The following is a 57,671-nucleotide window of genomic DNA, read 5'->3' as shown; positions in this document are numbered from 1 at the left end:
TAATTCCCCTAAACTGGAACTAGCTGTTTCGGCTCTGATGCCTCTAACTGTTCCTAGTTTTGAAGTTGGGTTGATAATTCTGGAGACAATCATTGCTACGGCTAAATCCCGTGAACGAGTTCTTTTTGATTCAATTAATTGGGGAATTCCTAATTTATTGATTGTTCCTAATACGCACGCTACATGACCATGAGGTAAACTCCTCAGTACTGTACATAACTCAGGCAATTCCTCTTGATTAACGACAGATGAACCCTTGAGAGACAGACGTAAATTATCTACTACTTCATCTGGCAATTTAGAGAGGTTGGCTAAGGTTCTTTTCTTGACTTTTTTTCCTTCTCGATAGGACTCTCTGAGAAGAACGGCAGGAGGAGAATTTCTGTTAGGAACTTTTTCTATATACATGACTACATTATGCCGAAAAATGTCCCACCACAACAATTAAAAAATGCTAAAATTACATGGCTACAAACCGGGAAACTCAATCCTCCAATCTACTTTTATATATAGCTTTGAGTATGTTTTAGTTCATTTGTATGCTGAAAGTTCCGCTTAAAAAAGCTAATGGTAAAATCTATAGGAAGTCTATGCTGCTTATAATCAACTAGAAAACTGAATTAATTGGGTCAGGGGTCAGGGGTCAGGAGTAGTTAATCTGAATTTGAGAATATTGCACTGTAAAATCTTCCTCCCCAATCAAATCTGCCTCAATACCCTCTAAAACAGCTAAAACTTGATTATTATTTTTGTTTTGAATCGTAGTCGCCCCATCTTCGGTCATATAGACAATGTTTAACTCTTCAAAAGATATACTTTCGGTAATACCGATTAAATCTATACCGTTTTCAAAATCAACAATAAAATCTTGCCCTAAACCTGGTTTCAAAGCAAAAATATCTGCACCGCCGTTTCCATGGAGATAATTTATTCCCGCACCACCCTTAAGAAAATCATCTCCTGCGTCTCCATAAAGAGTATCATTACCATCTTGCCCTAATAAAATGTCTGGATTGGCACCGCCTCTGAGGATGTCATCTCCCAGACCACCATTCAGAAAATCTTCCCCATCATCACCATTTAAATGATCATTTCCTGTCATTCCGACTAGAAAGTCATCTCCTTCGTCTCCATTAAGAGTGTCATTTCCTGTCATTGCGATCGCCAAATCTTCGCCATTACCACCATTGAGAATATCTTCTCCACTTCCACTATTAAGAAAATCTTTCCCATCATCACCATTGAGAATATCGTTACCTGAATCGCCCAGCAGAAAATCATTTCCCTCGTCACCATTGAGGGTGTCGTCTCCTTCCAAACCTTGGATGGTATCGCTACCAGTCAAACCATCGAGAATGTCATCATTCAAAGAGCCTAGTATTTTATCACTTTCTGGAATGGGAGAACGATCAACAACTTGGACATTGACAACACTGGTGTCGTATAAATCAGCCGTTGAATATCGTAAGTCATTTGCTGTGGGTATCTTATCGGCAACTCGAACGAACAATTGATAATAACCAGAATTGTATAATTGAGATTGTTTTCCTTCGGTAAAATTATTAGCTGCTTCTCGATCTAGATCCTCAAAATCCGTTAGAGTGATTGTCCCAGTATTGGAATCAATATTGAAAGGGTGTATGCCATCACCATCTAAATCTTGATTGCTAGTTTCAATTAACTTTGGATCTAAATCTAGATCGTTATAGTATTGAGTAGAATTTGGATCATCATCATCTTGAGTAGAATCTAGATTGGGTTTGCCAGCAATTAAGGAATAGTTAAGCTCATCCCCCTGAGGATCACTAAAGTTAATCTGACCAACAATAGTTCCGGGAGTGGCATTTTTATCGATGCTAAAGTTCAAATCTCCCGAACGGGGATTTTTTAAATCATCTACATCTAATTTGGGTTCAAAATATCTATACAAAGAAGATCGACCAACAATATACTTTTGTTCGTCTTCTACAAGCTCAAATTCTATTGTTTCATTAGGATCGAAAACAGAGTCTGACAGAAAATTGAAGTCAATTGTTGCATTGGTTTCCCCTGGTACAATAGTAATAGTTGAGTCAGTAATATTTGCAATATTTTCCCCTAGAATAATTTCGTAATCTAAATTAGGAGTTGCGATCTTCGGTAAGAAACCAAAGCCATATTCAAGACTACCAACTCTTGTGGTTAAAATATCCAATCTGGCAGAAGAATTCCCTAACCCATTTTCGCCTTCTCTAAAAAAATATTCTTCTTTAGTTTCATCTATATAACCTCCGCGAGCATCATAAAAAATTCCGCTAATTAGAGATATATAGCTTCCAGTTGGTAAATAATGTCTGGGTGAAGAACTTGAATCATTATATTCAGCACTGTTGTCTGTTAACTCAGTAGAATTTCCATCTACGTCATAAAAAAGTTTTTCGCTGACATCATAGAAGCTACCATCAGCATTATAATATTTGTCTTCAGCCGGATCGTAATATCCACCATCTGCATCATAATATTTATAGTCTGCTAGATCGTAATAGTTTTCTTTTTGAATAAATAAGTGTTTAGATTCAGGATCATAAAAATTATTTCCAATGTATCGATGTGAGTAAAGATCTTGATATTCAGCAGGAATAGCCGATCTATCTAAATAATTTTCTTTAGTTAAATTCTTGTAATTAATAATAAATCCATTTTCTGGTGCTGGTTTAGAAAGGTTTATATTTAGAGTATTCTCATCCGGGGTGAAGCTAACTACAGGTAAATTGGATTCCTCAATATAAATAGCACTGGAATAAGAATCATATATTTTATCTGGATCGTGAACTGCATCTGGACTTTCAGAATTGTTATTTTCTTCAGATTCAACTATCTTATTGTCCGGATCTATAATTGCTCCAAAATAATATATATCTTGGTCTGACCAAAAAGTACTATCTGGATTAGGCAAAGTTACAGAAATTCGCATTCGTGTAAAACTGTCTCTGACATATTTAATGTCGGTACTGTCTTCGCTTTTTCCATCGATGCCGTCCGCAAAATTGTATTGACCAAGGAAATAATCGCTAGTATCAATAGTTGAATCGGTAGAAATATATAAATCTACATCAAAGTCTTCTACTGATTCCGTACCACCGTTACCAATAGATAGATTTCCCTCAAATGATTCACCCTTGTACAAAATAAAATTTGGAAAATTTTCTAAATATTCTGCTCCAAATCCTGGGTAAAATATGCCGTATAAATCTGACAGTGACATAATTTTTATTTAATAATTGTTGATAAAAAATTAGAAATAAATGCGATCACAAAACTAGCCGATGATATTGCTGTAATTCGTGTTCACGACCTCTTGTCCGTTATAAGCTGGTGACAACAGCAGCGTCATCAGTAGAAAGCGAGTAAAAGCGACCTCTTTCTCAAATTAGATTTGGTAAAAATCTAACTGTTATTACTGTGATAATTTTGAATGTATTGAGATTACGAACTAATTAATCGGGCAAATATACACATGAGATTCGCGATCGCCAAATCTTTGCTACTAACACTTCAGATTTAGTATTACAAGCAATCAAATAAACTTGTCCTAATACAACTTTATACGGCTATAGTAAAGATTGTCTGAAAGACGTCAGTTCGACAAAGGATATTTGGGTAGCAATTCTCGAAAATATTCTCTATTTTCAATGCTGATAGGAACGAAAAATATAGCCTATTGCCTGTTGCCTATTCCCGATTCCCTACTTCTTACCATTAAATTTTGTACTCATCGAATTCACGTTGAAAGGCTTATAGCTTGTAGCTTATGGCTTATAGCTATTAAGTTCATCTCTAAATTTTTTAATTCCCATTAAGACGTTAAAACTGTAATTCTGTTTGACTTGGCTCATCAGTTTTAAATCCCAAATGTTGATAAGCTTTTTCTGTGACCATTCTGCCGCGATGGGTTCGGCTTAAATACCCAATTTGTAATAAATATGGCTCATATACTTCTTCAATAGTTTTACGGTCTTCTCCAGTAGCAGCAGCGATCGCTTCTAAGCCTACAGGTCCACCATGAAACTGCTCGATAATAGTATTTAACACCAAACGATCAGTCCAATCTAAACCTTGAGCATCCACATCAAATAGCTCCATAGCAGTTGCTGCCAGTTCTTCGGTAATGATTTCTGCTTTGTGCACTTCGACATAATCCCTAACTCGTCGCAATAAACGATTGGCAATCCGAGGGGTTCCGCGAGAACGACGAGCAATTTCCTCTGCCCCTTCTTCTTTAATAGCGATGTTAATAATTTCTGCCGTACGCTTCACAATTAAGGTCAATTCATCTAATTCATAAAATCTCAGCCTCTGAATCATGCCAAAGCGATCGCGTAACGGTGAAGATAGGGAACCCGCCTTAGTAGTTGCCCCCACCAAGGTAAAGGGAGGTAAGGGAATACTACGAGTTTTAGCTGTCTGACCTTTTCCGATAGTTACATCCAGGCGAAAATCCTCCATTGCTGGATAAAGCAATTCTTCTGTCATGCGATTCAAGCGGTGAATTTCATCAATAAACAGAATATCTCCGGGTTTAAGATTGACTAGTAATCCCGTAATATCTCTGGGACGCTCTAAAGCGGGTGCCGAAGTTATTTTGCAGTTAACTTCCATCTCGGCTGCCAAAATCAACGACATCGTCGTTTTACCCAAGCCAGGAGGTCCATAGAGTAACAAATGATCCAGAGGATCTTTTCTACCTTTGGCTGCAGCGATCGCAATATTGAGAATACCTTTTAAATCCTTTTGTCCAATATAGTCTTCTAGTCGCTGAGGACGAATTTTATCCTCGTTCTGTTCAGTTTCCTGCGTGTTAGCCTGGGCAGACATCAAGTTAGGATCTGATTGTCGTTTGGGAAGTTGACGTGGCAGTTGAGGCTTGGGATTAGAGGAGTCAGAGGATCTTTTAATTGCCATTGCAGCTTTTAGTGTGGCTATTACTTTCTCAGTCTAGATTGTACTGTTATTGTTACATTAACCTTCCTTATACCAATTTCGTTTAAGATTGCTACACTTCATTTAGGAAAGGGAACAGGCAACAGGCAATAGGCAACAGATTCAGAGAATTGATGTGTAGCAGTATTTTTGGAAATTAGTATTACTGCGTTAAAGATGACGATTCCTATTTATCTTTCAAGCTGATAAAAATAATCTGCATGATATTAAACTAGTTTCAAGATAACGATTTTTCTAGGAGTAAGATTTTCTATGCGTCTGACTGTACCGATGACCATGATGGAGTTTTTTCGTAAAAGTGCAGGTAAATGGTACACCGAAAGAAGTGTTCATCACTTTGATGTAGTAGCTGATGAATCTGGAGAGTCCAACTTGATTGTGAAAGTTGTGGAACCCGATGATCCCAAAGTTAAGCAGGTTTGCGAGTTGCAGGGTATTGACCCTACAAAAGCGAAAGGAGGTGGTAGCTTTAGCTGGCAAGATAACTTAGAAGAAAAAGAACCCAATCCTAACTATGCGGCAATTTTAATTGATGTTCCCGATGATGAGATAGGACGCAGTGGCAAACTAATCCGAGATAAAGGTTATGTTGATGGCTTACCGGTAATTAGTCGCTATTGGTTTGGGGAAGATGGCATTCTCACTATCAACACGGACTACGATAATAATCAGGGACAGGAACGCTGTTGGTTTTTAACAGATGACTTTCGAGTTCGAGTTAGTACTGTGCAAATGCTCAACGGCGTTAGCCTGATGGCTTATTGTTCCGAACGTCGTTGTGTCTCAACCGATGAACTTAAAAAAATGGCTCAAAGTCATGTTAGTTAATCAGTTAATCAGCTTTGATGAGACTATTTTTCTCCAGAACATAGAAGGAATACTATTGAATAGAATACTGCTTCAATCAAACCAATAATATTTTAATGTTTATTAATCTTATTGCTGATTACGGTATTGGCGACCCTGCATTCTCTGAAGTTAGCCAACGCTTATACCAAAAGCTTCCTTCTGCTAAAATCCATTGTTTAAGCGTTCCTCCATTCAGTACTCTAGCAACCGGATTTTGGATTGCCCAACTCGGTCTTAATCCTGGTCCTGCCGAACGTTTAATTTTTCATAATTGCGCTCCTCGTCAAGATAATCTTGAAGCTCGACCCGATAATGAAGGAGAAGGACTGACTATACTAAATTAGAATCACTATGATGTCTTGATTAAGTTTGACTCGATCTCAGATTACTAAAATATTTAGGCAAAAATTTTAGATATTATATTTTTCCCAGGGGTGATAACGTTGTCCATAGTAATCTAAAATGGCTGTAACTTTTTGCTGGGCGTTTTCCTCGATGTTTTTTGCATAATTAATTTGTAGAGCTGCCACTTGGCTTTGATAATAGTCGAACTTTTCTGCTGGATTATGATTTGTAGAGCGAAGAATTAAACTCGCATTAACTCCCTCGACTTGTCGTAGATGAGCTGCGACTTCTCGGTATACTGCTAGAGGTAAGTTAAGACAAGTAAGTTGCTGTTGTTGGTTCTGTTGTTCAATACTTGACGACTGCATAAAATGGATTTTGACATCAAAATAACTTTACCAACCCATTTTCACACTTTCTTTCCTGGTCTGAGATCATAAATCTCAGATACTGGGGCAGAATCATTGCATAATATAAAGATATGCTAAGAGTTTTGTGGGGATAAATCGCTCAAAAAGATAGTAACACCTCAAGACTCATAGGATAAATAAATTCCTAGATAGAACAAATTAATACTCATTATGAAAACTGTTTCCGATAGTAAAAGGGCTTTTTATGCTTCTTATCCTCGACCCATTAACTCTGTTTATCGCCGAGTGATCGAAGAATTGTTAGTAGAGATGCATCTACTATCAGTTAACGCAGATTTTAAGTTAGATCCTATTTATTATTTGGGAATTGTTACTTCTTTTGAGCGTTTGATGCAGGGATATCAACCAGAAAGTGATAAGGAGCAAATTTTTAATGCTTTGTGCACTTCTACAGATAGCGATCCAGAAACTTATAAATCCCAAGCAGGAGCTTTGCTCTCTATAGCAAAAGATAAATCGACAGATGAACTAGTAGATTGGCTGAGTAACCCCACAGCAGAAAACGATAGTAGTCATATCGTTGAGCCAATTAAGGCGATCGCCACTAATGATAATTTTAAATATAGCCGTCCCTTTGCTATTGGCATTTACACTCTTTTAGAAGAATGCGATCATGAGCTAGTTCAAGATCAGGAAAAGCGGAACCAAGTTTTAGATACTATTGCCGAAAACTTTGGTATATCCGGCGAAAAAATGAAAAAAGATTTAGAGCTATATCGTAGCAACCTAGAAAAAATGGGTGAGTTGCTGAAAGTGATTGAAGATGTTCTCGAGGCTAGTCGCAAAAAAAGAGCCAAAAGAGCAGAAGAGAAACAAGCTAAAGAAGCTAAAGAAGCCGATGAAGTAAAAGAAGCAACGGCAGAATAATTGATGGTCAGACTAGAGGTAGAACAGGCTCAAGAATTTTATCTGTTTTGAGCTATTTTCTAAATTTAGATAAGTATCTATCTAAAAGCTAAGAGCTATTATTTATTAGCTTTTAGCCTTATATTGTTCATCGATTTTTTTGCTGATTACGAATTCCTTCAAGATACTCTCCAAACTGAATTGTCTCTCGAAGCAAAATTAAATCGTTCTAGTACTAGTAGTCTGCCAATTTTGAAATGATAGATGCTAAAAAAGTTCAGAGTACTCGCTAAGCGAGAAGCTACCCTAAAGGACTAGCTGTCGCGTCGCGCAACGGAATTCGGAATTAGAAGTTATAGGTTATAGGTTAATCCAGAGTCAAAAGATTTACCCCTCAATTCAAACTTGTTAGAGTACTAGTCCTTAAGTACCAGAAAAATTTGGGAGTTTAGATCGAGGTGGTTTAATACTTTAAATTTCTAACATATGAGTATTAGAGCTTTTAGACAATTCTCAGGAGACCTTAATCAATGAACTGGCAAACTTTTTCAGTACTTACAGCAACTTTGGTCATCTTACCTCTAGGTACTTATGCTGCTCAACCAAATCCAGAGGTCAATAGTACTCAAGAATTTAGAACAAATAGTGTGCAACTGGCTCATAACCATGGTAAGCACGGGAGAAAATGGGGAAGAGGTGCTGGAATGAAAAAATTATTCCAACAATTGGATCTCACCTCAGAACAATCTCAGCAAATTGAAGCCATACAAGAACAATTCAAAACCGACAACGAAACTTTGCGTCAACAAATGCAAACACAGCATCAAGAAATGCGATCGCTTATGGCTAGTGATGCTACATCCGAGCAATTAAGAGCACAACATCAGCAGGTTCAAGATCTACATCAGCAATTAGGTAATAATCGCTTTGAAACTATGCTCCAAGTTCGAGAAGTACTTACTCCTGAACAACGTACACAAATGGCAGAATTGATGGAGCAACATCAAGGTAAAATGGGTCGTCATTGGCAGTAAATTTCTTGATTACTGATTACTGATTACTGATTACTGATTACTAGGATTCAGGTGCTAAATATTGGCTTAGCTTTGATACTGCTCCAAGACCCAAGAAAGAGTAATCTGTAATTATGGAGGCTGCTTAGGGCTAATAATCTTCTCCCTAAAAGCAAGAGGAATTCCACCGATCAGGTAGTTATAAGCCTAAAGTCTGCAAAATGTTTTAGTCTTAACAGTGGCTTTTTTAAAACTATCAAATATATGCTGATTGTTATCTGTGGTGCGACTGCTAGCGGTAAATCTGGTTTGGCTTTAGAAATAGCACAACGTCTAAATTCAATTATTATTAGTGCTGATTCTCGCCAGATATACCGCGAGTTTGATATTGGTACTGCTAAACCGTCCCTAACGGAACAACAGTTAGTACCTCACTATCAGATAGATATCTGCGAGCCGACTGAGATCTTGACTCTTGCTGAGTATCAACAGCAAACTCAAAAAATCATTGAGAATTTTTCAACAGATTTTCCCCCTCTTCTCGTTGGTGGCACAGGGTTATATTTAGATTCAATTACTAAGGGCTTAAAAATTCCCCGAGTATCGCCACAACCAGAATTGCGATCGCAATTATCGGCTATCGGACAAACTCAGCTCCATGCTTGGTTATCTCAAGTTGACTCAGCAGCAGCCCAAAAAATTCATTTAAACGATCAGTTTAGAACTTTAAGAGCCTTAGAAGTATTTTATGTCACAGGAATCCCTATTTCCGCACAACAGGGCGAAAATCCGCCTAATTATCCTATTTTACAAATTGGTTTAGATTGTGATGTAGCAGCATTAGATCAAAGAATAGCTACTCGTACCAACCAGATGCTTGAGATGGGACTGGTTAAAGAAGTGGATTATCTTTGCCATAAATATGGTGCCGATTTACCTTTGTTAAATACTCTAGGTTATTCAGAAATTAAACAATATTTGGCGGGCGATCTTAATTTACAACAGGCGATCGCTTTAACCGTTACTCACACTCGCCAATTTGCTAAACGTCAACGAACTTGGTTTAGAAAAAACCAGAAAATAAACTGGTTTGATAACACTAGTCCCAATTTAGTTGCAGAAGTTTGGCAAAAAGTACAAGAATTTGCTAATTGCTAATTGCTATTTGCTATTTGTGGTATTTCACAAATCCAACACAACTTTGTCTGTCTTAGGTTTAGAAATACAAATTAATACCGAACCTTCATCGGGTTCACTAGCGGGGGATTCAATATATTCCACTTCTCCTTCTTGTAACTGACACATACAAGTCTGACAGACTCCCTGGCGACAGCTATAGTCAGGATCGAGTCCGTTGGCTTCGGCAAATTCTAATAAAGTACCGTTATCTGGTGTCCAGGAGGCAGTTTTATTTGAATCAGCAAAAACCACTTCCGAGCTAGTTACTGTTTGCTGTTCCTGGCTTTTCGGTTGAGATTTGCCTTTAGTCTTACCACCACCAAAAGACTCAGTAAAGACATTGTCATCGGGTACATTTAATTCCTCTAATCCTTCTTGCAGAGATTCCATGAAAGCAGGAGAACCACATAAGAAATAAACGGCGTTAGCTGAACCGTTATGTGTCTCACGAATTTCTGGAATGATGGTATCTTCTAACAATTGCTTATTGGCGTAACCCTGTGAATGATATTGTCCTTCATCTTCTGGACGAGGACGACTATAGCGATAATGAATATGGAGATTGGGATAAGATTCGGTAATTGCATTCACTTCCTCACGGCAAGCATGGTATTCTCCATTACGCGCTCCGTGAACGAACCAAATATGACGCTCAGGATTTAGTCTGGCAGAAGCTTTTGCCATGCTGATCATGGGGGTAATTCCCACGCCATTACTAATTAGTACCGCAGGAACAGAGCTATCAACGTCAATGTAGAATTTACCACTCGGCGGTTTACAAGGAATAATCGAGCCTTCACTAATGCGATCGTGCATAAAGTTAGAAGCCACACCTGGAGGAACATCTAAACCTTTGGGAGAACTTTCACGCTTGATCGATAGGCGATAATAGTCCGTAGGCTGAGGGTAGTCTGAGAGAGAATAAGTACGAATTATGGGGCGTTTTTGTTCTGGAATATCAAGCTTAATGGTTAAAAATTGACCAGGCTTAAAATCAGCAAATTCACCTCCATTTACTGGCTGAAAATAAAAAGAAGTAATTTCTTTACTCTCTGGCTCTTTTTTGACAATCTTGAAGTCGCGCCAGTCTTTCCAAGTATTTTGAGCAGTATCTTGGCTTGAAGATTGGCTTTTGGTTGAGGTAACACTAGACTGGGAATTATCTCTAACTACTAAACCAATACCTGCACCAGCAATAAATGCCAACAAAGATGCGTAGACACCAACTTGGTTAGCTGATTTATCTTTAGGATTATTCAAACCAATTGCCACTGCTGCTATTAAAGTCGCCATCGCGAATGATGTACTCGCAGCAGTGATAATTCTGAGTAGAGGATTTTGGATTTTACCAAGACTTCCCAACATAGTGTTCCCCGATCATTGTTTCTGAACACATTAGCAAGCAAAATGATGAGGTAGCTATTTTATTTACGTCAGCTTAATTTTTCTGTAAGTCTTAGATGAAATTTTCTATGAAGCTATTTTGTTACTAGATGCAAAAATTTTTCTAGCGCTTGAACCATTGTGGGCGGCCAACGACGAATATTTTCAATCCAGTCTAAATCCTGATAGCGATTATCTAATCCTACTGCTGCGACCCAATTGCTCTCTGCTTCTCCTTGCTGTCCCTCTACCCATAAAGCTGCTGCTAATGCTGCCCGCATATCAGAATACATGGGATATTTTCGGACTAGATTACGCATCTGACGAATGGCTTCAGGGCGATCGCCGATTTGATACATCATTAAAGAAGCATTCCCCCGTGCGATCGCAAAATTAGGGGCAATGTTTCCTGCTTGACTATAATCTTCCAGAGCTTCCTGCCACTTTTGTTGTCCTGCTTTGGCATTTCCCCGATTGTTCAAAGCAACTGGATCTTGAGGGCTAATTTCTAATACTTGATTGTAATCTGCGATCGCCTGCTCCCAAAGTTTTTTTCCTTCATAGGCTATACCACGATTCAGATAAGCATCAGGGTATTCTGGGGCAATTTCAATAGAACGATCAAAATCAGCGATCGCTTCTGTTAATTTGTATTGACCAATACGAACATTACCTCGATTACTCCAGACAGCAGGATTTTCGGGAAATTTATCAACTAGTTCTGTCCAATAGGATTCTGACTTGGCAAAATCACCTTGCTCGGCAGCACGAAATGCTTTTTTGGCGATTTCTTCCCCTTGAGTAATTTGTTGTTCGGTAAGGTCAGAAACTGGATTGGTGAGGGCAATACTAGATTCGGCAGCACTAAATATCCAGAAAGAAACAATTAAAAATAAACTTATTAACCAACGGTTCATTATGATTATCTTGATTTTAAGGTTTAATACCTAAGATAATCATAATCACAACGTAGCACATAAAAATTCAAAATTATACATAAAATTAATTCCACTCCAAGCGAACAAATAAAAAATACCTAGTAATTAGAATTGCATAGTTCTAAGATAGTATCGATCCAATATAAATCTCGATCTCGATCTCTTTTTAAAATTAATATTTGATGAAGCTCGACAACCTGAGTTTGATAAGCCTGTAGTAATAAGCCTAAAGCCTTAAGTATGGATTTTTGCTCTAGAAGAGTATATGAAAGCTGCATAACCTCAATCAACATTTCGCTCCCACGTTGTTCGAAGTGAGATGGGGAACCGAAGCCTGATGATGGAAGGCTGTGATGCAAGTAATCATCGAATTGAATTAGAATCCATCGAAAACTATCTAATTGAGATTGGGCATAAAAAAGCTCCCCACGCATAACTCGACGGTATACTTCTTCTGCATAGGCTAAACCTTTGCTTATTAGTCTATCAACGTCTTCAATATTCAGCAGAGTAAACTTCGATTCTTGAGAAAGTTGAATAACTTGCTGTACTAATTTTTTAGGATCGTAAATTACTTGAGTTGGTAGCAAAAACCAAGGTGAAGGCTTAAGTTCCTCTGGCTTGAAATAAAGCACGTCAACTTTGTTAAATGGTTTAAAGTGAGAGACACAAACCCAAGATCTACTTGCCCATTCGTTGAAAAGCCATTCTCCCCAATGTTTAGGAGCAGAAAAACGCTCTAAGATGAACTGCTCATAAACTTCTTGCTGAATTACAATCCGAAAATCAATATCTGAAAATTCGTCTGCTGAACCTGCTGCAACAGAACCTTGAATATATATAGCTTCAACACCGCCCTGTGCCAGAAAATACTCAACAACTTTGTCAACTAAACATTTACGGGCTGAGTTTAACTCCTCTGAATTGAATAGCATTTTTAACAATAGATTTGGACGATATTTGTTTAGAATTAAGGTGTTTGCCGATCTGGCGTTGCTAAATAGAGATATGAATCATTAAATTTGTGGCTTATTGAATTTCTTGAAAGCTAAGAGCTAACGGCTAAAAGCTAATAGCTAAAAACAGTAACATTAGAAAATTCATGTTTCAAATCAGCAACGCCGCCGATCTTAATTCTCAGCAATATAGATTACTCATATATTCATTAATTAGTTCTGTAATGACTTTAATTCGCGTCCCAGAATCGTGGGAAATATCAGAAAATCAGATCACTCCACCCAGACTTTATTACAATCGCCGTAGCTTTATTAAAACTCTTGTTGGTGCAGGTATAGGAGCTAGCCTTTTACCCCTAGCTGGTTGTCAATCAGGAACTTCAGGAATTGGCAAATCTGCCTCTGAGACGGCTTTGGAAAAAAGCATTAATTTACCGAAGATCGAGTCATTTACCAAAAATCCTGACTTTCTCAAAGTAGATCGACCCATTGCCGATGAAAAAGTTGCAGCACAATATAACAACTTTTATGAGTTTGGTGGTACGAAAAAAATCTGGCTTGACGCTCAAAAGTTGCCAACCGAAAACTGGAAAGTTGAAGTAGCTGGCCTAGTTAAGAATCCCCGTACCTATGATATTGATACTTTAAAACAAAAATTTCCGTTAGAAGAAAGAATATACCGTTTTCGTTGTGTAGAAGCTTGGTCAATGGTCTTGCCTTGGCTGGGTTTTCCCATGAAGGCTTTATTGGAAGATGTTGAACCGACGCCAAAGGCTAAGTTCGTGCGCTTTACTTCTTTTTATGACCCTGAGATTACTAAAGGTCCGGGTTTTCACATTGGTTCCTTACCTTGGCCTTACACGGAGGGATTAAGAATTGAAGAAATGGCTAATGACTTAGCCTTCTTTGCCGTGGGCATTTATGGTCATGATTTACCAAAGCAGCATGGCGCACCGCTTCGCATGGTTACTCCCTGGAAATATGGCTTTAAGGGCGCAAAATCGATTGTCAAAATTGAATTTGTGGAGAATCAACCTGCTACTTACTGGAATACTATCGATTCTAATGAATATGCTTTTGAAGCTAATGTCAATCCTGATGTGCCTCATCCTAGATGGTCTCAAGCGACAGAAAAGTTTATTAGTTCTGGTCCTGGGATATCTTGGGAAATTAAGGAAACTCTGCCCTATAACGGTTATGGAGAATATGTAGGGGATTTATATACTTAATTGCTGCTTCTAGGGATAGATGTTGAGTTAGTTGAAGTGATGTCAAGATTGTTATAGTTTTGTAGCAAAAAAATATTTTATGTAGCATAAAGTATTTAAATCGAGCGTAATAAGTAAAAGTTGACCTTCTATAAATTGCACAATATTTAAGCTGTACCAATTAACCCATGGAAATTCTAGATTGCGATCGCCAAGGATGGTTAAGCAGAGGTAAAATCTTAGCGAATTTAGGCAAACACAAAGCAGCTTTAACTTGTTATGAGCAAGCTATGAAAATTAAGCCCAAATACTACAAAGCTTGGAGTGAAATAGATTTCATGCTCGAACTAGTAGGATGCTTGGAAGCAGCAGAAAATTGCTTTGATCGGGCTTTAGGAAAATTTGATGGCAAAGATGAAAAAATAGCGAATTTCGCCGAGCATCAGCAACAAATTCCGATTCCTGGAGCAAGTATTGCTAGTACCTGCTACAATCAAGCTTGTTTTCAGGCACTACAGGGAAATATTGATCGGGCGATCGCTTATCTACAACAGGCATTGACCTTAGACCGCAATAAGTATCGAGAAATGAGTCGACAAGACTCTGATTTTGACAATATTAGAGGGAACAAACTATTTCAAGAGGTGGTTGAGAATTACTTTATTGCTAACTAGAATTAACTTGACCAGGGTAGCTGTAATATTTACAGTCGTACAAAGTTGTATTAGGAAAAGTTTATTTGATTGCTCGTAAGTAATGAGTAACGAGTAATGAGTAATGAGTAATAAGTGTCCTAATGTCAGTCTGTATTGCTATATTTGACCTGTGGCGGCGAAACTTAACTTATTTTTTACAGAGTTTATCAGTTTATCTATCTAGATAGAGGTTACTACCGCAAAAAACTGTAAACTATTCAGGAGTAGTAACGAATTTAAAGTTATCAAAATAAAATAATATTTAAGCAGTTATTACTGGGTATTAATGCCCTATATCTGTTCTCATAGTGAAAATTCTACAAAAAATAATATTAGTTATATGGATATTACCAGCGACTTACACGTTGTTGAAACCAGACCTTTATTAAGCCCAGCATTTATTAAAAGCGAATTTCCTTTGCCAGAAAAGGTGGCTAAATTAGTCACTCAGACTCGTGACTCCATTCGTCATATCCTCGCAGGCGAAGATTCCAGAATTTTAGCTGTTGTTGGACCCTGTTCTATTCACGATGTTGCCGCAGCGAAAGAATATGGTCAAAGATTGGTTAAATTGCGATCGCAATTTAAGGAGCAGCTAGAAATTGTGATGCGAGTCTACTTTGAAAAACCTCGTACTACTATAGGTTGGAAAGGATTAATCAATGATCCTCATCTAGATAATAGCTACGACATTAATACAGGTCTGAGAACAGCAAGAGAATTACTATTGGATTTAGCCAATATCGGTTTGCCTGCGGCTACAGAATTACTCGACCCGATTACGCCCCAATATATTGCGGATCTGATCTGTTGGACCGCCATTGGAGCCAGAACTACAGAAAGCCAAATTCACCGCCAAATGGCTTCTGGTCTATCGATGCCAGTAGGTTATAAAAATGGTACTGATGGCAGTGTTACTGCTGCTATTAATGCTATGCTCGCTGCCAAGACATCCCACCATTTTTTGGGCATCAACCAACATGGGCTGGCAAGTATCGTTAAAACTACAGGGAATCCTGACGGACACTTGGTCTTAAGAGGTGGCTCAACTAAACCTAATTATGAGCCTGCCGATATCGCAGCCGCCACTAATGCTCTCAAACAAAAAGCGATAAATTCTAGCCTAATGGTTGATTGTAGTCATGGGAACAGTAGCAAAGACTATAACAAACAATCTTTGGTTTTGGATAGTGTTGTTCAACAGATTGAAGCTGGTTCTTCTAGTATTATGGGCGTAATGATTGAAAGTCATTTAGTTGCTGGCAATCAATCAATATCGCAAAATGGCAAATCATTAGTCTATGGTCAGAGTATTACTGATGCTTGTGTTAGTTGGGAAACTACAGAAACTATGCTTCATTCTCTAGCGGCTTCGGTTGCTAAAGGTAGACCTGGAATTAAGCAAAATATGGTTTCTGTTGCCGGAAAATAAGCAATTTTCGATGAATCTATCCACAGTAACCGAATCAGAGCGACAAAAGCTGATCCAAGTTGCAACTCAAGCTGTATCTAAGGCTTATGCTCCCTATTCCCAATTTCGCGTTGGTGCTGCGGTCTTAACCGAAACAGGAAAAATTTTTGCTGGTTGTAATGTCGAAAATGCTTCCTATGGTCTAAGTATGTGTGCTGAAAGAAATGCGATTGCCAATGCCATAATGGGAGAAAGAAGCGATACAATAAGGGTTAGAGCGATCGCTATAGTTAATAGCCAGAATGTCCCCTGTTCACCTTGTGGTGCTTGCAGGCAAGTAATCTGGGAATTTGGTCAAGAAGCTCAAGTTATTTTTTTGGGAAAACAAGGGTGGCAAGATTCAACTATAGAGGAATTGCTACCTGAAGGATTTTCTCTGTAAATAAGCATTGTAAACTTATCTCTTAGCTATATTCTAGAGAAGCTAATTATCAACAAATCAAGTCTGTAATGAAGTCATATCTAGCCGCCGCCATTCAAATGACCAGCAAGCCCGACCTTGTTAAAAACTTGGTTGAAGCCGAAGAATTAATTGAACTAGCAGTACGCCAAGGGGCAGAATTAGTCAGTTTGCCAGAAAATTTTGCTTTTTTGGGGAAAGAAGTCGATAAAGTAGCACAAGCAAAAGAAATTGCTGTAAAAACTCAGCAATTTCTCAAAAAAATGGCGCAGAGATTTCAAATTACGATTTTAGGTGGTGGCTTTCCAGTACCAGTATCAGGCAACCCCAACAAAGCGTACAATACAGCAGTTTTAGTTACCCCTGATGGTCAAGAAGTAGCTCACTATCAAAAGGTTCATTTATTCGATGTCGATGTCCCCGATGGTAATACCTACCAAGAATCTAGTACGGTAATGGCTGGTAAGAAAATACCCACAATCTATAATTCGGAACGTCTTGGTAAATTAGGACTGTCGATCTGTTACGATGTGCGATTTCCCGAATTTTACCGCTATTTATCTCGCCAAGGTGCTGATGTCTTGTTCATTCCGGCAGCTTTTACTGCTTTTACCGGTAAAGATCATTGGCAAGTCTTGTTACAGGCAAGAGCGATCGAAAACACTTGTTATGTGATTGCTCCTGCTCAAACAGGGAATCACTATGAACGTCGCTACACTCATGGTCATGCTATGGTTATTGACCCTTGGGGAGTAATTTTAGCTGACGCTGGCAACTCACCAGGAGTGGCAGTAGCGGAAATTAATCCGAATCGTATACGACAGGTACGCCAGCAGATGCCTTCTTTGCAGCACCGAGTGTTTGCTTAATGATGTTGCATCCTAATAACCACAATCAGAAGGCTCAACTTTTACTCTGGCAATTAAGTTACGAGTGTTGTCGTAATAATTAAAATTCAGCAGTACTCCCTCTTGAGGAAAAATTTGTGTAGCGGGATTGGTACAAATGGTGTTAGCTAAAGGTGTACGAATATTTCTAGCAAATTCTGTGCCGTCAATTTGAGTCGCAGAATAGTTAATCAGAGTATAGTTATAACTCAACATTTTTCCTGGTCCGGCAAAAGAAGAATCCCACTGAGTATCTTGATCGATCATCATCGGTAAGTTTTTATTCATCATGTTGGCAGTCTGAACCAAGAGTTCGGAAATATTTTTTTGTTCTGCTCTAGCAGTAGATTGCCAACCTATATTAGTCATACCAGTTAATAAAGCTATTCCTAGTAGTGACTTGGCTTTCATTTTTGCGGTGATCATGAATTTAGATTTTTAAAATACTCAGCTATTAAAAGTAGTTGTCTTGTATTTTAAAAGTGTTTTATTGTGGTAGCAGGCAATCTAATTACCAAAAGATTGTGATCTTGAGTTAATTTTGATCGTTACCCTTGATTTTCAATTTCTAAATCCAAATATTCTCTAAATCCAAATATTCATTAAGAAACTTTGCAAATTCATAAAGATATTATCGTTACCTTGTCTCAGTAGTGGTGTGATAACACCTAATCAAGATAGTCTGAGTGAAGCAGTTTTAATTTTATTTTTTTATCACCTAATGACCGCTATAGATACTAACTCAACCAAGAAATCTCAACCTTCAACCCCTCCTGCTGACTCTAAAGAAAGAGTGAGTCAGTTCATGAAACAGCTACAGGATGAAATTTGCGCTGGCTTAGAACAAGTTGATGGAGGTGGCAAGTTTAGGGAAGACAGTTGGGAAAGAGAAGAAGGCGGTGGCGGACGTTCTCGCGTTCTATCAGATGGAGGGATTTTAGAACAAGGCGGAGTCAATTTCTCGGAAGTTTGGGGCAGTCATTTACCTCCCTCTATCCTTAAACAACGTCCCGAAGCAGAGGGACATGGTTTTTATGCTACGGGAACTTCGATGGTGTTGCATCCCTATAGCCCTTATATTCCAACAGTTCATCTCAATTATCGTTATTTTGAGGCTGGTCCCGTTTGGTGGTTTGGCGGTGGTGCAGATTTAACTCCTTACTATCCTTTCGCCGAAGATGCAGCTCATTTTCATCGTAGTTTTAAAGCTGCATGCGATCGCCATAATCCGGAATACCATCCTGTATTTAAGCGTTGGTGCGATGAATATTTCTATCTCAAGCATCGTGAGGAAACTAGAGGAGTGGGAGGCTTATTCTTCGATTATCAAGATGGTACAGGAGAATTATATAAAGGTCCTCACCCGAATAAAGCAGCAGCAGAATATAGCAAGCAGCTAGGGGAGATTGAACATCGTAATTGGTCAGATTTGTTTGGGTTTATTCAAGATTGCGGTAAAACTTTTTTACCGGCTTACTTGCCGATTATTGAACGACGCAAGGATATTGAGTATGGAGAACAGCAGCGTAACTTCCAGCTATATCGTCGCGGACGTTATGTCGAATTCAACTTAGTATATGATCGGGGTACTATTTTTGGCTTACAGACCAATGGACGTACAGAGTCAATCCTGATGTCTTTACCACCTTTAGTTCGTTGGCAATATAACTATCAACCAGAACCCAATACTCCTGAGGCAGAACTATATGAAACTTTTCTAAAACCTCAAGATTGGGTAAATTGGCAGACTTCCCAGAGTCAACAAAAGGATGAGGGATGAAGGATGGGGATGAGGATTATTTGGAAGCAGACCTGCACCTCTCCCAATGTTTATATTTTAGAACTTAAACCAAGGGTAGTGATAATGATTCGGTAATCCTCATGCACCTTAAAATTGCTAGTTGAATTATGATCTTAGTAAATAAGCAAGTTTAGAGTATCAATAATAGAGTTCAATCAAGAAATTCATGAGTAATACTAGTAACTTTAGAAAAGCAATGCAGGAGGCGCAAGGACAGGCGATCCTTGGTCCTAATGTTATTCCTAATGCGCTTCCTTATTTAGGTGGTGGTCTCGTCTTAACTGCCTTAGGAACTTATGGTGGTTTAGGAGTGATTGCTTCTCGTCCAGATTTGTTTATGCCCACTTTTTTTGGAGCATTAATAGCAGAATTAGTGCTCTTCTTTGTGGCACGGGGAGTTGCTCAGCAGGGAAATAATAGCACCGCTTTGCCGTTATTAGCACTTTATAGTCTTTTGTCTGGTTATACCCTTAGTGGTATTGTTTTCCTCGCTCTTAGTAATTCAGGAGTAGGAATTCAGGGAGTGGGTATTGCTGCTCTTGGTTGCGGTGTCACCTTCATTTTAGGACGTAACATTGGTTCTAACCTGTCTGACGAAGATGGTTTAGCGCTAACTCAGACAGTGCAACTCGGCGTTATGGCCTTGTTGGTTGTCTTAGTGGGACAATTACTGCTCTCTTTCTTTGGAGTGTATACTCCTGGTTGGTTAGAAATTGCTATTTCTGGTATTGGTGTTGCTTTATTTGCCGGGGTTGCAGTAGTAGATTTTTATATCCTCCCCCGTACCTACGAAGATGAGCAGTATTTACCGGCAGCTCTTTCGATGTACCTTACCTATATCAACCTCTTCGTGTTTATTCTGCGTTTGTTGATTGCTATAAACAGTAATGATTAATTACGGTTAACTAACAGTTAACAAACCTCATAATTAAATTATTATTTTGCCGCTTCTAGTTAATTTTGGAGCGGTTTATTTGTAATTAATCAGTTACAGCCCGCAGAAAGATGATGGTCTCTAACTAACGAAGCGATCGCCCCTAGAACTTTTGACGATCTCAATCAATTAGAAGAAATTATGGTTCAAAGATGCTGTACTCTACTTCAACAAGAAAAATTGATTCCAGGATTGACTAACTATCAATTGCGAAGCAAAAGCGTTGAGTAGTTGACTAAGGTAGGGTAATCCGCATGATTGTGGGTGGGTATTCTTGAACCTTTGATCAGAGGGAATCAGACAATAATTATGAGTACAAAGCAATTTATGACTGATAGTGTAGTAGCAAATATGGCTGTACTTGAAAAAGGCAACATTACAATCCATACCGAGAATATCTTCCCCATTATCAAGAAGTCTCTCTATACAGATCACGAAATCTTCTTGCGGGAATTAATCTCTAACTCCGTTGATGCAATCTCAAAACTAAAAATGGCATCTCTGGCAGGAGAAGTGAAGGGAGATATTGCCGAACCGCAAGTTAAGATTGCCGTAGACAAAACCAACAAAACCATCTCGGTTTCTGATAATGGCATTGGCATGACTGCCGATGAAATCAAAAAATATATTAATCAAGTCGCTTTTTCCAGCGCCGAAGATTTTATTAAAAAATACGAGAAAAATGCCAATGAACTCATTGGTCATTTTGGTTTAGGTTTCTATTCCGCATTTATGGTGGCACAAAAAGTAGAAATCGATACTCTTTCTTATCAAGAGGGTGCAACTGCGGTTCACTGGTCTTGTGATGGTTCTCCTGAATTTGAACTAGTCGAAAGCGATCGCACTACTGTGGGTACAACTATCACCCTCACGCTGCAAGATGAAGAATTGGAGTACGCAGAACCCCAAAGAGTTAGACAGTTAGTCAAAACCTACTGTGACTTCATGCCGGTCAAGATTGTGCTCGACAATGAACAAATCAATAAGCAGGATGCACTCTGGAAAAAATCTCCCCAAGAATTGACCGACGAAGACTATTTAGAATTTTATCGATACTTATATCCTTTCCAAGAAGATCCTTTACTGTGGGTTCATTTAAATACTGATTATCCTTTCTTGCTGAATGGAATTCTCTATTTCCCCAAACTAAAACCAGATGTAGACTTTTCCAAAGGACAAATACAACTATTTTGTAATCAGGTATTTGTTAGCAAGCATTGCGAAGAAATTATTCCTGAATTTTTGATGCCATTACAGGGTGTAATTGATAGTCCTGACATACCCCTAAACGTTTCTCGTAGTGCTTTAACCAACGATCGCACTGTCCGTCGTATTGCAGACTTTATCACCAAGAAAATTGGCAATCGTCTCAAGTCTCTTTACAACGAAGACCGCAAAAAATATATTAGTTCTTGGTCTGATGTTGGTACTTTTGTCAAATATGGGGCTATTAGAGACGAGAAATTTAAAAAGCAGGTAGAAGACTTGATTATTTACCGTACTACCTATCAGGCTGATACTGTTACCAAAGAAGAAGCTCCTAAAGTAGAAGTACAGTCAGCTGGTGACGATGCCTGGTCCGATATTTCTGATAACCAAGATTCTGCATCAATTGAACCTTATACTACTCTCAATGAGTATCTCGAACGTAATAAAGAGAAACAAGAAAATCGCGTTATCTACTGTAGTGATCCTAGTACTCAAAATACTTACGTCGAACTATATAAGAATCAAGGTTTAGAAGTATTATTCCTCGATTCATTTATAGATGCTAACTACTTTATACCTTTCCTCGAAAGAGAATATTCTGAAGTGAAATTTGCTCGTGTTGATTCCGAATTAGATGAGACCTTAGTAGAAGAAGATAAAGCTCAAGAAATTGTTGACCCTACCACCAATAAAACTCGCAACGAAATAATTAAAGAGTTGTTTGAGAAAGCGATTAATAAACCCCGAGTCAACATAAAAACCCAAGCTATCAAATCAGAAGATCCTCAGGGTACTCCTCCAGCAATGGTCTTACTACCTGAAGCCATGCGCAGAATGCAGGAAATGGCAGCTTTAATGCAGGAAAAAACGATGGCGTTCCCTGAAGATCATATTTTGATGATTAATACTTCTCACCCCTTAATTCAAAATCTATTGGATTTAAATAAAAGCACTATTATTCAAAGTGGCGATGAATCCAATTCTATGGTCAACTTAATGTGCAATCATATCTATGATCTGGCATTAATGTCTCAGAAAGCTTTTGATGCAGAAGGAATGAAGTCTTTTGTGCAGCGTTCCAATCAAGTATTAACTAATTTGACTAAAAAATAAGTATAAGTTGCTAAAACAATCTAAGTAAGGGACAGAGATAATTTTGTTTGTCCCTTTTTTTAGTCAAATTTTAGGTAAAAGTTATGTATAATTGGAAATTGTGGTCTTTAGTCTGAGGTTAATCATGGCTCGTAAATGTCAAATAACAGGAAAAAAAGCAAATAACGCCATGGCGGTTTCCCACTCCCACCGTCGTACAAAGAAATTGCAAGGTGTTAATTTACAATGGAAACGAGTCTGGTGGTCAGAGGGTAATCGTTGGGTTAGATTGCGTTTATCTACTAAGGCAATCAAAACTTTAGAGAAAAGAGGAATTAATGCCATGGCAAAAGAAGCAGGTATCAATTTAAATAAGTATTAAGTCAAATTTATAACAATTCTTTCTATTGCTCTAAAAAAACCTGGCTAAAAGATAAGTGTTTATACTTTTCCCAAGTAACACATGTGAATACTACACATAGTTTAGTCATAATTATTGATTTATGAGAATAAAAATAAAAGCTTAATAGGTTTGGGAAATGAATGTAAATGTATAGGTATCGTTATAATTGCAGAAGCGAAACACTAATTAAACGATACCTGCAGTCCCAATTAATTCAAATTTAATTGATCAGTTGGCACATAGTTTGACATAGTTTATTATTAATACTTTTAAATATCCATAAAGGTTAACTTTGTGTTTTACTTTACTCTAGGATTAATCTAGTTTCAAATTTTTAATGGCAAAAGAATTTGATAGTTAGAAATTAATTAATATCAACACAGCAAATCAACATCTAGAGTAGGATATAAATCACAAATTAGAGTTCTTGACAATGACAATAATGACAATAATGTAAATTGGTCTAATCTAGCATTCAAGAGCTTTATTAATCTCAAACTGATCGTCATGAATACTCATATTGTTACAGGTGTTGCGGGATTCATTGGCTCTCACTTAGCTGAAACTATACTAAAACAAGGGGATGGCATAATAGGTATCGATCAGTTTAATGATTACTACGATCCTAAACTCAAACACCAAAATATTGTTAATCTTCAACAATATCCCAACTTTAAGTTAATTCAAGCTGATATTCAGGAGTTAAATTGGCAAGAGCTTTTACAGACGGTGGATGTTGTATATCATCAGGCTGCACAGGCAGGAGTTCGAGCTAGTTGGGGGAAGAATTTTTTTAACTATACAGCCAGGAATCTTAATGCTACCCAAGTCATTTTAGAAGCAGCTAAACAAGTGAAGTCATTACAGAGAATTGTCTATGCTTCTAGTTCCTCAATTTATGGCAACGCGGCAACTATGCCTACTCCCGAAACTTTATGTCCTCAACCAGTTTCCCCCTATGGCATTACCAAATTAGCTGGTGAACGTTTATGCTGGCTATACCAGCAAAATTTTGGTGTACCTGCCACAGCATTACGATATTTTACGGTTTATGGACATCGTCAACGTCCTGACATGGCTTTTCACAAGTTTTTTAAAGCAGCTATTAATGATGAACCGATCTCTATCTATGGAGATGGAAAGCAAACCAGAGACTATACTTTTGTTAGTGATGCCGTAGCAGCTAATCTAGCTGCGGGAGAAATACCAGAAGCTATTGGCGAAGCTTTTAATATTGGTGGCGGTAGCAGAGTTACTCTAATTGAGCTCTTAACTATTATGGAGCAAGTTATTGGGCGACCAATTCGTAAAAATTACGTTGAGCGAGCAGTAGGAGATGCCCGTCATACCAGTGCTGATATTTCTAAAGCCAAGCAGATTTTGGGTTATTCTCCCCAAGTGTCTTTAACAGAAGGTTTAACTAAAGAATGGGAGTGGATTCAAAGTATATACACCTCCTAAGTTATCAAGTACTGATTTTAATACTTTAAATAATCAGTAAGCTAGAAAAATTTAGCTTGCACGATAAGCAGGAAAAAACTGAGATTTCTTTAAATCTTCTACAGATTTATTAATCGATTGGGCTCTAAATTCAATCAGATTGTTGTAGTTATTATTATCAATTACCGATCTTAAGGTCAAAAATTCATGTCTTTGTTTAGAAAAGCCCGATTTAAAGGTATATAAATTATCTTTCTTACCACCTACACCACCACCTATATGTAAATATTGGTTGCCCCTTGCTTTCGCCCACAAACGCATATGATGTAGCAACAAGTTAAAGGGAGATTGCTTGAGAAATTCGGTCTTTGTCCCACCTAGATGGGCTTGAACGATTCCACATGATTCAAAAAATAAACTAGCACAAACTATATTTCCTTCAGATTCTACAATTCCCAAGTGTAGTTTATCTCCTAGTTTGAGTAAACCTTGAAAGTAGTCACGGCTAAAATAGTAGACTCCTTTGGCTTTAACCCGATCCATTGTTTCTTCGTAGATAGAAATAAATTCATCTATGTAATCTGCAAATGAAACTATTCTGGCGGTTAACCCTAATCTAATACACTTATTGATGGTGCTTTGATGACCTTTACGAGTTTTTGCCCAAATCTTCTCTTCATCTAAAGTTAAGTTGACCGAGACAGTTTTTCCATTTTCTTGAAAAGTATTTTGGGGAAAAATATTAGCAAAATTTTCTCCCAAGATAGGATGTAATCTTAAAAAAGCCGAACATACTCCTTGGGATTTTAAAACTTGCTTAAATTCTTTGAAGGCTAGATCGGGAAAATCAGAATTGTGTTTGGCAGCTTCATTTAATAAAATACCAGGATAGCCATAGGGAGAAATTACATCAAACACGGGTTGTACATTTGTTGAAGAAACAATGTCTTCACAGGAACGAAGTAAGTAAGGAACGAAGAAAATACTATCATTTTCGGTTATAACAATCGCTTGTGGTGAGGTGTTAGTTCGTTTAGCTTCTAAGGCTACGTATTCGGGTAAATGATAAACATCGTGACGTATTTGCTGTAGCGTTTCTCGCCACAAAGGTTTATCTAAATCGAGAATTTTTCTAAGCATCGATTATAAAGTTAAGATTAATGTTATGTCTTGAAATTTGAAATAGTTTTAATGATTACAGCGATTCTCGATTTGGCGAAGTACAGTAATCTTTTAAATTGGGAAAAGGTTTAAAGGGAGAAGGAGCATGTCAGTTTTGTCAGAAAGTTTGAACCGAGTAGATAATTCCTCAGTTGTAACTAGCAGTTAGCAATAGTATAGTTCATTTGTATCGATATGTTTGATGTGCTCCCAAGGGAAAAAAGTTTACTTTGATTTTAAAAATTTGCCTAATGTACCTTATCGCTTAAAGAACCGCTTTATTCAGTCCACAGTAGAGGAAAAAATTGGGGATCGCTATAGTCAGGATTGCCGTTAGGTAATTGGCGACAAAGGCGATCATAACCAATGTGAATTGGCTTTCCTTGACAGTCTAATACCTCTTGGTAGCAATTATCGTAGTCTTGCATATGTACGGCTAAAGCCAAGCGTTTAGAATTGCTAGAGTTAAGATAACTGCCATGAATAGTGTTGCAATTGTGGAAGCTAACTTGTCCTTTTTTAAGTGTCATAGGAACTTTAACAAAATCTCTTCCTTGAGATCGCATATAAGCTTCTAATTCCTGTAAATTATTTTCATAAAAATTTTTGAGATTTTTGCTTTCGGACCATTTATGACTGCGATCAATCATTACTAATGGACCGAGAGATTTATCACAATCTTGAAAAGGTATCCAAGCAGTTAATAATCGATTGGAACTACAGGTCGGCCAATAAGATTTATCGGTATGCCAGCCTACCACTCCTCGATTTTGTTTCTGAGAAGGAAGCTTGCACAGTAAAGAATCAGCAAACATCCGAATCTGTTTTGTTCTTGCCAAACGAGCCGCGATCGCAGCAATAATTGACTCGAATCCTAACTGTTGTAATTCTCGATTTTGCAAGCAAACAAATTCATTGTTCCGTAAAACAGTACTTTCTTCAGATTTCCAATCGACAAATCCTGTTTGATGAGGCAAAGTAAAATCCCGTTCGCCAGCATAATATCTCTGGCTTCCTACAATTGCTGTATCGATTATTGCTTTGGAGAGAATGGGCGGAGTAGTATACCAACCATGCTCCTCGTAAAAAGCAATATCGACTTCGGTAGGTAAGAAAGCCATTTGTTTGGGAGATAAACTAGAAACTAAACTTTCGGTTGACATATTTTTGGAAAATCGTGAATGAACTGCTATGACCTCGCCAAGCAGGTCATATTATCTAAAAATAACAATTATATAACGACTAAAACTCATGTTAGATAAAGCTTTCGGTAAGATTAATCTAACCACTTATATTCATTTAGCTAAGTTGCTAAGTTCGTATCTCATCCCGCCACTTGCTAGCGCTAAGTGGGGGAGTTCTCACTCACACTGTTAAAAATTGATTTAAATTTTAAATAGTAAAAGCGGAGATCGTGTTGAACATTCTTACAATATCTTCTGTGTCGTACCTGTGGTCGTTAGGAATAGTAAGAATGCGTTGAGCTAGATCGAGAGTCAAGGGATCTTCTGAAGAAATTCCTTCATCTGGCTGTTTCCAATGTACAGCGGTATAAATATTATGTTCGATCAGATACTTTCTAAGGGCATTTCTAATTTCACCAGTGTGGCAAACAATTACGCTGTTTAGAGGAACATTCCCTGGTCCCCAGCTATCAAATAGTAGTTCCCAATCGTCACTGGGATTGTTTAAGCTGAGATGAATAAATTTATTGATATTTTCGGCTCGGCGCGATCGCATGTTGACCACATCTAGACAAGGTAAAATCTTGGCGGTAAAGCTAGAAACCACTGTATCTTCAATAAAACCCATTTCACCATGGCTTTCAAGTTCTAATTGCCGATAAGCATCTTTTGCCACATTATTATTCTTTAAGTAAGCTCGTTTGAGTAGCATTGCAGTAAGTCTTTTGTATGCTCCTAATGATTCTTGACCCCAAGCGGTGAACAAAGGTAAATTCTGGGGCGACCATAAAATCCCACCATCAGGAATGGGTAATGTTTTACGCAAGGAAGATATGGCATAATCAGCTTTGCTCTGTTTTGCCCAGTCGGAAAAAGGATCGTGGCTATGGTCTTCAATTAGAGTTACTTCTGGATGAGCAGCACTCCATTCTAACCAGGGTTGATTACTTCTAATGCCAAAGATATTAAAGGCAACTACTAAATCTCCTGGTTGAGTTTGCAAAGATTTAAAATTAGGAGCTGGTTGGGTAGGAATGTCCTGATACCAAAAAACCTGCAAAAATTTTCTCAATTTGGCGGCAACGCTCATACAGTAAAATGAGGGCAAATGAATTCTTGCAGGTCGTTTCTGTTGCTGCACGAATAGGTGGTAAACCGCCAAAATAGAGGCAGTTCCTGTAGAATACAATTCATAAGTATCAGGCAACCAAGTAGAGTCTACTGTGGACTTTAAAAATCGGTTAGACCACTCAAATTCGGAACCAACTTCCCATCTATTCATGATTATTTACCAATAAATATGATCTTAAAATTTGTATTGAAAAATTGAGAAACGCTAAAGAGATTCTTTGTTGTTGAAAAATTCTTCTCCTGTAGTGTGACCTTCCTGACTAATATCTTTTTGCCCGATCACGGCAAATACAGTCAACCAAAGAATTTTCCAGTCGAGCCAGAGGCTCCAGTTATTGATATACCAAACATCGAGTTGAAATTTTTTTTCCCAATCTCCATCTAATTGACGACGACCATTCACCTGCGCCCAGCCTGTAATTCCAGGTAGAACTTCATGGCGACGAGCTTGTTCGGGAGTATAACGATCAAGGTATTGTATCAACAGAGGACGGGGACCTACTATACTCATATCTCCTTTTAATACGTTCCAAAGCTGTGGTAGTTCGTCGAGACTGGTTTTTCTCAGCCATTCTCCTAAAGTAGTTAGGCGATCGCCATCAGGTAAAAGATTACCTTCTGCATTCTTAGCATCTGTCATGGTACGAAACTTATAAAAAGTAAAAATATTGCCGTCTTTACCAGGGCGAAGTTGAGTGAAAAATATGGGACTGCTAAGTTTCACCCGAATTAGCAATGCTACGAATACAAGTATCGGTGAAAATATTAAAAGGGCGATTGCAGCTACCAGACGATCTGCTAAATGTTTGATAAATTTACTCATGCTTTGTATTAAAATCCGATTTTGCTCTAAATTAGAAATTCACGTAAATTAGTTCAATTGGTTAAAATGCGATCGTATATATCTGCGTACAGTTTCATAATGCGATCTCATTCATCGGTCATGGTGCGGAATTTGTAAAAGGTAAAAGTCGAGTTGTTTTTACCTCCTCTAGGTCGGAAAAAAATTATCGGATTACCCATATTGAAGTAAATAGCGATCGCCAAAATACCAATAAAGGGAGATAAGATAATAACGAAATAATTCGCTTTCAGAGATTTTGGAGAAGGCTAAAATGACGATTTCTCGTTATGAAAGACCAAAAATTGCCAAGTCGTGTTTATAAGCCTGTTTCTTAAAGCGAAATTTTATAAGGATTATTCTATATGTTTTATATGCCTTGAAAAAATATGGCGATTTTAGAGTTATTCTGATGAGTTATTGATCGTTTCCGAGAAACTCTCCTCCACCTGTGGTATAACCATCCTGATCGATATCTTTTTGGACAATTACAGCCAATACGGTTAGCCAAATAATTTTGAAATCGAGCCAGAGGCTCCAGTTATTGATATACCAAACATCCAGTTGAAACTTTTTGAGGAAATCTCCATCTAAATTGCGACGACCATTGACCTGCGCCCAACCAGTAATACCTGGTAAAACATCATGGCGACGAGCTTGCTCATCATTGTAAAGCTCAAGATAGCGTACCAATAAAGGACGAGGTCCGACAAAGCTCATATCTCCTTTAAGAACATTCAATACTTGAGGTAGCTCATCCAAGCTAGTTTTACGTAACCAAGCTCCCAAAGGTGTTATGCGATCGCCATCGGGCAATAAATTACCGTCCTCATCCTTCGCGTCGGTCATGGTACGAAACTTATAGAAAGTGAAAATCTTTCCGTCTTTACCAGGGCGAAGTTGGGTGAAAAATATCGGGCTACCTAATTTGAAACGAATTAATAGTGCCACGATTAAAATCAATGGTGAAAATATTAACAGGGCGATCGCTGCTGCCAGGCGATCAGCAATATTTTTTATAAGTCTACTCATTTTTTACTAAAAGACCCGATCAGATATATTACTGTATGTATAAGTAAATTTTATAGAATAAATTCATCAAGTTCAGAAAGAGTATCCAAAAAGGTCTATATCTTCGCGATGATAATTATAAATAAGATCTTTGGTTTTATCATTGTAGTAATCTTTATAGGTCTTTGTTTTCTTTTTCTGAGATTTATTTCTTCCTGGCAATTTGGTTGTAGGCAAATCAATTATTTGACAGATTTTATTATAGTCTGATTGTAGATTTTCAAATCTACCCACAAAATCAACGATTATCTTGCCTTTTTCGTCTGTAATTATATTTTTTTGTGACCTTAAGTATTTTCTAGAAGATTTTGTTGTGTCATTTGTTATCCACTCAATATATTCCTCAAAACTCATTGATTTGATAGGATGATTCTGGTATATTGGTGCATGAGATTTACTAATATATTTGTACCAAGATACTTCCCAGTCCCAAGGGTTTCGAACAAAAGCAAATTTAAAAAGCTTGCTGTATTTTTCATCTCCAAGCTCTCTCTTTAACCTCTTTGCCCACGCATGTCTTCCAACTTTGTTGGTAACGTTGTCATATGTAAATGGATTTCTAAGTGCATTTATGAAAAAGCCCTGATCTATTTCATGAATTAATAATTCATAAGCACTTTTTTTAAATTTAAAAACTGACTTGAAAATTGTGATTTTTAAGGCTTGTTGTATGCTAGAGCCAGCACATTTAGGGGTATGAATGAATAAAAAATTATCTGCGTATGAAATATGCATTTTAAAAACCTCTTTTGGAAATTATTATTTATATTAGGTAATTTAGTGAATACTGGACAAAAAATTAAACTTGAACATTTTCGCTAAAAGTTTTTGATATACTACTATGCACATCTTTGTCTACTTCTAAAAAATCATCTGGTTATGTCGTCAAGAAATAGAATCAATTAATTGTAATTCCTTGTTCTCTCCAGATTTCTTTCCAATCAGACAAATCAAATTTAAAAACAGTTTCAAGCATGAGAATGTCTCGTTTAAACAAGTTAAAAATAGAAATGAATTCGTCTTTACTGAGTTGGAGTTTTTCTTCTTTCTTACTAAAAAGTAACTGCTTGACTCCCAGATTCTTACCATAGTCAACAATCTTATGTAATCCAAGATTATGTAACAACCTAACACTTGAATAGATCACCTTAGCAAGTTCATGATTAACGGGAGTTTGGCTAGGATTGACTTTTTTTGACAGGTTTTTAGATCGATTTTCTAACCTAATATCAAGTTTATTACATAGATCTTGCGCAAAATCTTCGGGAGATTTTTTAAGTCTTTCAAAGAAAATAACCTGAACATTATCCGCACCAAAAGTTTTTATCCATCTAGATAGATGAAAATAGTAGAGAGAAGTATCTTGTAAAATTTTTTTCTGGGATATTGCTTCAGAAAAAGATACATCAGGCTTAATTTCTCCCCTTTGTTTCATGTGAAGATAAAAAGAAACTAAGCGCGAAACAGGCTCTCGTAATGTGACAATTATTTTACATTTAGGATTTAGCTTATATATTCTTTCAGAAGCTTCAATAGAATGGAAATAACTAGGCGCTATTTCAGCAATCTTTTGATTGGACTCAAGTCGACTAAAGTGTGCATAATACCAATCTATACCTCGACTAAACTTTTTATCAAAAAAAAAGGTTTCTTTTACTTTGGTTGGTAAAGCTATTTGTTGATAGTTAAGTAGATAATTATAGATCCAAGAAGTTCCTGTCTTAAATGGTCCTACAGCTACAAAATCTAATTGGGTTTTAGGCATTATTTTTATATTTTTTTAAGTCAGAATATTTTTTGGTAATTTAATCAACTAGAAGCTAAAGCAGAATATTAAAGATAAAGCGCAGATTTATAGATACTTTCATATTTTTTGACAAAAGAATTTGCCCCATCCAAATCGAAATGTATTTCAACACGTTTTCTGGCTTTTTTCCCCAAATTTTGTCGCTCATCTATACCCATAAAAATTAGTTTCCGCCAAGCTTCAGCTAATGCTTCGGGGTCTTTGGGTGGAATTACCACACCAGTATCACCAACAATAGTTTGAGAATCACCTATGTCGGTAGTAACGCAAGGAATTTGACAAGACATTGCTTCTCCAAGCACATTGGGAAAAGATTCGCCATAGGCCGAACTAGAGGTGAAAATATCTAGTGAAGTCATTAGAGTAGGAATATCCTGACGTTCTCCTAATAAATGAATTCGATCTACAATACCTAATTTTTGAATCTGCTCTGTCAAAACAGTATTTTTATCATCTACGTTTGGCCCTACTAAAATAAAATGTACTTCAGGATAATCATCAACAATTTTTGCTGCTGCTTCAATTAAACAGGCATGGTCTTTCATTGGATGATATCGAGCGATAGAACCTATCAAAATAGAGCTTTCTGGTAAATTTAAAGAATGACGTAAATTCTCTTGAGGTTCCGAAGCAGGTTTGTACTTGGAAATATCAAAGTTATCGCTAATTGTCATCGCGTTATTAGAGCGATACCCCAACTTAAGATGCTGTCTTTGGCTTTTTTCAGCAGAAAAAATCACTTGGTCAATCTGATGAGAAAGTATCGCAGTCAGCTTGATTGTCGTTGCCACAGTTATTTTTTCTGCCCATAAAGAATCAACTGAGTGATGGATACTCCAAAAAACAGGGACTTTGCTTCTGGATAAGACATTAGCCAAATGAGCGATCAAATTAGCGTGATACATCCAACCTTGAATCAAATCTGGTTGAATTTTATTTAATAGTTTATTTAACCTGACCAATGCCTGAGGATTAGGTATTCCTTGCTGCATACCCAGAAAGTATATGGGAATATTTAAAGCTTGTATACGGTCGACAAATACACCTCCTTCAATCATCGAAATTACTGTTGGGGAAAACTTGCTCCGATCAATTTTAGATAATAATTTGTAAAGCATCATTTCTGCTCCGCCAGTTCTTAAAGCAGTAATCAAAAATAAGACTTTGATCTTCTTACTTTGAGCGTTTGTTTGATTTGGATCTAATTTCATCAACTTAATTACTAAAAATAACTACTTAATTTATTATTTACGTCTACTGTGAATTAAAAATTGCTTTCAAACTGACTTTCTCTTTATGTAGTAGCTAAAAGCTAAAATGCATTAAATCTCAACGAAGCTAATTCACGCAAAGCGTTTCTATAAGTTACGAGTCAAAAGGTTGATACTTGTTTATTCTGCATTAATTGCTGAATCCGATTTCCCAACTTGACTCTAACTTTTTCCAATACCTGGGGATCTTTTGTCCAATTGTACCAATCCCGAGCAACTCTACGACTCGTTTTTAATGCCCAATCTTCATCCCCTAAGCGTTTAAGTATGGATATATATTCGTAATCTTCGATGCCATCTCTAATCCGTTTTAAGCGCAGCGAGGGAACAATTCCCTCAACACCAACTTCTGCACCAGGATATATTAACATCCCTTCCCCAGAGAAGAAATTTTGCTTTTTCCCTAGCTGATAAACTGAAGGTTTACGCCAGGGATCATCAGACCACAAAGGCAGTTGAGTGGCATCATCAGCCCAGCCGTCAATACGAGCATACGAAACCCCTGTTAAACCCAGACTTGGAGCAATAAATCCTTGGGCAATACGGAAATTAATTGGCGGCATATCAATTTTCCATTGGGGAGCAGAATCAGTCTGATATGATGGATAGAACCAGACTTCATTTCCTTGGTCCATGACTTCAGCAATTTCAGCTTGAGAATTCTGATACCTTTGGGCGTTTACCACCCAAATATCTATATCATCATATAGTTCTGGCCTAGGAGACATTGTTACTAGATGCTTTATTCCACCAGCCTGATGAATATTCTTACCCCACTGCTTGATAGCCTGTTCGATGTTAGGACATTTATCAACCTCGTCCGAGGACTTGATAAATTTTAAAAGGCTTTCATCATATAGAGCAGATGCTTGTTGGATTTCTTCAATAGAAGGCGCAGGACGCAACTTGCAAGTATGATAATCGGCCCCACTCCAGAAAGGTAGGCGAATAGTGTTTAAGCCCCATTTGTTAATCAATTCTTCTTGTTGGTGAGGTTTAACGCGTGTTACTGGCATGACTTTATGCTTGAGTAATTCCTCTGCCAAATTTTCTCCACGCTCTTGCCAAGCAGGAAAGGAAGAATGCATTGTTGGCTTCAAGGGTAACTCAAAATCCCAGATCGTGAGGTTGATTGTACCCGCGTTTTTGCCCTGGTCGCTCGTAACGGTATATGAACCCTGATATTTTCCTGGAGGTGTGTTTCTCGGTACATATATATCTGCCCAGATAGATTGGTTTTCACTCTTTGCCAGCTCGAAGGGGACGGCATCAAAGGTCGCTCCTTCAAGATCTTGACTTGTAGCAGGATCGATAAAGGGAATCAAAGCATCTGGATACCAACCCTTTCCTAAAATTGAATTTTTACGGCTAGGTCTATCGACGTATACATAGTGTTCCCGATATAAGGTAATGTTTTCGCGTTCGATCACTCCTTGGTCAGCATTATGCAAATCAGAAACAACAACATCGATATTGCTAAGTTGCTTATTTTTTGGTGCTTGAATTACTATCTGAAAGGATTCATATTCACCTCGAGCTGCCAATAATTGAATCCCTTCTCCTTGAAAGCTATTGGCATTGCTGTTTTGGTTCACAGGAAAGTTGTTAAGCCATTGATTATTAGCTTCTCTACTAATACTCTCTAAGGCTGGTGCTGCCCATACTCTAAAAGGACTAGCAACGTTAGTACCTTTAGCTACATGATAGGTAAACATTATAGTTACTAGAGTTATAAACATTAAAAAAATGTTTCTAGTCAATGATTTAAACAATGATTTTTTTTGGTGAGCAGGTTGACAAAAAGTTTTTTAATAGAAATAAAGTGCTAATGATTCATAAGAAGTTATTTATATTATTTGAAAAGTCTTAAATCTGTAGGGATAATTTTCAAGCGATAACAGATTTACTAGATTTAAACAGTCCAAATTATTAGTCTAGTCAATTTTTCCATCCTAGAATTTTTTTGATGAGTAAATAAAATTAAAGATTTCTTAAACGGCTTTGATGGGTAAAGTTTGCCATTATGGCGTAAGATATCAATAAAAACGGTGAATTCAAGGTTGTATGACTGAAAAATCCCCACATGAGCAGGAACATTATAAAAGGGAATGTGTATTTTGTCAGTTCCCCACGTGCTTTCCATACAGAGGCTATAAGTAACAAAGGATAAATTAAAGCCCCTGAAAATCCAAATTCCACCATCAGATCTAAATATATATTGTGACTTCTTTGTCCTGTATCTTGGTTAAAGTTAGCAACTTTAGTTTCACTTCCTCCAGAACCTAAGCCATTCCCAACAAAAGGTTTTCTAGCGAATTTTTGCCAAGCTTCATCTACATGAGATATACGGCTCCCACTAGAATCGTCTTCTTGCCCTAGAGGATTAGTTAAAAATTCAATTCTGGCGATAGTTCCCGGACTAAATAGATCTATACCATCAGCATTTTTCATATAGATCAAATTGTTTAATTGACTTGACAAAATGGTAATAGAGACCAAGAGCGACAGAACAAAAATAGGTAGTTGATATCGAGGAATCACTTTAGTTGCTACAAATGATAATACAACTATTAGCCAACCAATCATACCACTACGAGAAAAAGCCACAGCAATTCCCAAAACCACGAATAAAGCATAGAATAAGCGATATTTGGGTTTGATAAAATCAATAGTAAAAATCATCCCCAAAATTATGGCACAGCTAGCTTCATTAGCATCCATGTAAAGTCCTGAAGCTCTTCCTATAACATCCTCTTCTCGATAGAAAGCTAAAGGATTGAAGAATTCATAAATGAACATACAAACATTGCTGAGCGTTACTAATAAAATTGTTAGTTTAGTCCATCTTAAAACTAACAAATGTTGAGAAAAAATCACTGACATTAGGAGCAACACTACGATTGACCTAATTCGATCTTCCATAAATTGCAAATTGGTAATATGTGGAAAGATCAAAATTGAAATCAAAGGGATTGCCAAATATGCTGCACACCAAACCACAATAGAAATAGGTATGTACTTTAACCTATTAGGAATTGTTATTAATACTGGAATAGAAATAAATAGAAAACCAATCAGCCATAATAAGGGTATTCCGATACCAATATATTGCAAATAAATACTCAACTTTGTAAAAAAAACTAATACGGCTATCACTGCCAGCAACCCTTGATAGCAGGGCTATTTCATTCTAAAAAGAGAAGCAATCTGTTTTAAACTGAATTGGCATTTACGTTGTGCCTGAGCCATATTGTCAAATCCAGAATCTCGATATAAATTGAGAGCTAAGTTACGTGCGATCGCTAAAATCTGAGGTAATGGTAAGGTACGAATTCTAGATTTGTCTTCTCCTTGAGTAACATCGCGAACATAGTGAACTTTATTTTCTACACCCCAATAACCACGAATTCTTTGATAAAACTCGAAGGCTGATTCGGTCAAATCAGAGATATAGTATCTGGTACTAAACTCCGTTTTATACTTGAGTTGGCGTTCTGATTCTACTTTAATGAGCGTTTTAATACTCGACCATTTAGGCAACTTCAAATCTAAGTAAGCAGTACTAACTCTGCGTTTTTCGATTCTTCCGTGACCTTTAAAAATATTGTAAAAACTGTCATGTTCGACAAATTTCGTTTTTACAGCTTGATCTAGTTTGGGTTGATTTCCTTTGACAGCAGCAAGATAGTGATTTCCGCTATTGATAATTGTTTCAATAGTTTTTTTGTGTATTGATTGCATCAAATGCAAAAACTACCCCTTCAACGGCTAAAGCCTCAATAAATTTGGGTATTGCGGTAATTTCATTACTCTTGTTTTTAACTTTTTCTGGTCTTAGGATTAGTCCTCTTTCAACTAGGTAAGCCGTAACTAATGTGATTGCCTTGTGTGGCTCACAATGAGGGTTGTCTGACGAAAGTAAGTATGAGCCTTTTAACACTTTTCCGTCCAATGCCAAAGTCTCACCTGCTAACGGTTTGATTTCAAAAAAACTTGCTAATCTAGCTGAATACTCCTCGTAATCCAAATTTAATAATGCTCTCCTAATTGTGCTGTAAGAAGGGATTCTTCTGACTTCAAATAACTCTTTTAATTCTTCACTGTACGATTTTAGCCAATCTCCGAGCGCAAGAAAGCCTTGGTTGCCTGCTGTCACCCCCAGTGTAAACAGAGCCAAACATAATTGTAATGAATGCCTTGTTCCCTGTTTTCTTCTACGATCTGGCATTCGAGAGAATGCTTCTATTATCGCTATTTCACTCACTTTTCTAGTTTATTTACACTACCACAATTACAATATCACCTAGAATGAAATAGCCCTGCCCTTGATAGTAAACCATCAAAGTATTTTTTTGCTGATTTTTGTGCTGGGTAAAACTAGTCATATAAATAATCTTTCTGATAATCTTTCTGAAGAAATACTCGCTAAAACCCTTATAAAAATGAGTTTTTGTTCTATAAGGATTTCTTTCATTCGTAAGTAAAATCCGAATTCTTAAACTCTCTACTTATAATTTATTTTTTATTTTTTTAATTTGGGGCTTTTTTCTAACAGCCAGTGACTTAAATCTTTATCTAGTAATTGAGATAATTTTTTGATATCGGATTCAAATTCGGCTACTAACTCAGCACGAAAACTAGCAGAAAGAGGTTGACGAGTCGTAACTTTGTTATTGAAGTAACGGACAGCATCCAAAATATAAAGTCTTTCAAGTCCCAAGATTTTTTTGGCTCGCATAACATGATCGTTGAGGAATTCAGGAGGTCTTTCGGAAAAATTACCGATTACCCTCAGTTTATGACTTTTATTTTGATTTATCCGCCTAAAATCTGTGCGATTATCCCCAGGCACTTCGAGAAATTTCAAAACTTTTTCGTAAACTTGCTTTGTAGAGTTGGTAAAGTCATCAAAAAAAATAATCTCTACTTGTTTACGAGGAAATATACCTAATAATCGTTCTATTTGCTCCCCTAGCCTGGCTACAGCAGCATATTGCAGAATAGCAGAATTTCTACAATGTTTAGGTATTTTTTTACCTTTCCTTCTAATACTCTGTAATCGCCAAGCCTGCTCGAAGTCTTGTTCGTTCTCATCGGATGCATACAATAACTGAGAATGGTAAGAATATGCTAAATCTACTGGATTACGAAGCATAACGATGATCTTTGCTTGAGGGTCGAACTGTTGTATCTTTTCAAGAGCCACCGAAGAATATAAATATAGAGCCGAAGCCTCCCCAATAGCAAAATGTTCTGAAGTGCTAGCTTCAAATAAACTCAGATATTCTTCCAGTGTCTTAACTACTCGATACTGCTCAAAATCATAGTTAAAAAAGTGAGGTTCTTTTGGGTCACACATATAGATATTAGGATGTTCTCGTAAATATTCGCTAAGGGCTGTTGTGCCACATTTAGGCGCACCGACAATAAAGAAATTAGGTTTGACCATATCTATATAATCTTATTGAAATTTTTATGATTTCGCATTAGCCTCGCTCATACGAAATAGAGTATACTTAGCTGCTTCTAAAGTTTCTAGTACTTGATCTTAATTAACTATTTTTCTTAGTATGAACCTGAATTAACTTTTTTTAATTAGTTTGAGTACTCTTTTTTTACTTCCAACTTTCAAGATTTAAATTAAATTCTTCCGCCAGTTTTTGATTATAAGGTTGAAAATAATTATCTAAGCGTGTTAGAGATTCAGATGTAGCAGGCTTCGGAGCAGAGCTATTCAGCTGAATGTATAAAGATTTTAATAGACCTCTAATTTTGCTAGTAGCAATATATGGAGCAAGCTTAAGTAACATCTCATGAGCAAATCTATTTTTTATTACGATAGTTTTAGTTCTTTGTTCGAAATAAAACTCTTTATAAAAGTTAGCGTCAATACCCAAACTTTCAGCTAACTTAATTAGCGTAGCTTGAGGATTAGCTATCATTTCCTCAAAGAGTATGATGTGAATTTTGTCATTAGAGAAACGCTCTGACCAGCAAGTAAGAAAGTCATAATAACGATTATGTGGTAGCTGATCGTTTAACCATTCATAAAAAATACTATCTTGAGGATAATCTAGCTTTTGGACAAGATTACCTGTTTGATCTAAAAGCAAATCTGTGATCTGTTCAAAAGTTAGATTGCTGTCTAAACGAGCCAGGTTATTTTGCATAAAACTAAATGCAGAAAAAATTCGCTTAGATGGTTTACGCAATAAAAAAACAACGTGAGGCTGAGGATTGCAACTAGCAAAAAAATCCAATGCGGTTTTTTGATAAATGTAGTGAGGAGTCGCTTCTAAAACAATCTTGGCATCATCAGGGCAATTAGAAAAAAAAGATTCATATAAGTCTAAACCGTGGAAATTGTAATTGGCTTCTAATCTTAACAATGGGCTATCGCGATCAATAAAATAAAATGTCTCTTTAGAGGGAGCACCATAGACTTCGGGATGAGCTGCAAGCCAATGAAACAAAGAGCTACTTCCCGCTTTTGGAAGTCCAGCAACGATTAAGTTTGGTAATTTCATGCGATTATTCTTTTCCTAAAAATATATCAAATACTAGATTTTATAATTAGCTTTTTTCTTTTTAGCTATTTTATATCTCCAAAAATATAATGAATTCTAGATAGGTTGATAATCAAAAGCTTCAAAGTCTCTAGCGAAAACTTTATTAATTATTTTAATTGACTCTTCGTCGTAATATTTAAGATAGTTTTGTCTATCTTTTTGATTATGACTACTACCATGAGTTACATGGGGAATATCCAAGATATTATTTCCATCAACTATTTTAAAAATTGTGTTTAGATCTTTTTCAAGGTTTTCGAATTTTCCAATAAAGTCAAATTGAATATTGCGATTATTTTCAATGAAACTATACTGATCGTTACAGCCCCAAAAATTTCGAGCTAATTGTGGATTACTAGAGGCCATATGCTCGATAAATATTACAAAATTCTTAAAGCCACCATCAGGATACATTTTATAAAAATATCGTGCAGGTGGTCCATACTTAGTACTATTTGTTATTTTGGCAAACTGAGTAATTAAATATTTCTTAAAAGTCATTGAACCATTTCCCATAGGTGAACAAAAAAAGCTATTCCACACTGATAAAACCCAACTATAAGGATTACGTACAAAAGTAAATTTAAAATATTCCTCTAAATCAATATTTAATTCGTCAACAAATGGTAAGGCATCAGAAAATTTAGAATGCATTCTATTATCGATATGCCAAGTTTTCTGCCAATTAATACCTGCTGTTTTGGGATTTTTACTTCTATATTTTTCTGTTATGTGAGGAAGTAAAAGCTTAGTGATACTGCTCCCACCTGTTTTGTAAATATGTACATAAATGATTTTTTTTTGATCGGCTACAATCATATTTATTTTTTAACTATTGTTTAATATGCAGATAGTATATACAAAATCGATGATTTTATTAGATTGATTTTTCTGGCTTATGTTTTTTTCTGCCTTAGGGAATATAGTGAAATGTTTAGTGTTCTCTGCATGAAAATAACATTGATAATATTAATCACAATTAGACTTGTTGTGGTTGCTATTGCTGCGCCATTAATGCCCCATTTAGGAATCATTAAAGCGTTGAGTATAATGTTTAAAACCGCAGTTAACCCTAGACTGGTAGCTGTATAGTTTTGATGTCCTGTCATAGTAAGTACTAAACCAACTGGTCCCGTAAAAGCATTGAAAATTTGGCCTACAATTAGGATGTTCATCGCAGTGCGTCCAGAAATAAAATCTGAACCGAAGATCAGCAGCAAGTATTTTCCTACTCCCATCATGGTTATGCCAATTATCAAGGATAATAAAAATACAGATAGTACGCTCTTATGAATGAGCCGCTCTAGCTGTTTGAGTTGACCCTCTGAATAAAGAGAGGCGATTGTGGGGCCTAGAACATTATTAGCCGCTTGATTAATAAAAATAGTTAGTTTGGTAATGGCTACGATTATGGTATAAATACCTACTGTTTCAACACCTTTGATTCCACCTAACATAATGATGTCTATCCGTGAGTTTATGAGATGTGTTGTCCCCAAAAACATAAAGGGTAATGCCGCAATTAACCATTGTTTCCTTTCGTACTGAGGTTTAACTTGCATTACTTCTGGAGGAAGCGATCTTAAGAGCCATGAAGCTCCAATAAAAAAGGTAATTGTGATGGCTACAATTTTGATTGCCAACACCCAAAACACATTAAAATTCTTCGGAAAGACTGAATAAACAATACTAGTTAAAGAAATAACTATAATTGGCGCAAACAGCCCATCAGGCATCTGTCCTAAGACGATTCGATGAAGCCCCTGCATCGTTCCCAATTTAAGTTTTCTTAGGGAGATAATAGGAACAGTTACCATAGCCAGTGCCACTGCTATAACTATGCTGGTATTTGACTCTCCTTTCATCTCCCAAATCACAGCTATGGCAACTAGAGTTAAGGTTATAGAAGAAGCTAAAACTACTAAATTAGACCAACGCAATAAACCTGATATTAAATCCCATCGAGATTTGGCGCGATAGATAGCTATTTCCCTAACCATAAGTTGATCGAGACCCAAAGTTGCAGGAATACTTAATAGATTTGCCCAAGTAGTAGCATAGGAGTAAGTTCCAAGACCGACTGTTCCCAAAAAACGTGCAAATATAATACTCATAACAAAAGCAAGACCAGTACCAGCAATCTTAAGTCCAAAAGATCCGGCTGCACCTTTAATCAATCTATTTTTGAGACTGTGATTACTTTTTTCAGTCGATATCAATATTGGCTGAATTTTTTGGGTAATTGTTTTTAACATTTAATTTTTACTACACCAAAGTTACTAACAAGAATACGACGAGCATTATTTTTACTGAAGAAGAGAACACTTCTTCAGTGACTATTTTCAAAGTCTCCTGATAACAAAGGTAAAAAAGAGAATCTTTAAACGATGATGAGATAACAATCTAGTTAGCCAAGTTGAACTACTTCTCTGGCTGGTTATTATGCAAAATTTTGATTTGTTAGACATATATTTTCCTGATTAATAACTAAATTTATTCTTATTGATTTAAAGGACATTAACTAATGACAGATAAGTGTCTACTACTTTTTCTGTGGAATATTCATTAGCTCGTTCTACCAGAATCTCTTTGGGAAGAGGATTTTCTAATGTTTTAAGCATCGCCTCAGCTAAAGCTTCAGAATTTTCAATCGGAACTAAAGAACCATAAGCTCCACGATCAAGAATTTCATCTGGTCCACTGGGGCAATTAGTAGCGACAACAGGACAACCGCAAGCCATAGCTTCAATTAATACAGTGGGTAATCCTTCATGTCTGGAAGATAAAACAAAACAACTAGCTCGTTTCATATAGATATAGGGATTTTTAACAAAGCCAGGTAATAAGACATCCTTACTGATACCTAAGGTATCAATGATGTTCTCCAGTTTTTGACGCTCTTGACCTTCTCCCAAAATGATTAGATGAGCCAACTTTTGTTTTCTCACTAGGGCAAAAGCATGTAATAGATTGGAAAAATCTTTTTGCTGCTTTAATCTGCCCACTGCTAGAAATACTGGAGGTGAATTTCCGGCAAACCAAGGATGAGTCAAAGTATCTTGGCTGTGAGTAACTAAATCTTCATCGACGACGGGATTGTACAGTACTTTAACAGTTTCTGCCCTCAGACCCAATTGATGTTCTAAGTCCAGGGCAACACCAGCAGAAACTGCCACAACTGCATCTGCACGAGGATAAAGCCATCTCATTAAAGGTGGCACCAATTTGGCCCGTCTCAAATCACTTTTGTTAGCTGATAAATTGTTATGTTCGACTAAAACTAATCGAGTTTTGATTTGAGCTAATTCCCTAGCCATCGATGCTACCACATTGACATGACTCATATTGGCAATTAAAGCCCAAGGACGATTTTTCCTAAGATAATTAGCTAATGGCAAGATAGAAGTTATGACTCTACCGTTATTTAAATTAACAATGCGCACTTTCTTGGGTACTTGGTCTAAATAAGGACCTTCTAGTGCTGATAAAACTAAATCCAGGTCAAACTCATCTCTTTTGGCTAAACCTTTAAGGAGATTAACTACAGCTTTTTCTGCGCCACCACCATGTAGTGCGTCCATAAAAAAGGTGATACGTTTTTTCACGGTTATTTAGTTTTTTCCTCCAACAACTTTTTGTATGAGAGTTTCCCACTCGGCTACTATTTTGTCCTGACCAAATCTTTCAACTACCTCTGAAGCTTTGGCAGCAAGTCGTTTTCGTTCCTGTTCATCAGACATTAGATAATTCATTGCAGCAGCTAATCCATCTATGTCATAGTTATCAACTAAGAGACCATCTATTTCGTGGCGAATCATCTCCCTTGGTCCGCTAGGGCAATCAGTAGCAATTACGGGTAAACCACAAGCTAAAGCTTCTCCATGAGCTAAGGGAAAACCTTCGTTACGTGAAGCCATGACAAATAGTTTGGCTTTTTTCAAAACAGCAAAAGGATTACTAAGGGCATCAGTGAAAATAACTTGACCTGATAAGCCCAACTCGTCTCTCATTTTTTCTAGCTGTTCTCCCAGTTCCCCTCGACCTAAGATTAGTAGCTGCCAGTTGGAATGTTTGTCAGCAATTTTATGAAAAGCTTGTAGTAACAGATCATGTCCTTTCTGGTCTGTTAATCTGCCCATACTAGCAATCCAATTCTTATTTGAATCAACTTCTGGAGGTAGAGGAGGAGTAGTTTGATCGTCTTTAATGGTTATAGGATTATAAATTACCGCTCTTTTGTTAGACGGTAATAAATCTATACCCAAATCAACTCCTTGACTTACGCTAACAACCTTAGAACAAAGTGGATAAGTTAAACGACGCAAAGTCTCCCAAACTAATCCATAGGAAAAAACTTTAACGTCATTTTGTTCGGTAACGATAACAGGATATTTTTTGCCTAGTAGAGCTAAAATTACGGAAACGTTGGTTATTCTTAAAGAAGAAACAACAACATCAGGTTTAGTAGACTCAATTGCTTTTCTTAGCGTAGAAAGCCTTCTAATGTTGTTGGCTAGAGCTTCTACTATGCTAGATGACTTGCCCATAATTCCTAAATCTAGGCGAGAAACTTTTGAAGATAATTGATAAAAATCAGTACTTTTATCTGCCAGAGTAATTAAAGTAACCTGATGTTTGAGATTAGCAAGACCTTCAGCAAGCAAAACGATAGCTCTTTCTCCTCCTCCACAACCAAGGGATGAGATGACTAAAGTAATTTTCATCTTATAATTTTGTATTTTCTAATACTATTTATGACCAGAGTTTTGGTATTTCTATTGATGCCAACACTGAGAAAATTCCAGGAGCGAATGTTTAGTTTGTAATCAACTAAGTATAAATACTTTGCAATTGGTAGTTTACAGTAAAAAAGTGAATTTTAATTGCTTTTTTACAAAATGTTTTGGCTTTCGATACTTTTGGATCTAGCCACATTATTACTACTTAAAGGTTGAGCTAAAAAATAACCTTGTCCATAGTCACAAGCAACTTCTCTTACTTTGTTTAATTGAGCTATATTTTCAATTCCAGTTGCGGTTATTTCTAGTCCATAGTTCTCAAGCTCAATCACAATATTTTGGAAAACATCCCCCATTTGCTGATCTCGATCAATACTATTTACTAGATAGCGGTCAATCTTAACTCGATCAAATTCTCTGTATAACAAATTGGGTTGAACCCGACCATAAATTGAGGCTACCTTACCGAAGTTATCAATCTGCAATCGAATACCCAACCTTTTTAATTGAGGTAAAACAGTCATTGCTGCCCGTGGATTTTCTGTAATTAGATATTCGGATATTTCTAAAGATAAAAGTTGAGGGTTAATCTGATGGGTTTCCAGATTGTATTTTAAATGCTTGACTAAACTTGTTTGCAGGAGTTGCTGACTAGAAATATTGATACTGATAGAAATATTTGAGTCAAAACTAGCTTCTTGTTGCCATGTCTTTAGCTGTATACAGATTGCTTCAATAATCCAGCGTTGAATAGGGATCAACATTCCCGATTCTTCTGCCGTTGCCATGAATTTCTGAGGCATAATTAATCCGAATTTAGGATGATTCCAACGTAATAACGCCTCAAATTCCTTGATCGCACCAGTTTTTAAGTCCATCACTGGTTGATAATAAAGACAAAACTCTTCGTTTTCCAACGCTTGTCTTAATCCTCTTTCTATTTCTCCAACTGTTAATCGAGTTAAAGAGTTGAGAGTCGGTAATTTTACTTGAGAATTGAAATCTATATTTAAATCAGTTGTAAGTGGGTTAAGCTCGCAAGCTTCGCTGATTATTTTTTCAAAGCTTTCTTGGGCTCGCTCAACATCGATTTGCTGATACTTAGTGGCGTATCCGACTACTAATCGATCTAACAAAAAGACAATTAGATTAATATCGTTCCTTTCTGCCGCCTCACCAAGTATTTCTATAGTTAAATCTAGATTTTCGGGAATAATATGACTAGCATTTTTCACTACCAAAACTTTTTCATGAGCAGTAGGTTGATATTCTTCTCCAGCGACCAGCAGCTCTTCATATAGCTTTTCTCCAGGGCGTAATCCAGTAAAGACAATTTCGATATCTTTACCCACTTCGTATCCAGAAAGATGGATTAAATCTTTAGCTAAGTCAACAATCTTGACGGGTTGACCCATATTTAACATGAAGATTTGACCCTGGCTATTTTTGTTACTCAAAACAGAAGCTTGTAATACTAATTGAACCGCTTCTGGAATAGTCATAAAGTAGCGGCAAATTTCGGGATGGGTAATTGTCACAGGACCTCCCTTCGCAATCTGTCGCTTAAAAGTAGGAACCACACTGCCTCGACTACCTAAAACATTACCAAAGCGAACTACAGCATAAGGTCTACCACTAGTTTTAGCCGCTTGTAGTACCAGCATTTCGGCAGTACGTTTGCTTGCTCCCATAACATTAGTTGGGTTGACAGCTTTGTCTGTCGAGATCATCACAAAGTTATTAACATGGTACTTAATGGAAAAATCCAACAAATTTTTTGTGCCTAAAACATTATTGGTAATTGCTTCTGGAGGATTTAGCTCCATCAGGGGAACATGTTTATGAGCTGCTGCGTGAAAAACAATATCTGGCTGGTAAAGGCGAAAAGCATCTTCAAGTCGAGCTTTAATCCTTAAATCGGCAATAAAAGGAGTTAACTCGGTTAATTCTTTATCTGGCTTTGTTTCCTGTTTTAAAATCTGTAGAACTTGTTCTAATTCTTCGCGTATGTTAAATACTGAGTTTTCGCCGTGTCCCAGCAAAATCATTTGAGATGGACGGCAACGGAAAATTTGGCGACACAGTTCACTCCCAATTGAACCACCAGCTCCTGAAATTAAAACTGTTTTACCTTCTAAAAGCGAAAAGACGCTTTGAGCATCGGTCTGGATCGGTTCACGTCTCAACAAATCTTCGATTTTAACTTCCCTTAGGATATTAGCTCTATTGCTATTATCGAGAATCTCGTTAGTAGAGGGCATTGTGTTGACCTTAATTCCGATCGCCTGACTGACATCCACAATTTCTCTGATTGTTTTCCCCGAGGCAGAGGGCATGGCAATTACCACCTGACGAATGCTATAGGAGGCAACAATTTCAGGAATTTGGTAACGATTTCCCAATACTGAAACTCCTCTGATATTAAGACCTAATTTCTGAGGGTCATCATCTATAAAAGCAACAGGATTAAAACCTAATTTGGGATTGCGTCGCATTTCCTGGAGAATTGATACTCCTGCATCCCCTGCCCCCACAATTAACACGCGATCGCGCCGATAGAAATTTTTCTTCTTCAGATTAGCTCTTTCTGAAGCTCTGATACTGAAGCGAATTCCCCCAACTAAAATGAAGGTGAGAATACCATCGAGTAAAGGTAGAGAACGAGGAACTAAATACTTTTCGACACTGTTTCCTAGTAAATATTCTAAAAAGCCCAGAACAATTATTTCTGAAATTACTGCTACTGCAATTAAAGCTGCGATTTCAGTTAATTCCTCGATACTAGCGTATTTCCAATATCGCTTATAAAATCCACAAGATGTAAAAACAACTAACTTAATCAGTGAAAAAATAATTGTTGCCACGATCAGACCGTTACGATATTCTTCCAGGGCAACAAAGTCATCTAAACGTAGAATAATCCCTAACAATGGGGTTAGAGAGAAAATAATCGTATCTAAGATTAAAAAATGACGATTATTGAGATTAAGTAGCTTTTTATCTAGCTTTATCAGCTTTTTATTCAGCTTTTTCAGCCTCATTTTTGATTCCTTACTAAGCTTTTATGATTATTTTTATAAGGTGTATTTAAAATCTTGACCGTCAAATACCACTAGTTATGCAATAAACAAAAAAACTTACGTAAATTCGTTGAGACACAGCTTAAGTAAATTAGCTGATCACTATTAATAGATTACAAATGCAGATACTCCCCTAATCATAACTATTGATACATTTTAGACAAGAATCAAGATATTGATTTAGGTTGTAACAATCATAATACTACTTAGGCATTTGTAAGTATATATTCGTATGTAGAGTTTATGTAAAGTGTCTACTTATCAAAAGTAATTCTTAATAAAGCTATTGATCTGTATCAAAACATAGCCCTTCATTGGTGACTTATATTCATTGATTTAAAAGCATTTGTGGTTCAGATATCCAAATCAACAAAAGAGCTAATTTACATTTAAGATGTATATATAAATTTTTTGTAAAGCGCCAACAGAACGTAAGACAGAACACAAAATTTACTTGAGTTTGCCCGAGCGTAAAATACTGACAATTAACCAGATACTTAAAAGGCTAGCTACAGTAAAGAGGACATTACTCAAAATAGAAACTTGAGTGGTAGCAGAACCTGTAGAGATAATCGCTGCCCCCATGATTAAAGAGCCAACCAAAATACTAAACGAAAGTCGATTGGCTGAATCTTCAAGACTCAAGGCTAGAATATCTAGCTGGCGAATACTGATGTTCCATTTGAGGGTTTCGGCAGTAATCCGATCTAGCAGTAACTCTACTAGGCGAGGCGATCGCAATGACAGACTTTTAAGATCCAGACCAATCCGTAATAGTGTCTCCGCAGGTCTTTCCCCTAGAAATTGACGGCGAAATAAATCCACCATTAAAGGTCTAATTTGATCTAGAAGATTAATTTGGGGATAAAAGCCTCTAGCCACCCCTTCTAAGTTAGCGAGGGTTTTTGCATACAATCCCATATTACTAGGAAGTCGAATTTTATTATTACGAGACACCTGTAATATTTCATAAATCACCTCGCTAAAGTTCATCTGAGAAATAGTGCGATTGTAATACTTCCTGAGCATGCGGTCATAATCATGGGTCAAACGATTTAAATTAACTTCTTGACCGCCTTCGGCTAGCTCTAGAGTTAACTGACTACAGCGACGAGCATCAAGATCGACAATAGCTAACAACATTTCTGTCAAGATTTGCTGAGTACGAGGATCTAAACGACCAACCATACCGCAATCAAGAAGAGCTACTCGACCATCCTCTAAATAAAAAATATTTCCTGGATGGGGATCGGCATGAAAAAAACCATCAATATATATTTGCTGGAAAAAAGCTCGAAATAAAATTGTTGTCATTTCGCTACGTTGAGTAGCTTCGTCTTGATGATTTCTAACCTGAGGTAAATTCGCGTCTAGAATGGGTTCTCCTTCTAACCACTCAATAGTTAGTAACTTGGCGGTAGTGAGATTGTTATATATCTGAGGAATTAACAATTGTTGAGTATTAAACCACTTACTCTCTGCAAGATTGCAGCGTAACTGTTCAGTGTATTCAGCTTCTGTTGTGAAGTCTAGTTCAGCTTGCAGAGCATTACTAAATTCATCAGCTAGACCCACAATATCAAAATTTTTGCCAAATTCAGTCAAGGAAACTAATTCCGCCAAACTTTTAATTAAGGAAATATCTTGCGCAACTACCACTTCTATGCCAGGGCGTTGCACCTTGAGAGCTACCTTTTGCCCATTGATTAAAACTGCACAATAAACCTGTCCAATAGACCCTGCGGCAACGGCATTACGATCAATATCACGAAAAACCTCTTCCAAGGGTTGAGATAATTCTTGTCTAATTAGAGCTTCGACCTGTTCCCAGGGAGCAGGAGGCACTTTTGCTTGAAGAGCTGTTAGGGTGTCTACATAACGTCCTGGTAAAATATCGGGGCGAGTCGAAAGTAATTGTCCTAACTTGACGTATACGGGTCCTAATTCAATCAGAATGTTGCGTAAAACTTCTGGAGAGGGTAAACGGGGTTCATCTGCCTTGTCACCAGTTAATAACCCTCGCGCATAATCCCAACCGTTACGAAATACTACTTCAGCAATCTCTCTCTGGCGAGAAGTGTTTTTAGTTAGAGCAAACATTTATATCTAAAATAGATAGCCTATTTTTCTTAGTTATAACGCAGTAAAGCGATCGCTTGCTTTAATCAAAGATACTTTGATCCCTGGTTCAGATACCAAATGTCCGGCATCAGGAATAACGATAAAGTCTACTTCTGGTCAAGCCTGATGTAGCTTCCAAGCGGTAATCATCGGGCAGACTACATTGTATCCTGACTGCCTGACACATTTATTGTAGTAAGGCAGTCAGGGATGTTGCTTATCTGTTTCGCTATATCTATATACTTGGTTAAATAGAGCACAGTTTTGCATCTTCTCGTGCTACCTTGTAGAATCCTAGATACTATCAACTGAGATACCTTGCAAAAGCGTTTAATTTTAAAAAACTAGTATTTTTCAATATTTAGGAAATGGTGGAATTCAAAGTACACGGTCATGCTTGTTTAGAAGTCATTGCTTCTGGCAAGTCAATTATTTGTGATCCTTGGTTAGTTGGTAGCGCATACTGGCGTTCTTGGTGGAATTACCCACCTCTCAAACCAAATGTTTTAGAAGAAATAAATCCTGACTATATCTATGTGACTCATATTCATTGGGATCATTTTCATGGTCCTACATTAAGAAAATTGGGTACTGATAAGAAAATTATTATCCCTAAAACACCTGAATTAAGATTGCTTAAGGATATCAAAAATATTGGTTTTAAAAACATTATTGAAGTCGAACACGGTGAATCTATTCAATTGGCAGAAGATTTTCGTTTAACTAGCTATCAATTTGGACCTGTATTTGCTGATTCAGTAGTTATTATTGAAGCCGAAGACCAAGTATTATTTAATAGCAATGATGCTAAAATAATGGGATTACCTTTACAGCAAGTTCTTGAGCTTCATCCCAAAATTGATTTTGTATTCAGAAGCCATAGTTCAGCGAATTCTAGAGTTTGCTATGAGTTGATTGACGAAGCTGGTGGTCATACTGACGATCTAGGTAAATACAGTCAAGAGTTTGCCTATTTTGCCCAAGCGGTAAATGCTAAATATGCTATACCTTTTGCTAGCAATCAATGTTGTTTGCATCCTGAGACTATTGATTATAACCAATACAATAACTACGCTCATAAAGTTGAAAAATATTTTCAAAAGTACCAAATAACTAATCCAAAATGCGTGGTTATGGCTCCTGGAGATAGCTGGAACTCTGAAACTGGATTTTGCTTAGAAAATAATACCGAATGGTACACTGATGCAACTGCAAAAATCAGTAGCTATCAGCAAGTAAAAGCAAAAACTCTTAACAAAGTAACTGAAAGAGAAAATCGGGCTAAATTTAAGGAGAACTTGGCTAAAAAATATGCTGAGAGGATGATTGCTGAAACTCCCTGGTTTATTCGTAGATTTTTCAAAGATCATCCCATAACTATTATTGGATATAGCGAAGTAGAACAGAAAGGTCTTCATCTAGATTTGTATAAGAAGATCTACGAAATTATTGAAGAGTGGGACATGAATAATAATCCCATTCAAGTTTACGTCAATAATGCAGTAATTAATGACGTTTGGGCGCAGAGACATTGGAATAGTTTGGGAGTCAGCAAACGCCTAAAAATCAAAACCAGACGGCAAGAGACTAAGTACTACGAAGTATTTAATCTGCTGAATAATTCTCTAGAAGCTGGCTCTTTACAAAGTCGTTATATATTTACTCCTAGATATATGAGTGGCTACATAAAACGATGGCGGGAAATTCTGCTGTACTTCAGCATTATTGGTAATAAATTAAGAGGAAAAGAATTTATTTATAAGAACTATCTACCTTTACCTTATAAGTGAATAGCTTTTATGATGCTGATCGATTTTTATTCGTTAGAAAGCGAACGCGCTTAAGCAAATTTGCCTAAATTACTTATTTCTCTGCCTGCCTGCATGGTAGGCTATTTCTCGCTCTCCAATGTTTGTAGGGACTACCTAACCCAATACCGTTCGGCCAAGCCTCCCCCAAATTTGGGGGATTTAGGGGGCGAACAAAATAACTTGAAGTACTAACCGAACAGTATTGCTACCTAACCAATAGCAATGGCAATGCATTTGTAGCAGGGGTTTAACAGTATACCCTGAACTCCCCTTTGAAATTAATAATTAAAAGCTTCAGAATTCTGAAACATGATGACCTATTGTCTCTTAGTTATAGAACCCATTTGGGATCTTTTTCTACGAAAAATCAGTTATTTCAGAGTTCCTTGTTTTGATTTATTGAACGATAAAATAAGGTTTAAACCAGCTATTTTGAAACATTTAATGTGACAGTGTTTTCAGGATGCTTATGGTTACAGACAGAGATCTCAAATGGGTTCTATAACGCAGCAAAGCGATCGCTTGCCTTAATCAAAGCATCTTTGATCCCTGGTTCAGATACCGAATGTCCGGCATCAGGAATAATGATAAAGTCTGCTTCTGGCCAAGCCTGATGTAGCTCCCAAGCGGTAATCATCGGGCAGACTACATCATATCTTCCTTGAACAATGACTCCCGGTAAATGGCGAATGCGATCAACATTGTCTAATAATTGATTTTCGCTGCTAAAAAAGCCTTGGTTGACAAAATAATGGCATTCAATGCGGGCAAACGCTTCGGCAAATTCTGCCATGGCAAAACTTTCTTTACTAGCTGCTGAGGGAATCAGTTTACTAGTACTTGCTTCCCAGACAGACCAGGCGCGAGCTGCTTCTAAACGTATATCCCGATCTTCACTGGTCAACCTTTTATAAAAAGCTGAGAGTAGATCCTCATGCTCTTCAGGGGGAATCGGTTTTAGATATTCTTGCCAAGCGTCAGGATAAATATTGCTTGCACCTTCTTGATAGAACCAACGAATTTCCGAGGAGCGCAACATAAATATTCCCCGCAAAATCAACCCTTTACAGCTGTCTGGATGGGTTTGGCTATAGGCTAAAGCCAAAGTACTCCCCCAGCTCCCACCAAAAACCACCCACTGTTCTATATTTAAATGTTCTCGTAACTTTTCAATATCGCTGACCAAATCCCAGGTCGTATTTTCTCTTAGCTCAGCATAAGGAGTACTTTGTCCACAACCTCGTTGATCAAAAATAATTATCCGCCATTTTTGCGGGTCAAAGTACTGTCGATACATTGGAGTAATGCCACCACCAGGTCCTCCATGCAAAAATATCACTGGCTGTCCCTGAGGATTTCCAGATTCTTCATAATGAATAGTATGTAACTTGGAAACTTTGAGCTTTCCTTGATTGTACGGTTCTATTGGCGGATATAAATCTCTCATTGTATTTCTTTGGATTTCTACCAAGTTACTAAGAATCTTTCATGACTAAATTATTGCGATGCACTACCGTATCTGCGCTGTCATAACCCAAAATTGAAGCAATTTTAGCTGAATGATTCCCTTTGATGAGCTCAATTTCACTACTGCTGTAGTTAACTAAGCCTCTTCCTAATTCCAGTCCTTCTGTATTACATAGTTGTACTGCATCGGCAGCGGAAAATTCTCCTTCTACCGAGGTAATTCCTGCCGGTAGTAATGATTTTCCTTGGTTGGTAACTGCTTTGACTGCACCCGCATCTAAATATAATTTTCCCATGGGAATTAAACCATAGCTGATCCAGCGTTTGCGAGCATTCTCAGATTGGGGTTGGGGTTCAAATTGGGTTCCCAGGTCTTCTCCCTGTAAAATTTTGGGAATATTTGGCGGATATTTTCCCTGGGTAATCACAGTCCTGACACCAGTACTAGTGGCAATCCGAGCAGCAGCTAGTTTGGTTGCCATGCCACCAGTCCCCCATTGAGAACCAGTAGAACTTGCCTCCACCCGTAGTTGATGGAATTCCTCGCTACTGACTAATTTAATTGGTTGAGCATCGGGGACTGTTCTGGGATCGGCAGAATACATTCGGTCTACATCGGTTAATAAAAATAGCCAATCGGCATGAACTAAGCTAGCTACCAAAGCAGATAAAGTATCATTGTCACCAAACTTTAATTCATCTACTGCAATCGTATCGTTTTCGTTGACAATAGGGATGACCCCTAAACTTAGTAATTCTTTAAAAGTATTGGAAGCATTAACATAGGTATTGCGTTCCATTAACTCCCGACGGGTCAAAAGAACTTGAGCGATCGCCTGTTGCAAACTACTAAACAGATCGTCATAAATCCGCATCAAACGTCCTTGTCCAACGGCAGCGACAGCCTGCTTTAATGCCATTTTACGTGGTCTCTCAGTTAAATTTAGTCTGGCACATCCTACCCCCACAGCACCTGAAGAAACTAGGACAATCCGATGACCCTGAGAACGCAGATGGCTCAAAGTTTCTACTAACGAGGCAATGGTAGCGATCGCAATTTGACCTGTCCCTGTTGTTAGACTGGAAGTACCAATTTTAACCACTATTGTCTGAGGCTTATTGGTCATGACTAATAATTACTCCACCCCACAAGAAAAATGAACTAGATGATAAAAATACATTTACTTAATGCTTTTGATACATATGGAACTGGTTATTAGTCGTTTACACTACATAATATGGGCGAATAATAAAATAATAATAAATCAGGCAATTTGGGTTCTAGTTACCTAGGCTAATTATTAACTGACGTTACGCAGTACAACGAGAAATCAATGATTTGAATTATCGATAAAAACAGAACAATGTTCCCTTTAACTCTTAACCCTCAACCATCCTCAACAAATTAATTAGTGCGTAACATCAGTTATTAAAGATTAATTGAAATATGAGAGTAGCGATCGCGTGACCTATATTAAACCAGAAACAGTACCGGATCAATTACCATCTTCGATCAAAGAGATCCTCAATCTAGGATTGACGGCAGTAAAACAGAAAGATTGGTTGCAAGTTATTAATTCCCTGAGGCTGTTGCCTCAGACTAAAACTGACGATCAGGTCAAATTGTTGGTTCTGAATTGGAAAAACTGGCAAGTAGCATTCGATCTAGCAGTAACTATGCTAATCCAAGCCGACTTTCAGCACAAATGGGAGATTACTAAGTTCCTACCACTGTTTGGGGAAAATATCATTCCACCTCTAACTACTTTAGTAAAAGACGAAAATGTTGAAGCTGAGGTACGCTGGTTTATTTGTCAGATCTTAGGACAATTTAAAAGTGAAACTGTGGTTCTTACTTTGGTCGAACTGCTCCAGCAAACCTCTGATGAAGAACTAATCGTCATGGCAGGTAAAACCCTCAGCAGAATTGGTAATAGTGCCATTGATGCTCTGGTAAAGTTATTGGCTCAACCAGAATATCGTTTCTTAGCGGTTCAATCCCTATCTTATATTCGCACCTCTGAAACTATAGAACCTTTACTCAAAGTTGCCACTGCTCCAGAATCAGAACTACGCAGTATTGCGATTAGAGCTTTGGGAAGTTTTCACGATCCCCGTGTCCCTCCCATATTGATTGCAGCACTTCAAGATACTTCTAGTAATGTCAGAAAAGAAGCAGCGATCGCCTTAGGATTTCGCCCCGATCTCTGCCATGATTTAAACTTAATTACTCATCTACAACCTTTGCTCTACGATTTAAACCTGGAAGTATGCCGTCAAGCAGCAGTGTCATTGGGGAGAATGAAGCAAAAAGCAGCAACCACTGCCTTATTTGCAGCACTACAAGCAGATCCAACTCCTGTAAGTCTGAAGCTAGATTTAGTAAAAGCTTTAGGTTGGAGTGAAATTAGTTTGGCGATTGATTATTTAGAGCAAAAACTAGTTAACTCTAGCGAATTAGTGACCCAAGAAATTATTACTGTTTTAGGTAGAATTAATTCCCAAAAATTAAAGCACCAAGCGACTCAAGTGTTAATAAATTTTTGGCAAGATAAAAACCATCAAGTATTCCCACCTCAAATCAGGCAAGCAATAGCTACATCCTTAGGGGAATTAGGCTGCCAATGTGCTCAACAGACTTTAGCACAACTAGCACAGGATGAAGATCGTAAAGTTCAACTTCATGCACTTTCTGCTCTGAAAAAGCTCCCATGCTAATTTTAAATTATTAAATAATCTCTTCAACTGTTACCAAAAATGTATCTTCTACCGCATCACCAAGTAGATCGGTAGCCTGGAGTGTAATCTCTGCTGTACCGCTTTGATTAGGAGCATAATCAAGTACAAGTTCTCCTTCGTTGATGGTTACATTAACTAAATCGGGATTAGAGTTACTCAGGATTTCAAACTCCAGCTCATCTAGTTGTATTACCGAAATATCACTGTAGCGAACCAGATTATCATCATTATTTACAATTGGATTAGTAGGATCTTCAACAATCAAAGGTAAGTCAGTGAAAGCAGGCTGAACATTGCTAGCATTATATACAGGTAAATTAGCGATCGCATCTAGGGGAGCGAGATCTTCTTCACTGAGTAATTCACCGAAAACTGTAAATCCACCATTCTGGCTATCAAGGTTAGCTGAATTGTCAGCTAAGTTAAAAAACCACTGGTTCGTAGCACTGTTAGGATCTTCGCCTAACTTGGCCATGGCGATCGTACCTCTGAGGTTAGATCTATCCGCACTAAATTCATTAACTACAGGTGGATCGGCGGAAATTGATTCTACAATCAATTCCTCGAATGTAAATCCTCCTCCTTGAACCACAAAGCCGGGAATTGACCGATGAATAATTGAGTTTACATAATCACCGTCATTAACATAATTGAGGAAGTTGGCTACTGTTGCCGGGGCACCTGCACCAGCTTGGTCGAATAACAAGACATTAGTTACTCCCCCTCCCAGAGAACTATCAGCAAGTTCAAAACGTGCTATTTGACCAGTTGTCTGGGGATCGTCAAAATGTTGGAATAAATCAATTGTAGTATTCGCTCCATTCTCCGAGACGACTAGATCATCAATGGGTTGAGTAATTATCGGTAAAGTAGTCATGAAGATATTGCGTGCGAAAATGATAATTGTGTTGTATTGATACCAATTTAGACCAGTAATTTACAAAATGGGTATAACAAGTATATTTCAGGTGGCTTAATGGGAAGATGTCAATGTCCATTAGTAAACATAATCCATTCTCCAGCTACTTCAGCGATCGCTCCTCCTGGCAAAGTAGAGGTACGGCTTTTGTTGGGTGCGGGAATTAAGTTTACTACTGCCTCTATTTGCTCAAAATTGGGTTGTTGGGAAATTACAAGCGGCAGAAACTGACGAATTACCCGACGTTGGATAGCTAGAGGAGATTTACTTAACTCTAAGCGATTTAATCGATCGCTTTTGTCTACTCGCACCTTTTGTAACAATTGCTGGGCCGTAGCTTCTAAATATTCCACATCTGCCCTTAATATTTCTGCTGTTTGGGCTAAAGAGTTTTCGACCTGAGGATTAAAGTTATTTTGCAGATAGGGAATCAAATTTTGGCGAATCCGATTACGAGCATATTTATGATTTTCGTTTACTACATCAAACCAGATGGGTAAGTCGAACTGATGGCAAAATTCTAAAGTTTCACGACGGTATACATTTAGAATTGGACGCACTAACTTGATTTTTTTAGTTAAGGGACGTTTCCAGTCTAAAGCAGCTAATCCATCTGCTCCAGCACCTCGAATGAGATTATATAACAGAGTTTCTGCACGATCACTTTTGGTATGTCCTGTAACAATATATTGAAAGTCTTTTTCCTCAGCAATTTCGATTAAAGCCTGATAACGCCATTTTCTGGCTGCTGCTTCTGTTTCTCTAACTACATTAGCGATTTTGAGAAAAAAAGGCAGTTGCCAAGTTTCTGCCACTTCACTGACTCTGGCGGCAATTCCCATATCCGTGGACCATTGATGATCGCAATGGGCGATCGCCAGTTGCCAATCCCACTTAGAACGCAGATCGAGTAATAACTTCCCCAAACATAGAGAGTCTTGTCCACCAGATACCGCAATTAAAACTCTGGCTTTTTTCGGTAAAAGCGATCGCTGGCGTAAGGTTTGATGTAATCTGGAGTGCAGTTGAGTCCAATAAATTTGGGACATTTGTTTAGTTGCCAATAATATCTATATCGAGAAATGTAATTAATACCTTGGTGTGAATTAGCCTTGTGCATATTGTCTCTTTTATCATTCTACGTGAGAAGACCCTCGCGTCCCGCGCAGGGATGAATCACGGGTTAGTTGTAAGTTAATCTTACTTTGTTTTACAAAACGGACAAGTATATTGTAAAATGACTAAACAATATAGCATCTTGGTCGAAATGCTTAATCTTACATACAACTACAAAATACAG

The 57,671-nt window shown here is 37.4% G+C and carries 47 protein-coding genes and 3 pseudogenes (1 of these 50 running past the window's edge); 17 read left to right on the top strand and 33 right to left on the bottom strand.

Translation table 11 applies throughout. The annotated features are described in order from the left end of the window. The 3 genes from PLEUR7319_RS0104445 to ruvB all read right to left on the bottom strand — a co-directional run. Nucleotides 1-408, bottom strand: partial view of an IS1634 family transposase gene (locus PLEUR7319_RS0104445; RefSeq protein ID WP_019503995.1) — the 5' end (the start) only. Its footprint begins 1,341 nt before the window's first position; 408 of the gene's 1,749 nt are visible here — the first part of the coding sequence; the start codon lies at nt 406-408; its stop codon lies off the left edge, out of view. Nucleotides 409-643: 235 nt separating this feature from the next. After that, nucleotides 644-3,244, bottom strand: coding sequence for a CARDB domain-containing protein (locus PLEUR7319_RS39945; RefSeq protein ID WP_019503994.1), 2,601 nt, complete (start codon nt 3,242-3,244; stop codon nt 644-646). Nucleotides 3,245-3,843: 599 nt separating this feature from the next. Further along, a complete protein-coding gene (gene ruvB, locus PLEUR7319_RS0104435; protein ID WP_371265392.1) occupies nt 3,844-4,854 on the bottom strand; it encodes a Holliday junction branch migration DNA helicase RuvB in 1,011 nt (336 codons plus the stop codon). A gap of 378 nt (nt 4,855-5,232) precedes the next feature. On the opposite strand from ruvB, the gene PLEUR7319_RS0104430 reads away from it, so the two are divergent. Next, nucleotides 5,233-5,808, top strand: coding sequence for a phycobiliprotein lyase (locus tag PLEUR7319_RS0104430; RefSeq protein WP_026102300.1), 576 nt, complete (start codon nt 5,233-5,235; stop codon nt 5,806-5,808). Between the two features lie 95 nt (nt 5,809-5,903). Next, nucleotides 5,904-6,161 (top strand): annotated as a pseudogene (locus PLEUR7319_RS0104425) (hypothetical protein); the annotation flags it as partial. Nucleotides 6,162-6,239: 78 nt separating this feature from the next. Here PLEUR7319_RS0104425 and PLEUR7319_RS0104420 read toward each other — a convergent pair. Then, entirely contained in the window at nt 6,240-6,542 is a 303-nt protein-coding gene (locus PLEUR7319_RS0104420) for a hypothetical protein (RefSeq protein WP_019503990.1), read from the bottom strand. Between the two features lie 213 nt (nt 6,543-6,755). Here PLEUR7319_RS0104420 and psb29 point away from each other — a divergent pair, with 213 nt between their 5' ends. From psb29 to miaA, 3 genes are all read left to right on the top strand, one after another. Then, nucleotides 6,756-7,472: a photosystem II biogenesis protein Psp29 gene (gene psb29, locus PLEUR7319_RS0104415; protein WP_019503989.1), complete on the top strand. Its 717-nt coding sequence runs from the start codon at nt 6,756-6,758 to the stop codon at nt 7,470-7,472. 509 nt (nt 7,473-7,981) lie between these two features. After that, nucleotides 7,982-8,485: a Spy/CpxP family protein refolding chaperone gene (locus PLEUR7319_RS0104410; protein ID WP_019503988.1), complete on the top strand. Its 504-nt coding sequence runs from the start codon at nt 7,982-7,984 to the stop codon at nt 8,483-8,485. 243 nt (nt 8,486-8,728) lie between these two features. After that, nucleotides 8,729-9,622 (top strand): tRNA (adenosine(37)-N6)-dimethylallyltransferase MiaA, encoded by an 894-nt coding sequence (gene miaA, locus PLEUR7319_RS0104405; protein WP_019503987.1) that lies wholly within the window; start codon nt 8,729-8,731, stop codon nt 9,620-9,622. Between the two features lie 24 nt (nt 9,623-9,646). Here miaA and PLEUR7319_RS0104400 read toward each other — a convergent pair whose 3' ends face one another. The 3 genes from PLEUR7319_RS0104400 to PLEUR7319_RS0104390 form a co-directional block, all read right to left on the bottom strand. After that, a complete protein-coding gene (locus tag PLEUR7319_RS0104400; RefSeq protein WP_019503986.1) occupies nt 9,647-11,008 on the bottom strand; it encodes a 2Fe-2S iron-sulfur cluster-binding protein in 1,362 nt (453 codons plus the stop codon). Nucleotides 11,009-11,121: 113 nt separating this feature from the next. After that, the gene (locus PLEUR7319_RS0104395) at nt 11,122-11,943 is read right to left on the bottom strand and encodes a tetratricopeptide repeat protein (protein WP_019503985.1); all 822 of its coding nucleotides are present in this window, start codon (nt 11,941-11,943) and stop codon (nt 11,122-11,124) included. Between the two features lie 119 nt (nt 11,944-12,062). Beyond that, nucleotides 12,063-12,899, bottom strand: coding sequence for a nucleotidyltransferase domain-containing protein (locus PLEUR7319_RS0104390; RefSeq protein WP_019503984.1), 837 nt, complete (start codon nt 12,897-12,899; stop codon nt 12,063-12,065). A gap of 245 nt (nt 12,900-13,144) precedes the next feature. Between PLEUR7319_RS0104390 and msrP the strand changes: the two genes are divergently transcribed. The 5 genes from msrP to PLEUR7319_RS0104365 all read left to right on the top strand — a co-directional run bounded on the left by msrP (nt 13,145) and on the right by PLEUR7319_RS0104365 (nt 17,563). Beyond that, a complete protein-coding gene (gene msrP, locus PLEUR7319_RS0104385; RefSeq protein ID WP_026102299.1) occupies nt 13,145-14,149 on the top strand; it encodes a protein-methionine-sulfoxide reductase catalytic subunit MsrP in 1,005 nt (334 codons plus the stop codon). Between the two features lie 167 nt (nt 14,150-14,316). Continuing rightward, entirely contained in the window at nt 14,317-14,802 is a 486-nt protein-coding gene (locus PLEUR7319_RS0104380; protein WP_019503982.1) for a tetratricopeptide repeat protein, read from the top strand. Nucleotides 14,803-15,163: 361 nt separating this feature from the next. Then, on the top strand, nt 15,164-16,255 hold the full coding sequence (locus tag PLEUR7319_RS0104375) for a 3-deoxy-7-phosphoheptulonate synthase (RefSeq protein WP_036799264.1): 1,092 nt from the start codon (nt 15,164-15,166) through the stop codon (nt 16,253-16,255). A gap of 10 nt (nt 16,256-16,265) precedes the next feature. Beyond that, nucleotides 16,266-16,676, top strand: a complete 411-nt coding sequence (gene cdd / locus PLEUR7319_RS0104370) for a cytidine deaminase (protein ID WP_019503980.1) — start codon at nt 16,266-16,268, stop codon at nt 16,674-16,676. Nucleotides 16,677-16,744: 68 nt separating this feature from the next. Continuing rightward, nucleotides 16,745-17,563, top strand: a complete 819-nt coding sequence (locus PLEUR7319_RS0104365) for a carbon-nitrogen hydrolase family protein (protein ID WP_019503979.1) — start codon at nt 16,745-16,747, stop codon at nt 17,561-17,563. 12 nt (nt 17,564-17,575) lie between these two features. On the opposite strand, the gene PLEUR7319_RS34265 is transcribed toward PLEUR7319_RS0104365, so the two are convergent. Continuing rightward, nucleotides 17,576-18,007, bottom strand: a complete 432-nt coding sequence (locus tag PLEUR7319_RS34265) for a hypothetical protein (RefSeq protein ID WP_019503978.1) — start codon at nt 18,005-18,007, stop codon at nt 17,576-17,578. Between the two features lie 295 nt (nt 18,008-18,302). Here PLEUR7319_RS34265 and hemF point away from each other — a divergent pair, with 295 nt between their 5' ends. The 5 genes from hemF to PLEUR7319_RS0104335 all read left to right on the top strand — a co-directional run bounded on the left by hemF (nt 18,303) and on the right by PLEUR7319_RS0104335 (nt 24,481). Beyond that, nucleotides 18,303-19,361 carry an oxygen-dependent coproporphyrinogen oxidase gene (hemF, locus tag PLEUR7319_RS0104355; protein ID WP_019503977.1) on the top strand — a complete coding sequence of 353 codons (1,059 nt, stop codon included), beginning with the start codon at nt 18,303-18,305 and terminating at the stop codon, nt 19,359-19,361. A 187-nt stretch (nt 19,362-19,548) separates the two neighbouring features. Beyond that, nucleotides 19,549-20,277, top strand: a complete 729-nt coding sequence (locus PLEUR7319_RS0104350; protein WP_019503976.1) for a Bax inhibitor-1 family protein — start codon at nt 19,549-19,551, stop codon at nt 20,275-20,277. A gap of 390 nt (nt 20,278-20,667) precedes the next feature. Then, nucleotides 20,668-22,638, top strand: coding sequence for a molecular chaperone HtpG (htpG, locus tag PLEUR7319_RS0104345; RefSeq protein WP_026102298.1), 1,971 nt, complete (start codon nt 20,668-20,670; stop codon nt 22,636-22,638). Between the two features lie 124 nt (nt 22,639-22,762). Then, nucleotides 22,763-22,999 carry a 50S ribosomal protein L28 gene (gene rpmB, locus PLEUR7319_RS0104340; protein WP_019503974.1) on the top strand — a complete coding sequence of 79 codons (237 nt, stop codon included), beginning with the start codon at nt 22,763-22,765 and terminating at the stop codon, nt 22,997-22,999. A 528-nt stretch (nt 23,000-23,527) separates the two neighbouring features. After that, on the top strand, nt 23,528-24,481 hold the full coding sequence (locus tag PLEUR7319_RS0104335; protein ID WP_019503973.1) for an NAD-dependent epimerase/dehydratase family protein: 954 nt from the start codon (nt 23,528-23,530) through the stop codon (nt 24,479-24,481). Between the two features lie 51 nt (nt 24,482-24,532). Here PLEUR7319_RS0104335 and PLEUR7319_RS0104330 read toward each other — a convergent pair whose 3' ends face one another. The 21 genes and pseudogenes from PLEUR7319_RS0104330 to PLEUR7319_RS43380 all read right to left on the bottom strand — a co-directional run. Next, entirely contained in the window at nt 24,533-25,600 is a 1,068-nt protein-coding gene (locus PLEUR7319_RS0104330; protein ID WP_019503972.1) for a GNAT family N-acetyltransferase, read from the bottom strand. A 299-nt stretch (nt 25,601-25,899) separates the two neighbouring features. Next, nucleotides 25,900-26,784, bottom strand: a complete 885-nt coding sequence (locus PLEUR7319_RS0104325; RefSeq protein WP_019503971.1) for a phytanoyl-CoA dioxygenase family protein — start codon at nt 26,782-26,784, stop codon at nt 25,900-25,902. A 229-nt stretch (nt 26,785-27,013) separates the two neighbouring features. Continuing rightward, on the bottom strand, nt 27,014-28,087 hold the full coding sequence (locus PLEUR7319_RS0104320) for a hypothetical protein (RefSeq protein WP_019503970.1): 1,074 nt from the start codon (nt 28,085-28,087) through the stop codon (nt 27,014-27,016). A gap of 54 nt (nt 28,088-28,141) precedes the next feature. Continuing rightward, complete coding sequence (locus PLEUR7319_RS0104315) at nt 28,142-28,759, bottom strand: sugar transferase (RefSeq protein ID WP_019503969.1); 618 nt, start codon at nt 28,757-28,759, stop codon at nt 28,142-28,144. Nucleotides 28,760-28,866: 107 nt separating this feature from the next. Next, complete coding sequence (locus PLEUR7319_RS43390) at nt 28,867-29,007, bottom strand: sugar transferase (RefSeq protein ID WP_371265391.1); 141 nt, start codon at nt 29,005-29,007, stop codon at nt 28,867-28,869. Between the two features lie 187 nt (nt 29,008-29,194). Next, nucleotides 29,195-29,809 (bottom strand): sugar transferase, encoded by a 615-nt coding sequence (locus PLEUR7319_RS0104310; protein WP_019503968.1) that lies wholly within the window; start codon nt 29,807-29,809, stop codon nt 29,195-29,197. Nucleotides 29,810-29,881: 72 nt separating this feature from the next. Further along, nucleotides 29,882-30,583: a sulfotransferase family 2 domain-containing protein gene (locus PLEUR7319_RS0104305; protein ID WP_019503967.1), complete on the bottom strand. Its 702-nt coding sequence runs from the start codon at nt 30,581-30,583 to the stop codon at nt 29,882-29,884. Between the two features lie 163 nt (nt 30,584-30,746). Further along, complete coding sequence (locus PLEUR7319_RS37805; RefSeq protein WP_019503966.1) at nt 30,747-31,613, bottom strand: sulfotransferase; 867 nt, start codon at nt 31,611-31,613, stop codon at nt 30,747-30,749. Nucleotides 31,614-31,681: 68 nt separating this feature from the next. Then, nucleotides 31,682-32,866: a glycosyltransferase gene (locus PLEUR7319_RS0104295; RefSeq protein ID WP_019503965.1), complete on the bottom strand. Its 1,185-nt coding sequence runs from the start codon at nt 32,864-32,866 to the stop codon at nt 31,682-31,684. Between the two features lie 161 nt (nt 32,867-33,027). Then, the gene (locus tag PLEUR7319_RS0104290) at nt 33,028-34,641 is read right to left on the bottom strand and encodes a DUF4091 domain-containing protein (RefSeq protein ID WP_019503964.1); all 1,614 of its coding nucleotides are present in this window, start codon (nt 34,639-34,641) and stop codon (nt 33,028-33,030) included. 265 nt (nt 34,642-34,906) lie between these two features. Next, nucleotides 34,907-36,082, bottom strand: a complete 1,176-nt coding sequence (locus tag PLEUR7319_RS0104285) for an O-antigen ligase (protein ID WP_144054251.1) — start codon at nt 36,080-36,082, stop codon at nt 34,907-34,909. 24 nt (nt 36,083-36,106) lie between these two features. Next, a pseudogene (locus PLEUR7319_RS43385) lies at nt 36,107-37,154 on the bottom strand (ISAs1 family transposase). 294 nt (nt 37,155-37,448) lie between these two features. Continuing rightward, on the bottom strand, nt 37,449-38,375 hold the full coding sequence (locus PLEUR7319_RS0104265) for a sulfotransferase domain-containing protein (RefSeq protein WP_026102296.1): 927 nt from the start codon (nt 38,373-38,375) through the stop codon (nt 37,449-37,451). Between the two features lie 166 nt (nt 38,376-38,541). Further along, entirely contained in the window at nt 38,542-39,453 is a 912-nt protein-coding gene (locus tag PLEUR7319_RS37800; protein ID WP_019503960.1) for a sulfotransferase, read from the bottom strand. A 96-nt stretch (nt 39,454-39,549) separates the two neighbouring features. Then, complete coding sequence (locus PLEUR7319_RS0104255; RefSeq protein ID WP_019503959.1) at nt 39,550-40,314, bottom strand: sulfotransferase family protein; 765 nt, start codon at nt 40,312-40,314, stop codon at nt 39,550-39,552. Nucleotides 40,315-40,391: 77 nt separating this feature from the next. Next, nucleotides 40,392-41,750, bottom strand: coding sequence for a flippase (locus PLEUR7319_RS0104250; protein WP_019503958.1), 1,359 nt, complete (start codon nt 41,748-41,750; stop codon nt 40,392-40,394). 252 nt (nt 41,751-42,002) lie between these two features. After that, the gene (locus PLEUR7319_RS0104245; protein ID WP_202804213.1) at nt 42,003-43,100 is read right to left on the bottom strand and encodes a glycosyltransferase; all 1,098 of its coding nucleotides are present in this window, start codon (nt 43,098-43,100) and stop codon (nt 42,003-42,005) included. Between the two features lie 6 nt (nt 43,101-43,106). After that, nucleotides 43,107-44,219, bottom strand: a complete 1,113-nt coding sequence (locus PLEUR7319_RS0104240; protein ID WP_019503956.1) for a glycosyltransferase family 4 protein — start codon at nt 44,217-44,219, stop codon at nt 43,107-43,109. A 167-nt stretch (nt 44,220-44,386) separates the two neighbouring features. Continuing rightward, a complete protein-coding gene (locus tag PLEUR7319_RS0104235; RefSeq protein WP_019503955.1) occupies nt 44,387-47,275 on the bottom strand; it encodes a polysaccharide biosynthesis protein in 2,889 nt (962 codons plus the stop codon). Between the two features lie 489 nt (nt 47,276-47,764). Then, the gene (locus PLEUR7319_RS0104230; protein ID WP_019503954.1) at nt 47,765-49,414 is read right to left on the bottom strand and encodes an AarF/ABC1/UbiB kinase family protein; all 1,650 of its coding nucleotides are present in this window, start codon (nt 49,412-49,414) and stop codon (nt 47,765-47,767) included. Between the two features lie 33 nt (nt 49,415-49,447). Further along, a pseudogene (locus tag PLEUR7319_RS43380) lies at nt 49,448-49,612 on the bottom strand (prolyl aminopeptidase); the annotation flags it as partial. Between the two features lie 191 nt (nt 49,613-49,803). Between PLEUR7319_RS43380 and PLEUR7319_RS37795 the strand changes: the two are divergent. Continuing rightward, nucleotides 49,804-51,225 (top strand): MBL fold metallo-hydrolase, encoded by a 1,422-nt coding sequence (locus tag PLEUR7319_RS37795; protein ID WP_019503953.1) that lies wholly within the window; start codon nt 49,804-49,806, stop codon nt 51,223-51,225. 520 nt (nt 51,226-51,745) lie between these two features. On the opposite strand, the gene pip is transcribed toward PLEUR7319_RS37795, so the two are convergent. After that, nucleotides 51,746-52,693: a prolyl aminopeptidase gene (pip, locus tag PLEUR7319_RS0104220; protein ID WP_019503952.1), complete on the bottom strand. Its 948-nt coding sequence runs from the start codon at nt 52,691-52,693 to the stop codon at nt 51,746-51,748. A 28-nt stretch (nt 52,694-52,721) separates the two neighbouring features. Continuing rightward, a complete protein-coding gene (gene proB / locus PLEUR7319_RS0104215; RefSeq protein ID WP_019503951.1) occupies nt 52,722-53,840 on the bottom strand; it encodes a glutamate 5-kinase in 1,119 nt (372 codons plus the stop codon). A gap of 313 nt (nt 53,841-54,153) precedes the next feature. Between proB and PLEUR7319_RS34245 the strand changes: the two genes are divergently transcribed. After that, the gene (locus PLEUR7319_RS34245; RefSeq protein ID WP_144054250.1) at nt 54,154-55,431 is read left to right on the top strand and encodes a HEAT repeat domain-containing protein; all 1,278 of its coding nucleotides are present in this window, start codon (nt 54,154-54,156) and stop codon (nt 55,429-55,431) included. A 10-nt stretch (nt 55,432-55,441) separates the two neighbouring features. On the opposite strand, the gene PLEUR7319_RS37790 is transcribed toward PLEUR7319_RS34245, so the two are convergent. Both PLEUR7319_RS37790 and tilS read right to left on the bottom strand, forming a co-directional pair. Then, nucleotides 55,442-56,329, bottom strand: coding sequence for a peptidylprolyl isomerase (locus tag PLEUR7319_RS37790; protein WP_019503949.1), 888 nt, complete (start codon nt 56,327-56,329; stop codon nt 55,442-55,444). A gap of 110 nt (nt 56,330-56,439) precedes the next feature. After that, complete coding sequence (gene tilS / locus PLEUR7319_RS0104200; protein WP_019503948.1) at nt 56,440-57,420, bottom strand: tRNA lysidine(34) synthetase TilS; 981 nt, start codon at nt 57,418-57,420, stop codon at nt 56,440-56,442. Between the last annotated feature and the right edge of the window lie 251 nt (nt 57,421-57,671).

Origin of the sequence: Pleurocapsa sp. PCC 7319 (assembly GCF_000332195.1) — a bacterium.
Taxonomy (GTDB): Bacteria; Cyanobacteriota; Cyanobacteriia; order Cyanobacteriales; family Xenococcaceae; genus Waterburya.
This window is presented reverse-complemented; position numbering and strand designations above follow the sequence as displayed.

Excerpts from the sequence above, each read along its gene's own strand:
- PLEUR7319_RS39945 (WP_019503994.1), bottom strand. The coding sequence starts at position 3,244 with ATGTCACTGTCAGATTTATACGGCATATTTTACCCAGGATTTGGAGCA.
- ruvB (WP_371265392.1), bottom strand. The coding sequence starts at position 4,854 with ATGTCTGCCCAGGCTAACACGCAGGAAACTGAACAGAACGAGGATAAA.
- PLEUR7319_RS0104430 (WP_026102300.1), top strand. The coding sequence starts at position 5,233 with ATGCGTCTGACTGTACCGATGACCATGATGGAGTTTTTTCGTAAAAGT.
- PLEUR7319_RS0104420 (WP_019503990.1), bottom strand. The coding sequence starts at position 6,542 with ATGCAGTCGTCAAGTATTGAACAACAGAACCAACAACAGCAACTTACT.
- psb29 (WP_019503989.1), top strand. The coding sequence starts at position 6,756 with ATGAAAACTGTTTCCGATAGTAAAAGGGCTTTTTATGCTTCTTATCCT.
- PLEUR7319_RS0104410 (WP_019503988.1), top strand. The coding sequence starts at position 7,982 with ATGAACTGGCAAACTTTTTCAGTACTTACAGCAACTTTGGTCATCTTA.
- miaA (WP_019503987.1), top strand. The coding sequence starts at position 8,729 with ATGCTGATTGTTATCTGTGGTGCGACTGCTAGCGGTAAATCTGGTTTG.
- PLEUR7319_RS0104400 (WP_019503986.1), bottom strand. The coding sequence starts at position 11,008 with ATGTTGGGAAGTCTTGGTAAAATCCAAAATCCTCTACTCAGAATTATC.
- PLEUR7319_RS0104395 (WP_019503985.1), bottom strand. The coding sequence starts at position 11,943 with ATGAACCGTTGGTTAATAAGTTTATTTTTAATTGTTTCTTTCTGGATA.
- PLEUR7319_RS0104390 (WP_019503984.1), bottom strand. The coding sequence starts at position 12,899 with ATGCTATTCAATTCAGAGGAGTTAAACTCAGCCCGTAAATGTTTAGTT.
- msrP (WP_026102299.1), top strand. The coding sequence starts at position 13,145 with ATGACTTTAATTCGCGTCCCAGAATCGTGGGAAATATCAGAAAATCAG.
- PLEUR7319_RS0104380 (WP_019503982.1), top strand. The coding sequence starts at position 14,317 with ATGGAAATTCTAGATTGCGATCGCCAAGGATGGTTAAGCAGAGGTAAA.
- PLEUR7319_RS0104375 (WP_036799264.1), top strand. The coding sequence starts at position 15,164 with ATGGATATTACCAGCGACTTACACGTTGTTGAAACCAGACCTTTATTA.
- cdd (WP_019503980.1), top strand. The coding sequence starts at position 16,266 with ATGAATCTATCCACAGTAACCGAATCAGAGCGACAAAAGCTGATCCAA.
- PLEUR7319_RS0104365 (WP_019503979.1), top strand. The coding sequence starts at position 16,745 with ATGAAGTCATATCTAGCCGCCGCCATTCAAATGACCAGCAAGCCCGAC.
- PLEUR7319_RS34265 (WP_019503978.1), bottom strand. The coding sequence starts at position 18,007 with ATGATCACCGCAAAAATGAAAGCCAAGTCACTACTAGGAATAGCTTTA.
- hemF (WP_019503977.1), top strand. The coding sequence starts at position 18,303 with ATGACCGCTATAGATACTAACTCAACCAAGAAATCTCAACCTTCAACC.
- PLEUR7319_RS0104350 (WP_019503976.1), top strand. The coding sequence starts at position 19,549 with ATGAGTAATACTAGTAACTTTAGAAAAGCAATGCAGGAGGCGCAAGGA.
- htpG (WP_026102298.1), top strand. The coding sequence starts at position 20,668 with ATGGCTGTACTTGAAAAAGGCAACATTACAATCCATACCGAGAATATC.
- rpmB (WP_019503974.1), top strand. The coding sequence starts at position 22,763 with ATGGCTCGTAAATGTCAAATAACAGGAAAAAAAGCAAATAACGCCATG.
- PLEUR7319_RS0104335 (WP_019503973.1), top strand. The coding sequence starts at position 23,528 with ATGAATACTCATATTGTTACAGGTGTTGCGGGATTCATTGGCTCTCAC.
- PLEUR7319_RS0104330 (WP_019503972.1), bottom strand. The coding sequence starts at position 25,600 with ATGCTTAGAAAAATTCTCGATTTAGATAAACCTTTGTGGCGAGAAACG.
- PLEUR7319_RS0104325 (WP_019503971.1), bottom strand. The coding sequence starts at position 26,784 with ATGTCAACCGAAAGTTTAGTTTCTAGTTTATCTCCCAAACAAATGGCT.
- PLEUR7319_RS0104320 (WP_019503970.1), bottom strand. The coding sequence starts at position 28,087 with ATGAATAGATGGGAAGTTGGTTCCGAATTTGAGTGGTCTAACCGATTT.
- PLEUR7319_RS0104315 (WP_019503969.1), bottom strand. The coding sequence starts at position 28,759 with ATGAGTAAATTTATCAAACATTTAGCAGATCGTCTGGTAGCTGCAATC.
- PLEUR7319_RS0104310 (WP_019503968.1), bottom strand. The coding sequence starts at position 29,809 with ATGAGTAGACTTATAAAAAATATTGCTGATCGCCTGGCAGCAGCGATC.
- PLEUR7319_RS0104305 (WP_019503967.1), bottom strand. The coding sequence starts at position 30,583 with ATGCATATTTCATACGCAGATAATTTTTTATTCATTCATACCCCTAAA.
- PLEUR7319_RS37805 (WP_019503966.1), bottom strand. The coding sequence starts at position 31,613 with ATGCCTAAAACCCAATTAGATTTTGTAGCTGTAGGACCATTTAAGACA.
- PLEUR7319_RS0104295 (WP_019503965.1), bottom strand. The coding sequence starts at position 32,866 with ATGAAATTAGATCCAAATCAAACAAACGCTCAAAGTAAGAAGATCAAA.
- PLEUR7319_RS0104290 (WP_019503964.1), bottom strand. The coding sequence starts at position 34,641 with ATGTTTACCTATCATGTAGCTAAAGGTACTAACGTTGCTAGTCCTTTT.
- PLEUR7319_RS0104265 (WP_026102296.1), bottom strand. The coding sequence starts at position 38,375 with ATGGTCAAACCTAATTTCTTTATTGTCGGTGCGCCTAAATGTGGCACA.
- PLEUR7319_RS37800 (WP_019503960.1), bottom strand. The coding sequence starts at position 39,453 with ATGAAATTACCAAACTTAATCGTTGCTGGACTTCCAAAAGCGGGAAGT.
- PLEUR7319_RS0104255 (WP_019503959.1), bottom strand. The coding sequence starts at position 40,314 with ATGATTGTAGCCGATCAAAAAAAAATCATTTATGTACATATTTACAAA.
- PLEUR7319_RS0104250 (WP_019503958.1), bottom strand. The coding sequence starts at position 41,750 with ATGTTAAAAACAATTACCCAAAAAATTCAGCCAATATTGATATCGACT.
- PLEUR7319_RS0104240 (WP_019503956.1), bottom strand. The coding sequence starts at position 44,219 with ATGAAAATTACTTTAGTCATCTCATCCCTTGGTTGTGGAGGAGGAGAA.
- PLEUR7319_RS0104235 (WP_019503955.1), bottom strand. The coding sequence starts at position 47,275 with ATGAGGCTGAAAAAGCTGAATAAAAAGCTGATAAAGCTAGATAAAAAG.
- PLEUR7319_RS0104230 (WP_019503954.1), bottom strand. The coding sequence starts at position 49,414 with ATGTTTGCTCTAACTAAAAACACTTCTCGCCAGAGAGAGATTGCTGAA.
- PLEUR7319_RS37795 (WP_019503953.1), top strand. The coding sequence starts at position 49,804 with ATGGTGGAATTCAAAGTACACGGTCATGCTTGTTTAGAAGTCATTGCT.
- pip (WP_019503952.1), bottom strand. The coding sequence starts at position 52,693 with ATGAGAGATTTATATCCGCCAATAGAACCGTACAATCAAGGAAAGCTC.
- proB (WP_019503951.1), bottom strand. The coding sequence starts at position 53,840 with ATGACCAATAAGCCTCAGACAATAGTGGTTAAAATTGGTACTTCCAGT.
- PLEUR7319_RS37790 (WP_019503949.1), bottom strand. The coding sequence starts at position 56,329 with ATGACTACTTTACCGATAATTACTCAACCCATTGATGATCTAGTCGTC.
- tilS (WP_019503948.1), bottom strand. The coding sequence starts at position 57,420 with ATGTCCCAAATTTATTGGACTCAACTGCACTCCAGATTACATCAAACC.